General features: G+C 63.0%; 47 protein-coding genes, 4 tRNA genes and 1 pseudogene (1 of these 52 cut by a window edge). 11 read left to right on the forward strand and 41 right to left on the reverse strand.

All coding sequences use genetic code 11. The features are described 5' to 3' along the window. Positions 1-2 precede the first annotated feature (2 nt). The 7 genes from rplC to AXYL_RS31980 form a co-directional block, all read right to left on the reverse strand. Positions 3-692 (reverse strand): 50S ribosomal protein L3, encoded by a 690-nt coding sequence (rplC, locus tag AXYL_RS31950; protein ID WP_013397020.1) that lies wholly within the window; start codon positions 690-692, stop codon positions 3-5. A 446-nt stretch (positions 693-1,138) separates the two neighbouring features. Then, the gene (gene rpsJ, locus AXYL_RS31955) at positions 1,139-1,450 is read right to left on the reverse strand and encodes a 30S ribosomal protein S10 (protein WP_003806903.1); all 312 of its coding nucleotides are present in this window, start codon (positions 1,448-1,450) and stop codon (positions 1,139-1,141) included. A gap of 75 nt (positions 1,451-1,525) precedes the next feature. Next, entirely contained in the window at positions 1,526-2,716 is a 1,191-nt protein-coding gene (tuf, locus tag AXYL_RS31960) for an elongation factor Tu (protein WP_013397021.1), read from the reverse strand. A 78-nt stretch (positions 2,717-2,794) separates the two neighbouring features. Then, positions 2,795-4,897 carry an elongation factor G gene (gene fusA, locus AXYL_RS31965; RefSeq protein WP_013397022.1) on the reverse strand — a complete coding sequence of 701 codons (2,103 nt, stop codon included), beginning with the start codon at positions 4,895-4,897 and terminating at the stop codon, positions 2,795-2,797. A gap of 18 nt (positions 4,898-4,915) precedes the next feature. Next, complete coding sequence (gene rpsG / locus AXYL_RS31970; RefSeq protein ID WP_006216561.1) at positions 4,916-5,386, reverse strand: 30S ribosomal protein S7; 471 nt, start codon at positions 5,384-5,386, stop codon at positions 4,916-4,918. A gap of 166 nt (positions 5,387-5,552) precedes the next feature. Next, positions 5,553-5,930, reverse strand: a complete 378-nt coding sequence (gene rpsL / locus AXYL_RS31975; protein ID WP_005017264.1) for a 30S ribosomal protein S12 — start codon at positions 5,928-5,930, stop codon at positions 5,553-5,555. Positions 5,931-6,502: 572 nt separating this feature from the next. Next, positions 6,503-7,204, reverse strand: coding sequence for a response regulator transcription factor (locus AXYL_RS31980; protein WP_013397023.1), 702 nt, complete (start codon positions 7,202-7,204; stop codon positions 6,503-6,505). A 269-nt stretch (positions 7,205-7,473) separates the two neighbouring features. Between AXYL_RS31980 and AXYL_RS31985 the strand changes: the two genes are divergently transcribed. From AXYL_RS31985 to AXYL_RS31995, 3 genes are read left to right on the forward strand one after another with little or no spacing between them, the layout of a single operon-like run. After that, positions 7,474-8,190 (forward strand): response regulator transcription factor, encoded by a 717-nt coding sequence (locus AXYL_RS31985; RefSeq protein WP_013397024.1) that lies wholly within the window; start codon positions 7,474-7,476, stop codon positions 8,188-8,190. A 35-nt stretch (positions 8,191-8,225) separates the two neighbouring features. After that, positions 8,226-9,335, forward strand: a complete 1,110-nt coding sequence (locus AXYL_RS31990; protein ID WP_013397025.1) for a FecR domain-containing protein — start codon at positions 8,226-8,228, stop codon at positions 9,333-9,335. Between the two features lie 10 nt (positions 9,336-9,345). Next, complete coding sequence (locus AXYL_RS31995; RefSeq protein WP_013397026.1) at positions 9,346-11,673, forward strand: CHASE2 domain-containing protein; 2,328 nt, start codon at positions 9,346-9,348, stop codon at positions 11,671-11,673. 12 nt (positions 11,674-11,685) lie between these two features. On the opposite strand, the gene AXYL_RS32000 is transcribed toward AXYL_RS31995, so the two are convergent. After that, positions 11,686-12,951, reverse strand: coding sequence for a serine/threonine protein kinase (locus tag AXYL_RS32000; RefSeq protein WP_013397027.1), 1,266 nt, complete (start codon positions 12,949-12,951; stop codon positions 11,686-11,688). Between the two features lie 156 nt (positions 12,952-13,107). Between AXYL_RS32000 and AXYL_RS32005 the strand changes: the two genes are divergently transcribed. After that, complete coding sequence (locus AXYL_RS32005; RefSeq protein ID WP_041654618.1) at positions 13,108-13,503, forward strand: TssQ family T6SS-associated lipoprotein; 396 nt, start codon at positions 13,108-13,110, stop codon at positions 13,501-13,503. Positions 13,504-13,611: 108 nt separating this feature from the next. Here the strand turns inward: AXYL_RS32005 and rpoC are convergent, their stop codons facing one another. The 17 genes from rpoC to hisN all read right to left on the reverse strand — a co-directional run bounded on the left by rpoC (position 13,612) and on the right by hisN (position 32,405). Then, positions 13,612-17,856, reverse strand: a complete 4,245-nt coding sequence (gene rpoC / locus AXYL_RS32010) for a DNA-directed RNA polymerase subunit beta' (protein ID WP_013397029.1) — start codon at positions 17,854-17,856, stop codon at positions 13,612-13,614. Then, entirely contained in the window at positions 17,856-21,968 is a 4,113-nt protein-coding gene (gene rpoB, locus AXYL_RS32015; protein ID WP_013397030.1) for a DNA-directed RNA polymerase subunit beta, read from the reverse strand. The genes rpoC and rpoB overlap by 1 nt, the downstream gene beginning before the upstream one ends. A 162-nt stretch (positions 21,969-22,130) precedes the next feature. After that, entirely contained in the window at positions 22,131-22,511 is a 381-nt protein-coding gene (gene rplL, locus AXYL_RS32020; protein WP_013397031.1) for a 50S ribosomal protein L7/L12, read from the reverse strand. Positions 22,512-22,592: 81 nt separating this feature from the next. After that, positions 22,593-23,117 carry a 50S ribosomal protein L10 gene (gene rplJ, locus AXYL_RS32025; protein WP_013397032.1) on the reverse strand — a complete coding sequence of 175 codons (525 nt, stop codon included), beginning with the start codon at positions 23,115-23,117 and terminating at the stop codon, positions 22,593-22,595. A 249-nt stretch (positions 23,118-23,366) separates the two neighbouring features. After that, positions 23,367-24,065 carry a 50S ribosomal protein L1 gene (gene rplA / locus AXYL_RS32030; RefSeq protein ID WP_013397033.1) on the reverse strand — a complete coding sequence of 233 codons (699 nt, stop codon included), beginning with the start codon at positions 24,063-24,065 and terminating at the stop codon, positions 23,367-23,369. A gap of 2 nt (positions 24,066-24,067) precedes the next feature. Further along, positions 24,068-24,499 carry a 50S ribosomal protein L11 gene (gene rplK / locus AXYL_RS32035; RefSeq protein ID WP_006389587.1) on the reverse strand — a complete coding sequence of 144 codons (432 nt, stop codon included), beginning with the start codon at positions 24,497-24,499 and terminating at the stop codon, positions 24,068-24,070. 66 nt (positions 24,500-24,565) lie between these two features. Continuing rightward, a complete protein-coding gene (gene nusG / locus AXYL_RS32040) occupies positions 24,566-25,099 on the reverse strand; it encodes a transcription termination/antitermination protein NusG (protein WP_006389586.1) in 534 nt (177 codons plus the stop codon). A 9-nt stretch (positions 25,100-25,108) separates the two neighbouring features. Continuing rightward, entirely contained in the window at positions 25,109-25,489 is a 381-nt protein-coding gene (gene secE, locus AXYL_RS32045; protein WP_013397034.1) for a preprotein translocase subunit SecE, read from the reverse strand. 64 nt (positions 25,490-25,553) lie between these two features. Then, positions 25,554-25,629, reverse strand: a tRNA-Trp gene (locus tag AXYL_RS32050). A gap of 164 nt (positions 25,630-25,793) precedes the next feature. After that, positions 25,794-26,984: an elongation factor Tu gene (tuf, locus tag AXYL_RS32055; protein ID WP_013397021.1), complete on the reverse strand. Its 1,191-nt coding sequence runs from the start codon at positions 26,982-26,984 to the stop codon at positions 25,794-25,796. Between the two features lie 55 nt (positions 26,985-27,039). Continuing rightward, positions 27,040-27,114, reverse strand: a tRNA-Thr gene (locus AXYL_RS32060). Positions 27,115-27,126: 12 nt separating this feature from the next. Then, positions 27,127-27,200, reverse strand: a tRNA-Gly gene (locus AXYL_RS32065). Positions 27,201-27,347: 147 nt separating this feature from the next. Further along, positions 27,348-27,434: transfer RNA gene (locus AXYL_RS32070), tRNA-Tyr, on the reverse strand. A 113-nt stretch (positions 27,435-27,547) separates the two neighbouring features. Then, positions 27,548-28,711 (reverse strand): iron-containing alcohol dehydrogenase, encoded by a 1,164-nt coding sequence (locus AXYL_RS32075; RefSeq protein WP_013397035.1) that lies wholly within the window; start codon positions 28,709-28,711, stop codon positions 27,548-27,550. A 24-nt stretch (positions 28,712-28,735) separates the two neighbouring features. Then, a complete protein-coding gene (locus AXYL_RS32080; protein ID WP_013397036.1) occupies positions 28,736-30,124 on the reverse strand; it encodes an aldehyde dehydrogenase family protein in 1,389 nt (462 codons plus the stop codon). A gap of 31 nt (positions 30,125-30,155) precedes the next feature. After that, positions 30,156-31,541: a glutamine synthetase family protein gene (locus AXYL_RS32085; RefSeq protein WP_013397037.1), complete on the reverse strand. Its 1,386-nt coding sequence runs from the start codon at positions 31,539-31,541 to the stop codon at positions 30,156-30,158. A 57-nt stretch (positions 31,542-31,598) separates the two neighbouring features. Continuing rightward, entirely contained in the window at positions 31,599-32,405 is an 807-nt protein-coding gene (hisN, locus tag AXYL_RS32090) for a histidinol-phosphatase (protein ID WP_013397038.1), read from the reverse strand. 194 nt (positions 32,406-32,599) lie between these two features. On the opposite strand from hisN, the gene AXYL_RS32095 reads away from it, so the two are divergent. Genes AXYL_RS32095 through AXYL_RS32110 form a run of 4 tightly spaced genes read left to right on the forward strand, consistent with a single transcriptional unit; the run spans position 32,600 to position 37,157 of the window. Then, positions 32,600-33,607, forward strand: a complete 1,008-nt coding sequence (locus AXYL_RS32095) for an ABC transporter substrate-binding protein (protein ID WP_013397039.1) — start codon at positions 32,600-32,602, stop codon at positions 33,605-33,607. 49 nt (positions 33,608-33,656) lie between these two features. Next, positions 33,657-34,664, forward strand: a complete 1,008-nt coding sequence (locus tag AXYL_RS32100; RefSeq protein WP_013397040.1) for an ABC transporter ATP-binding protein — start codon at positions 33,657-33,659, stop codon at positions 34,662-34,664. Positions 34,665-34,695: 31 nt separating this feature from the next. Beyond that, positions 34,696-36,378, forward strand: coding sequence for an ABC transporter permease subunit (locus AXYL_RS32105; RefSeq protein ID WP_013397041.1), 1,683 nt, complete (start codon positions 34,696-34,698; stop codon positions 36,376-36,378). A 17-nt stretch (positions 36,379-36,395) separates the two neighbouring features. Beyond that, positions 36,396-37,157 (forward strand): DeoR/GlpR family DNA-binding transcription regulator, encoded by a 762-nt coding sequence (locus AXYL_RS32110; RefSeq protein ID WP_013397042.1) that lies wholly within the window; start codon positions 36,396-36,398, stop codon positions 37,155-37,157. Positions 37,158-37,172: 15 nt separating this feature from the next. On the opposite strand, the gene AXYL_RS32115 is transcribed toward AXYL_RS32110, so the two are convergent. The 4 genes and pseudogenes from AXYL_RS32115 to AXYL_RS32130 all read right to left on the reverse strand — a co-directional run bounded on the left by AXYL_RS32115 (position 37,173) and on the right by AXYL_RS32130 (position 41,708). Next, the gene (locus tag AXYL_RS32115; RefSeq protein ID WP_013397043.1) at positions 37,173-38,174 is read right to left on the reverse strand and encodes a Bug family tripartite tricarboxylate transporter substrate binding protein; all 1,002 of its coding nucleotides are present in this window, start codon (positions 38,172-38,174) and stop codon (positions 37,173-37,175) included. Between the two features lie 164 nt (positions 38,175-38,338). Beyond that, positions 38,339-39,937, reverse strand: coding sequence for a rhodanese-like domain-containing protein (locus AXYL_RS32120; RefSeq protein WP_049797971.1), 1,599 nt, complete (start codon positions 39,935-39,937; stop codon positions 38,339-38,341). A gap of 87 nt (positions 39,938-40,024) precedes the next feature. Next, positions 40,025-41,119: pseudogene (gene metC, locus AXYL_RS32125) on the reverse strand (cystathionine beta-lyase); the annotation flags it as partial. 1 nt (position 41,120) lies between these two features. Further along, positions 41,121-41,708 (reverse strand): hypothetical protein, encoded by a 588-nt coding sequence (locus AXYL_RS32130; RefSeq protein ID WP_013397045.1) that lies wholly within the window; start codon positions 41,706-41,708, stop codon positions 41,121-41,123. Positions 41,709-41,824: 116 nt separating this feature from the next. Here AXYL_RS32130 and AXYL_RS32135 point away from each other — a divergent pair, with 116 nt between their 5' ends. After that, the gene (locus tag AXYL_RS32135; protein ID WP_013397046.1) at positions 41,825-42,757 is read left to right on the forward strand and encodes a LysR substrate-binding domain-containing protein; all 933 of its coding nucleotides are present in this window, start codon (positions 41,825-41,827) and stop codon (positions 42,755-42,757) included. On the opposite strand, the gene AXYL_RS32140 is transcribed toward AXYL_RS32135, so the two are convergent. The 6 genes from AXYL_RS32140 to mnmG are packed head-to-tail and all read right to left on the reverse strand — an operon-like array spanning position 42,711 to position 48,914. Further along, positions 42,711-43,715 carry an asparaginase gene (locus tag AXYL_RS32140; RefSeq protein ID WP_013397047.1) on the reverse strand — a complete coding sequence of 335 codons (1,005 nt, stop codon included), beginning with the start codon at positions 43,713-43,715 and terminating at the stop codon, positions 42,711-42,713. The genes AXYL_RS32135 and AXYL_RS32140 overlap by 47 nt on opposite strands. Continuing rightward, entirely contained in the window at positions 43,708-44,634 is a 927-nt protein-coding gene (locus AXYL_RS32145) for a ParB/RepB/Spo0J family partition protein (RefSeq protein WP_013397048.1), read from the reverse strand. Before AXYL_RS32145 ends, AXYL_RS32140 begins: the two co-directional genes overlap by 8 nt. A 43-nt stretch (positions 44,635-44,677) precedes the next feature. Beyond that, positions 44,678-45,502 carry a GNAT family N-acetyltransferase gene (locus AXYL_RS32150; RefSeq protein ID WP_013397049.1) on the reverse strand — a complete coding sequence of 275 codons (825 nt, stop codon included), beginning with the start codon at positions 45,500-45,502 and terminating at the stop codon, positions 44,678-44,680. A gap of 9 nt (positions 45,503-45,511) precedes the next feature. Further along, positions 45,512-46,312 carry a ParA family protein gene (locus AXYL_RS32155; RefSeq protein WP_013397050.1) on the reverse strand — a complete coding sequence of 267 codons (801 nt, stop codon included), beginning with the start codon at positions 46,310-46,312 and terminating at the stop codon, positions 45,512-45,514. Beyond that, positions 46,309-46,998: a 16S rRNA (guanine(527)-N(7))-methyltransferase RsmG gene (gene rsmG, locus AXYL_RS32160; protein WP_013397051.1), complete on the reverse strand. Its 690-nt coding sequence runs from the start codon at positions 46,996-46,998 to the stop codon at positions 46,309-46,311. Before rsmG ends, AXYL_RS32155 begins: the two co-directional genes overlap by 4 nt. Then, entirely contained in the window at positions 46,995-48,914 is a 1,920-nt protein-coding gene (gene mnmG, locus AXYL_RS32165; RefSeq protein WP_013397052.1) for a tRNA uridine-5-carboxymethylaminomethyl(34) synthesis enzyme MnmG, read from the reverse strand. The genes rsmG and mnmG overlap by 4 nt, the downstream gene beginning before the upstream one ends. 1,381 nt (positions 48,915-50,295) lie before the next feature. Between mnmG and AXYL_RS34995 the strand changes: the two genes are divergently transcribed. Continuing rightward, positions 50,296-50,766: a hypothetical protein gene (locus tag AXYL_RS34995; RefSeq protein WP_148260652.1), complete on the forward strand. Its 471-nt coding sequence runs from the start codon at positions 50,296-50,298 to the stop codon at positions 50,764-50,766. A gap of 686 nt (positions 50,767-51,452) precedes the next feature. Here the strand turns inward: AXYL_RS34995 and AXYL_RS32170 are convergent. Beyond that, entirely contained in the window at positions 51,453-51,659 is a 207-nt protein-coding gene (locus tag AXYL_RS32170) for a cold-shock protein (protein ID WP_006216596.1), read from the reverse strand. 232 nt (positions 51,660-51,891) lie between these two features. Beyond that, positions 51,892-52,962: an AbrB family transcriptional regulator gene (locus tag AXYL_RS32175; protein ID WP_013397053.1), complete on the reverse strand. Its 1,071-nt coding sequence runs from the start codon at positions 52,960-52,962 to the stop codon at positions 51,892-51,894. 76 nt (positions 52,963-53,038) lie between these two features. Here AXYL_RS32175 and AXYL_RS32180 point away from each other — a divergent pair, with 76 nt between their 5' ends. Beyond that, positions 53,039-54,205: a pyridoxal phosphate-dependent aminotransferase gene (locus tag AXYL_RS32180; RefSeq protein WP_013397054.1), complete on the forward strand. Its 1,167-nt coding sequence runs from the start codon at positions 53,039-53,041 to the stop codon at positions 54,203-54,205. Between the two features lie 222 nt (positions 54,206-54,427). On the opposite strand, the gene AXYL_RS32185 is transcribed toward AXYL_RS32180, so the two are convergent. The 4 genes from AXYL_RS32185 to AXYL_RS32200 form a co-directional block, all read right to left on the reverse strand. Then, on the reverse strand, positions 54,428-55,954 hold the full coding sequence (locus AXYL_RS32185; RefSeq protein ID WP_013397055.1) for a tripartite tricarboxylate transporter permease: 1,527 nt from the start codon (positions 55,952-55,954) through the stop codon (positions 54,428-54,430). After that, positions 55,951-56,388, reverse strand: a complete 438-nt coding sequence (locus AXYL_RS32190) for a tripartite tricarboxylate transporter TctB family protein (RefSeq protein ID WP_013397056.1) — start codon at positions 56,386-56,388, stop codon at positions 55,951-55,953. Before AXYL_RS32190 ends, AXYL_RS32185 begins: the two co-directional genes overlap by 4 nt. Positions 56,389-56,500: 112 nt before the next feature. After that, on the reverse strand, positions 56,501-57,499 hold the full coding sequence (locus AXYL_RS32195; protein ID WP_013397057.1) for a Bug family tripartite tricarboxylate transporter substrate binding protein: 999 nt from the start codon (positions 57,497-57,499) through the stop codon (positions 56,501-56,503). 120 nt (positions 57,500-57,619) lie between these two features. Continuing rightward, positions 57,620-57,671: the 3' end of a sensor histidine kinase gene (locus tag AXYL_RS32200; protein ID WP_085947823.1), read on the reverse strand. It continues 1,433 nt past the right edge of the window; only the last 52 of its 1,485 coding nucleotides appear in the window; the start codon falls outside the window, past its right edge; the stop codon is at positions 57,620-57,622.

Here is a 57,671-nt window from a genome sequence, read left to right on the forward strand (position 1 = left end):
ACTTATGCTCCCTTCTTGGCCGGGGCCTTGATGGCCGGGCGCACGATGATATCGGCGCCAGCGTGGCCGGGGACAGCGCCCTTGACCAGCAGCAGGCCACGCTCAACGTCAACGCGAACGACGTCGAGGTTTTGAACGGTGCGGGTGACATCACCCAGGTGACCGGCCATGCGCTTACCCGGGAAAATACGGCCCGGATCTTGTGCTTGACCAATCGAGCCCGGGACGCGGTGCGAACGGGAGTTACCGTGCGACGCGCGTTGCGAACCGAAGTTGTGACGCTTGATGGTACCGGCGAAGCCTTTACCAATGGTGGTGCCCGTGACGTCGACCTGTTGGCCGGCTTCGAACACCGATTCCACGGCGATCACGGAACCGGCCGCAAATTCAGCGGCGCGAGCGGGATCAAGGCGGAATTCTTTGAGGATGCTACCGGCTTCAGCGCCGGCTTTGGCGTAGTGGCCCGTTTGCGGCTGAGCCACACGCGAGGCACGACGAGTGCCATAAGCCACCTGGATCGCGGCGTAGCCGTCGGTTTCCAGCGACTTAACTTGGGTCACACGGTTGTTCGACACGTCCAGCACGGTCACCGGGATGGATTCACCTTCCTCGGTAAAAATGCGGGTCATGCCGACCTTGCGACCCACCAGCCCCAGCCGGTGAGCGGCGGGCGTGGGTGTCGAATTCGACATCGTTTTCTCCATTCCCGACTGCGATTGGTCGGGGCTAATCAGGCAAAAGGTAACGGCCTTTGCCCTACGACTATGTTCAACCTGGTCTGAATTCAGGCGGAGTGCGCCTTCCTATTTTCCATAGTTGCTCTTGCCACAAAATGGCAAGCTTGGCATATTAGCATGTTTTTTTCAGTCAGCACAAGCACTTAGCGTGCTTCGGCCTCATTGCAAGGGGCGATTTCGCCACACCCGGCGGATGTGGGCAGCGGCGGCGCTGCCTGACGGACCTGATTGCAGCAGTGAGCACCCGCTAACCAGAATGCGGAGGCGGGTTGAACACAACTGCCCGCCCCTGGGCAAACGTTGCGCGCAACGCAGCCAAAAAACAAAATGACCGCATCCATAAGGAAGCGGCCATCTTTTTCGTGCCTGCCGGCGAAGGTAGCAGGCCCGATACGCTTTACTTACTGCAGCGCGATTTCGACGTCGACGCCGGCCGGCAGGTCCAGACGCATCAGGGCGTCAACGGTCTTGTCGGTGGGATCAACGATGTCCATCAGACGCTGGTGCGTGCGAATTTCGAACTGGTCGCGCGACGTCTTGTTGACGTGCGGCGAGCGCAGGACGTCATAGCGACGGATACGCGTGGGCAGCGGCACCGGGCCGCGAACAACGGCGCCGGTACGCTTGGCGGTGTCGACGATTTCAGCGGCCGATTGATCGATCAGCTTGTAATCGAAGGCTTTCAAGCGGATACGGATCTTTTGGTTTTTCATGGCGTTTCCTAAAGAACGAGAGGCGGGGGCGACGAGGCCACCCCCGCTGGTTGTTTGCTGCTTAAGTGATCCGGATTACTTCAGGATCTTGGCGACGACGCCGGCGCCGACGGTACGACCGCCTTCACGGATGGCGAAACGCAGGCCTTCTTCCATGGCGATCGGAGCCAACAGCTTGACCGTCATGGCCACGTTGTCGCCCGGCAGAACCATTTCCTTGTCGGCCGGCAGTTCGATCGTGCCCGTCACGTCCGTCGTGCGGAAGTAGAACTGGGGACGATAGCCCTGGAAGAACGGAGTGTGACGGCCGCCTTCTTCCTTGGACAGGATGTACACCTCGGACGTGAAGTCCGTGTGCGGGGTGATCGAGCCCGGCTTGGCCAGCACTTGGCCGCGCTGGACGTCTTCACGCTTGGTGCCGCGCAGCAGGATGCCCACGTTGTCGCCCGCTTGACCTTGGTCCAGCAGCTTGCGGAACATTTCCACGCCGGTGCAAGTCGTCTTGACCGTCGGAACGATACCGACGATTTCGATTTCTTCGCCGACCTTGACGATGCCGCGCTCGATACGGCCGGTCACCACGGTGCCGCGACCCGAGATCGAGAACACGTCTTCAACCGGCATCAGGAACGTGCCGTCCACGGCGCGCTCGGGCGTCGGGATGTACGAATCCAGTGCTGCGGCCAGAGCCATGATGGCTTGCTCGCCCAGTTCGCCCTTGTCGCCTTCCAGCGCCAGCTTGGCCGAACCCTTCACGATCGGCGTGTCGTCGCCCGGGAAGTCGTACTTCGACAGCAGTTCGCGAACTTCCATTTCCACCAGCTCGAGCAGCTCGGCGTCGTCAACCATGTCAGCCTTGTTCAGGAAGACGATGATGTACGGCACGCCAACCTGGCGCGACAGCAGGATGTGTTCGCGGGTCTGCGGCATCGGGCCGTCAGCGGCCGACACCACCAGGATCGCGCCGTCCATTTGCGCCGCGCCCGTGATCATGTTCTTCACGTAGTCAGCGTGGCCCGGGCAGTCAACGTGCGCGTAGTGACGCGCTTCCGTTTCGTACTCGACGTGTGCCGTGTTGATCGTGATGCCGCGAGCCTTTTCTTCAGGAGTCGCATCGATCTGGTCGTAGCCCTTGGCTTCGCCACCGAACTTGTTCGACAGAACGGTCGTGATAGCGGCCGTCAACGTCGTTTTGCCGTGGTCAACGTGACCAATCGTACCCACGTTCACGTGCGGCTTGGTACGTTCAAACTTGCCTTTTGCCATGATCTCTATCCTTTGACTTTCAAGGAAACTTGGATTTCTGCCAGGACCGTCCGGATGGGCGGCCCCGGCAAGGGTTATTTACTTGGCCCGAGCGGCGATGACTTCGTCAGCGACGTTCTTGGGGGCCTCGGAGTAATGCTTGAATTCCATCGTGTACGTGGCACGACCTTGCGTCAGCGAACGCAGGTTCGTGGCGTAACCGAACATCTCGGCCAGCGGAACTTCGGCCTTGATGGTCTTGCCGCCGCCAACCATGTCGTCCATGCCCTGAACCATGCCGCGACGCGAGGACAGATCGCCCATCACGGTACCAGCGTAGTCTTCAGGCGTTTCGACTTCAACGGCCATCATCGGTTCCAGCAGCACGGGGCTGGCCTTGCGCAGACCTTCCTTGAATGCCATGGAGCCGGCCATCTTGAACGCGTTTTCGTTCGAGTCCACGTCGTGGTACGAACCGAAGAACAGCGTGACCTTGACGTCGACGATCGGGTAGCCAGCCAACACGCCCGAAGGCAGCGTTTCCTGGATGCCCTTGTCCACCGCGGGGATGTACTCGCGAGGAACCACACCGCCCTTGATGGCGTCCACGAATTCGTAGCCACCGCCAGGAGCCAACGGCTCGACCTTCAGAACCACGTGACCGTACTGGCCGCGACCGCCCGACTGCTTGACGAACTTGCCTTCAACTTCGTCGCAGGTCTTGCGGATGGTTTCGCGGTAGGCCACTTGCGGCTTGCCGACGTTCGCTTCCACGCCGAATTCGCGCTTCATGCGGTCAACCAGAATTTCCAGGTGCAGCTCGCCCATACCGGAAATGATGGTCTGGCCGGATTCTTCGTCGCTGCGCACGCGGAACGACGGATCTTCCTGCGCCAGGCGCGACAGCGCCAGGCCCATCTTTTCCTGGTCAGCCTTGGACTTGGGTTCCACGGCCTGCGAAATCACGGGCTCCGGGAAAATCATGCGTTCGAGCAGGATGTGGGAGTCGATGTCGCACAGCGTTTCGCCGGTGGTCACGTCTTTCAGACCCACCACGGCGGCGATGTCGCCTGCCAACACTTCCTTGATTTCTTCGCGGTTGTTCGCGTGCATCTGCAGAATGCGGCCGATACGTTCTTTCTTGCCCTTGATGGGGTTGTAGACCGTATCGCCCGACTTCAGGACGCCCGAGTAAACGCGCACGAAGGTCAGCTGACCCACGAACGGATCGCTCATCAGCTTGAACGCCAGAGCCGAGAACTTCTCGTCGTCGTTGGCTTCACGCGTGACGGGGTTGCCATCGTCGTCCTGACCGTCGACCGCGGGAATGTCCACGGGCGAAGGCAGGTAGTCGATGACCGCGTCCAGCATGCGCTGCACGCCCTTGTTCTTGAAGGCGGTGCCGCACAGCATCGGCTGGATTTCGCCAGCGATGGTGCGTTGACGGATGGCCAGGTTGATTTCTTCTTCGTCGAGCGAACCCGTTTCCAGGTACTTGTTCATCAGCTCTTCGGACGATTCAGCAGCGGCTTCAACCAGCTTTTCGCGCCATTCGTTTGCCAGGCCTTCCAGCTCGGCCGGAACGTCTGCGTAGTCGAACTTGATGCCTTGGCTGGCTTCGTCCCAAATGATCGCCTTCATCTTGACCAGGTCGACCACGCCTTGGAACGTGTCTTCGGCGCCGATGGGAATCACGATCGGCACGGGATTGGCGCGCAGGCGGTTCTTCAGCTGGTCATAGACCTTGAAGAAGTTGGCGCCGGTGCGGTCCATCTTGTTGACGAAGGCCAGACGCGGCACGCCGTACTTGTTGGCTTGGCGCCACACGGTTTCGGACTGGGGCTGAACACCGCCCACCGCGCAGTAGACCATGCAAGCACCGTCCAGGACGCGCATGGAACGTTCCACCTCGATGGTGAAGTCCACGTGTCCCGGGGTGTCGATGATGTTGATGCGGTGTTCGGGATAGTTCTTCGCCATGCCACGCCAAAACGCCGTCGTTGCTGCCGACGTAATGGTGATGCCACGCTCTTGTTCTTGTTCCATCCAGTCCATGGTGGCTGCGCCATCATGCACTTCGCCAATCTTGTGATTGACGCCGGTGTAGAACAGGATACGTTCGGTCGTGGTGGTTTTCCCTGCATCGATGTGCGCAGAGATACCAATGTTGCGATAGCGCTCGATCGGGGTTTTGCGGGCCATGGTGGGTTAGTCCTTAAATTACCAGCGGAAATGGCTGAAGGCCTTGTTGGCCTCTGCCATCTTGTGCGTGTCTTCGCGCTTCTTCATCGCGGCGCCACGACCTTCGGAGGCGTCGATCAGTTCGCCAGCAAGACGCAGATCCATCGACTTCTCGCCACGCTTCTTGGCGGCTTCACGGAGCCAACGCATAGCCAGGGCCAGGCGGCGCACGGGGCGCACTTCAACCGGCACTTGGTAGTTGGCACCGCCAACGCGGCGGCTCTTCACTTCGACGATCGGCTTGATGTTGTTGATCGCCAGGCTGAAAACTTCGATCGGCTCTTTGCCGGTCTTGGTTTGCACTTGCTCGAGGGCACCGTAGACGATGCGCTCGGCGACGGCCTTCTTGCCGTCCAGCATGACGACGTTCATGAACTTGGCGAGTTCGACGCTGCCGAACTTGGGATCGGGCAGAATCTCGCGCTTGGGTACTTCGCGACGACGGGGCATTGTTGCTTCCTTGTGTCTGTTCAGTTGAACCGTGTTTCATTACACGGCCATGGCCGTCCATGGAGACGACCCCTTACGTGCCGCGCACCTTCCCATCATCTGGATGGCGCGGTCGCACTTCCCTAGTGACGGACTGCCGCCACGCGGGGGTACTGCTGACTCGTTATTAAGCCTTCTTCGGGCGCTTGGCGCCGTACTTCGAGCGGGCTTGCTTACGATCCTTGACGCCTTGCAGGTCGAGGGAACCGCGCACGATGTGATAACGCACACCGGGCAAGTCCTTCACACGACCGCCACGCACCAGAACCACCGAGTGCTCTTGCAGGTTGTGGCCTTCACCGCCGATGTACGAAATGACTTCGTAACCGTTGGTCAGACGCACTTTGGCAACCTTGCGCAGAGCGGAGTTCGGCTTCTTGGGGGTGGTGGTGTACACGCGAGTGCACACGCCGCGGCGTTGCGGGCAGTTTTCGAGCGCGGGGCTCTTGCTTTTGATGATGCTGACTTCGCGCGGCTTGCGCACGAGTTGGCTAATGGTAGGCATGACCTTTGAAATCCCTTTTACGTACCACTGGGTAAGTACTTACGTACTCGTCTCCTCAAGCAGTGAACTTTCGGAGAAGGCAGTTCGCGCAAAACCGCCTCAAACGTTCATATACGTAAAAGAGCGGGCTTGCCAACAAACTATGACAAAACGCACAAAGCTGGATGCCGTGGGGTGACGGCGCCGGAAAGACCCGTTGCCGCGAAGCCGTATGGCTTGAAACGAAAGGCTCGTGACGCACCTTGTTCCCAGACACCGTACTTCTGAACCCTACCGCGGCCAGATTTTGCGCGCGAAATAAAGCAGTAAGCCCTTTAGCTTAACTGAGATCAAGGGCTGCTGTCAAAGAAAATTGTAAGCCGCGCGTGTGGCGCGTTGCCGGCAGAAGCATGCCAGTTAGGCGGCGCTCGTGAAAATTAGGGCCGCATACGCCGAAAATCGGGTGCCTGAAATCAGGGTCATTGACTGCGGCAATCGGCAGGAGCAGCGATATGCTGACTGCGGATAGCGGCCGGGCGCTCTGGCGCCGGGGCTGCCGCCAGGCGCGGCACCGCCAGTATAGCCGTGCCCCGCTACTGGTCGGCGAACAGGTAGCCGCTGCCGTAGACCGTGCGGATGGGCAACATGACCCCGGCCAGCTCGGCCTTGCGGCGCAAGCGGCTGACGATCACGTCGATGCTGCGGGAACCGCTGGCGCGGACTCCGCCCCCTTCCACCTGCAACTCGTCGCCCAGCTCGTTCCGGCCCACGGCCTTGCCCGCCACTTCCAGCAGCGAACGCACGATCAGGCGCTCATTGGCGGACAGCGAGATGGTGGCGCCCGTGGGCGCCGCCAGGGTCCAGCCCTGGTCGCGCAGCTCCCACTGGCCGTTCTGGGCCGGCTCGGCCAGGGACGGATCCTGCCCGGCGGGCAGGCGGCGCGCCAAGGACAGCAGGATGCAGGCCAGCTCGCGGGGATCCTGCGGATCTGGCAGACAGGCGTCAGCACCGCTTTGCAGGCAGCGCAGGCGGCTATCCACCGACATGCCGGTTCCCGTGACCACGATGCCCATGGACGATGAGCCGTGCAGGCGGGCCACCAGGGCGTAGCCGATTTCGCCCAGGGTCCCGACATCCAGGACCACGACGTCAAAGCCGCCGCCGTTGAGCAATCCAAACAATTCGAGAGACGTCGAGCAACCGCGTGCAGAAATACCAGCTTGCAGCAATGCGGACACGGCGACGCCGCGGGCGGCCTCGTCGGGTGACATCATAAGTATGCGCAATTGATTCATATCTGTTCCATACGACCAACAACCTCGACCGGCTCCGCCCCACGCCTTACCGCGGGGGGAGAACGATTGAGACAGTGTGGCGCGTTGTTACGCAACAACTCCAGTCAAGATTCGTCAACTTTGCAATGTTTGACAGTTCTTGCCATAACGTAGCCAGCCGGGGCCCCTCCCGAGTTATCATTCGTTTACACCTATATATTCCTTTCCCATCTTGCAGTAGGGCGCCATAGCGCGCGCTTGCGTAGCAAACCTTCGCGAGAACACGTCTGATGAAAATCGCGTCGCTGGAAGACGACCTGGATCAAGCACAACGCATCCAGCAAGTTCTGACCACTGCCGGATACACCTGCAGCAGTTATCAGCAAAGCCGGGATCTCCTGGCCGCGCTGCGCACTGAGCAATTCGACCTGGTGCTGCTGGACTGGCATTTGCCCGACATCGACGGCGACGATGTGGTGCGGTGGCTGCGCGCCAATATCGGCCCGCGCATCCCGGTCATCTTCCTGACCAATCGTTCCAGCGAGGACGATCTGGTGGAAGGTCTGCGCGCCGGCGCGGACGACTACATCGTCAAACCCCTGCGCCCCCTGGAACTGCTGGCGCGGGTGGCGGCCTTGCTGCGCCGCAGCCAGATCGCCGAACCCGCGGACGATGCCTTCGACGTGGCGCGCTATCGCATCGAACCCGCCGCCCGCACGATCACCCTGGATTCCGCCGTGGTGTCGCTCGCCCCCAAGGAATTCGAGCTCGCCCTGCTGTTTTTCCGTAATGTCGGCCGCCTCATGTCGCGCGACGTGCTGGCCGAATGCGTATGGAACCGGGAAATTCCCGCGACCTCCCGCACCCTGGACACCCATTTGTCGAACATCCGGCAAAAGCTCCAGCTGCGTCCCGAACACGGCGTGCGCCTCACGTCCTCTTATGCGCTGGGCTACCGGCTGGAGCAAATCAGCTCGCCGGAAGACATCGCAGCCAATCCGCAGTAAGCGCCTGCGCGCGCCCCCCTGGAGAACCGATAGTCATGAGCCGCTGCCGCGCGCTTTCTTTGCTTGCCATGATCTCCTGCCTGGCGCTGATGGCGCCGGCCCGCAGCCAGCCCGCTGGCGCGCTTGGGGACGACTTCATCTACCGTGTGCGCCAAGGCGATACGTTGATCGACCTGGCAACCCGGTATACCCACAAGCAGGCCAACTGGAGCCAGCTGCAAACCCTGAACAAGGTAGTCACGCCGGAAACGCTGCCCATCGGGCTGGAATTGCGCATCCCGCTGTCCATGATTCCCGTGCGGCCCGCCGACGCCCGCGTCGTGCACGTCAGCGGCCAGGCGAATGTCGACGGCAAGGCCTTGCGGGCCGGCGACACCGTGGCTGAAGGCAGTACGGTCGGCACCGCTGCCAACGGCTTCGTCACGCTGGAGCTGGCCGACGGCTCCAAGCTGACACTGCCGGCCGGCGGCTCCGTCGAACTGACGCGCCTGCGCCAATTCGAAGGCACTGCGCTGACGGATTCCGTCGTCCGGGTGCAAAGCGGCGGCGTGGAGTCCTCAGTGGCACCCTCCGGTCAAGGCGTGGGCCGTTTCGAGATCCGCACACCGGTCGCGGTCACTGGCGTGCGCGGCACGCGCTTCCGCGTACAAAGTGGCGCGCAGGGCGTACATAGCGAAGTGCTGGAAGGCAGCGTGCGTCTGCAGCCCCACGCACCCGGATCGCCCCCAGCCAAACCGGTAGCGGTGGCCACGGGCTACGGCGCCGCGGTGGGCTCGGACGGCGCGGTCTCGGGCATGCGCGCGCTGCTCGATGCGCCGCAACTGGGCACACCCACACGCGCGGGCGGCGGCGCCTGGACCGCCGACGTCTCGCCCGTGTCCGGCGCGCAGAGCTATGTGGTGCGCGTCTCGCGCGATGCCGAAGGCGCGTTGCCGGTATCTTCGACGAGCTTTCCCAGCAACGATATCCGCTTCGCCGCGCCCGGTCCGGGAACCTATTACGTGTCCGTGCGCGCGGTGGATGACCTGGGCCTGAACGGACGCGATGCGATCGCGACCTTCGAGGGCGCGAACATGCTCCTGACCTCCGACGGCTCGGGCGTGGCCAGCGGCACGGGCGGCCTGATCACGCTGACCGATTACTAGAGCCCGTCTCATGGCCGACGCCGCCGATCCGCAGGACCGGACCTCGCGCTCAGGGCTGTGGCTGACGGTGGTTTTAGCGGTGCTGGCCGCCATCCTGGGCTCGTTCAATGGCCTGGGGCGCTTCGATCAAATCCTTTATGACCGCGCCTTGTCGTTGAGCGGGCGCGACGCCGATCGCGACATCCTGATCGTCGCGATCGACGACGACAGCATCAAGGCGCTGGGCCATTGGCCATGGCGGCGCGCAGTCCACGCGGCGCTGCTGGACCGCCTGCAAGGCTCCCGCGCCGTGGCGCTGGACCTGATCTTCGCCGAACCGGACATGGCCAATCCGAACGATGACCGCATCCTGGCCGACAGCATCCGACGCCATGGCCGTACGGTCCTGCCGGTCGTGCTGGACCGGCTCGACCGCCCTTCGGCAGTCAACGAGCCCATCCCCGGCGTGGCGCAGGCCGCCGCCGCCGCCAAAGGCTTCATCAACGCGCGCATCGACCCGGATGGCGTGGTGCGCGCAGCAACCCTCAGCGCGCAGCTCGGAGACCGCCGCTGGAACCATCTGGCCATGGTCATGCTGGACGTCGGCGGCCAAGCGGATGCGGCGCAGAAACTGTTGAACCGCGCCGCGCCCGACGGCAGCATCCTGATCCCCTACTCCGGTCCCACCGCGCATACGCGTACCGTGTCCTACCTGTCCGTGCTGCGCGGCGACCTGTCGCCCGACGAACTGCGCGGCAAGTATGTGCTGGTCGGCGCCTGGGCTACCGGCCTGGGCGACGCCTACCCGACGCCAGTGTCGCACGACGTCAGCGGCATGTCGGGGGTGGAGATCATCGCGAACCTGCTGCACGCGGCGCGCGACGATATCGCCTATCGGCTGCCGCCCGCCTGGAGCAATGCGCTGTTCGCGGCGCTGCCCGTGCTGTTGGCCTGCCTGGCCCTGTGGCGGCTGTCGCCCAAGCAGGCCCTGCTGGTCAACCTGGCGCTGTTCATCGTCATACTGCTGATGGCGTTCCTGCTGCTGGCCTATGCCTATGTGTGGTTCGCGCCGGCTGCGGCGCTGCTGGGCGTGGCGCTGTGCTATCCGCTCTGGAGCTGGCGCAGCCAGGAGGCCGCGTTGCGCTACATGGACAACGAATTGCGCCGGCTGCAGCGCGAGTACCCGCCGGTGTTGAACGAGGCCGGCGCCCAGGGCGCGGGTCCCAGCGCGTCGCTGGAAAGTCGGGTCGGCGAGCTGCGCCGGGCGCTGGCCCGCGTGCGCAACCTGCGCCGCTTCCTGGCCGACGGCCTGGACGGCATGCCGGACGCCACGCTCGTTTTCGATCAGGACGGCCGCATGCAATTCCGCAATCAGGCCGCGGTCATGTATTTTCAGCGGCTGGGAATGCGCCCTCCCCGCGTCGGGCGCCGGGCCACCCATCTGCTCGAAAAGACCATTTCCGATCCCGCCACGCGCCAGCGCGTGGCCGAGGCGCTCAGCGGCCAGGGTCCGGTCGCCGCGTCATCGCCATGGAGCGCCGACCTGGAAGTGCGCGACCATGCCGGACGCGACCTGATCCTGAAATGCGCGCCCATTCACACCGCCGAAGGCGACTTCGCCGGCACCGTCGCCACGCTGACTGACATCTCGCGCATCCGCCAGGCGGAGCGCCAGCGCGAGGAAACCTTGCGCTTCATCTCGCATGACATGCGCGCCCCCCAAAGTTCCATCCTCGCGCTGGTCGAAATGAAGCAGGAAGGCGGCTCGCCCGAGAACCAAAGCGAAACCCTGGGCCGCATCGCCGCACTCGCCAACCGCACCTTGCGCCTGGTCGACGACTTCGTGCACCTCACTCGCGCCGAGTCGATGACAATCAGCGCGGTGGAACTGGATCTGGGCAGCCTGCTGCAAGACGCCGTGGACGAGTTCTGGGCCTCGGCTCAGAAACGCGGCATCGAACTCGTCCTCGCGCTGCCGCTGCCCGCCGCCTATGTCCGCGGCGATCAAACCCTGCTCATGCGCACGCTGTGCAATCTGATCGACAACGCGATCAAGTACAGCCCGCCGCAAACCCGGATCGAATGCGGCATCGACGAGGAGCCCGGCTTCTGGCGTGCCAATATCCGCGACCAGGGCCAGGGCATTGCGGCGCAGGATCTGGCGCGGCTGTTCGAACCCTTCTCGCGCGTGGGCGTCGAAACCCGCGGCGACGTCGGTGGCGCCGGCCTGGGTCTGGCGTTCGTGCGCACGGTCGCCGAACGCCACGGCGGAACGGTCGAAGTCAGCAGCGAACTGGGCGCGGGTTCGGTCTTCACGCTGCGCCTGCCGATGGCGCCGGAAGAGACAACCGCGACGTAGCCGCGGCGCCCCCTATTGGAAGACGTGCGAGATCACGGCGGGCTTGCCTGCCTTGACCTCCAGCGTCGTACGGTACGGCGGCAGGCCGGCATTGCGCAGCACCACCTGGTACTTGCCGGGAATCAGCCGCAGTTCCTTGACCGGCGGACTGATGCCGCGCGCCACGCCATTGATCCAGACCTCGCCCCATGGGCGGATGTCCAGCCGCACCAGCACCGGAATCGGCTTGGGTTTGGCGGTCTCTTCGGCCACGGCTGCGGGAGCCTCGGCGGGCACGGCCGTGGACGGCACGGCCACGGCCGCTGGCGCCTCCGCAGGCGGCGCCGACGGAGGCGGAGTTTCGCCCAGGGCTGGCGCGCTTTCCGGCGCAGGCGTCTGGGGCGCCGATTCCTGTGGGGTTCGAAGCTCGGGAGGCGATGGCGGCGCCACCGGCCCGGCGCCCGGCGCGGGCGGCGGCATCGGATGCACGGCCGGCGGATTCGGCTGAACCACTTCGGACCGGGTGATCAGCGCGTTGGGAGCGCCCATTCCAGACTCGAACCAGGCATATACGCCCGCTCCGATCAGCGCCACGACGAGCAGCAGCACCAGCAGGGGATGGCGTCCGCGCGCCGGTTGGTGCGCCGCAGCGGCGGCTGCAGGCGGCGCCGCATGGGAGGCCGGCAACGGGGCGATCAGATCCGGCGCTGTCTCGACCTGAGCGGCGATGCCCAGCATGCCGGCCAGATCCGCCAGCGTCTGCGGCCGATCAGCGGGCGCCATGGCCAGGCCGGCATCGATCGCGGACAAGAAGTCCTGGCTGTACTTCGGCAATCCCAGGGAGGCGAGCGGCTCGTAGGTATCCTCCGCGCGGCGCTCGGGCGCCGGCGCCGGCTTGCTCCCTATGACCAAGGCGTGCATCACCGCGCACAAGGCGTAAATATCGCTCCACGGGCCGCGCGGCCATTCCACCGAATCGCTATAAAGCTCGAACGGCGCAAAACCGGGGGTCGGCGTGCGGGTGGCTCGGCGCGAACGCGCCACGACCAGTTCCGGCACCAGATGGGCGCGGGCGCTTTCGTCCATGCCCACGGTATCCAGCGAAATATCGCCGCAGATTTCACCCTGGGCGTGCAGGGCCATCAAGGATGGCAGCAGGTCAGACAGAAGCCGCTTGATGCGGGTTTCCGGTACGCCCCCCGCCGTGCTGGCGGCGATGGCACTCAGCGGACGCAGTGCAAGCGGCGCGGCGCCGGAAAAGGGGCCACGCGGCGTCAAGAGGCCGGCGGAAGAAGACATGATCGGGACTGGCGCTGTCGCATGACAGCTAAATTAACGATGGAATAAGGCGAATATTATCCAATCCGCACCGCAAGGACATTGCGGAAAATGTCCGAGCGCATCAGGCTGTGGCACGATAGCGTACCGCTAAACCTCTCTACACCTTTGGAAGCCATGAAAATTCGCGTTCTGAGTAGTCTGCTCGGCTTGTCGGCCCTCCTGGCGGGTTGCGCCGGGGTTACGTCCAAGCAGCCAGAAGCGCCGCCCACCGCAGAAGCCTTGGACCAGCTGCAGCAAGTACGCGACAAATACAGCGCCGGCCGTTACGGCGAAGTCATCCGCGGCGTCGCCACCTCCGACGCCCTGGCCACCTCCACCAAGGCCGTGCGCATCGAAGCCTACAAGCTGCAGGCGTTCAGCTACTGCGTGAGCAAATATCCGCGCCTGTGCGAGGACAGCTTTGCCCGCATCCTGGCTCTGGACCCCGCCTTCGAGCTGGCGCCGAACGAAGCTGGCCATCCCGTCTGGGGACCCGTGTTCCGGCACGCGCAGGCACAGGTCGCGAAGTAACCTCCCCTGCGCCAGGCAAAAAAAGGCCGCTGATTCGCATCAGCGGCCTTTTTGATTCCGGGCATGCCGCGCCAGACTGCGCGCGGCATCCCTGCCGGGTGTTTCCGCTTATTCGGCGGAATCCTCGGCGCCGAGGTCGGATGCCGGCGTTTCCGCATCCGAGCCCACCGTGACCGGCGAGTCTTCGAACGGGTTGGCCAACTGGCGGGCGGCCTCGCGTTCCGCGGCCTCCAGCTCTTCCTTGTCGCGGCGTGCGTGGTGATAAGCCAGACCCGTCCCTGCCGGGATGAGGCGGCCGACAATCACGTTTTCCTTCAAACCACGCAGATCGTCGCGCTTGCCCATGATGGCGGCTTCGGTCAGGACACGCGTGGTTTCCTGGAACGATGCGGCCGAGATGAACGAGTCGGTCGACAGCGAGGCCTTCGTGATACCCAGCAGCACGTTGTCGTACGTGGCAGGAATGCGATCTTCAGCCTGCATGCGGTCATTCGCATTCAACAGCTCGGAGCGCTCGACCTGCTCGCCCGGGATGAACTCGGTATCGCCCGCGTCAACGATGTTCACACGACGCAGCATCTGACGAACAATCACTTCGATGTGCTTGTCGTTGATCTTCACGCCCTGCAGACGGTACACGTCCTGCACTTCGTCGACGATGTAGGTCGCCAGCTTCTCGATGCCTTGCAAGCGCAGGATGTCGTGGGGATCGGCCGGGCCGTCCACGATCATTTCGCCCTTGTTCACCACCTGGCCGTCGTGCACCAGCACCTGCTTTTCCTTCGGAATCAGGAACTCGTGGCTCACGCCTTCCAGGTCGGTGATGACCAGACGCTGCTTGCCCTTGGTGTCCTTGCCGAACGAAACCGTGCCGGTAACGTCGGCGAGCATGCCGGCGTCCTTGGGCGAGCGGGCTTCGAACAGCTCGGCCACGCGCGGCAGACCGCCGGTAATGTCGCGGGTCTTTTGCGATTCTTGCGGAATACGCGCCAGAACTTCACCCACGGCAACCTGCTGGCCGTCGCGCACGGTAATCAGCGCGCCCACCGGGAACGAGATGTTCACCGAGTGATCGGTGCCGGCGATCTTGACGTCTTCGCCCTGCTCGTTGACCAGCTTGATCTGCGGACGCATGACGATCTTGCCGCCACGGGTCTTCGGCGTGATGACGACGAGCGTCGACAGGCCGGTGACTTCGTCCACCTGCTTGGCAACGGTCACGCCTTCTTCGATGTTCTCGAAGCGCACGGCGCCACCGTACTCCGACACGATAGGACGGGTCAGCGGATCCCACGTCGCCAGACGTGCGCCAGCCTTCACGGCTTCGCCATCGCCCACCAGCACGGTCGCGCCGTACGGGATCTTGTGGCGTTCGCGTTCGCGGCCGTTGTCGTCGAAGATCGCCAGTTCGCCGGAGCGCGAGATCGCCACACGTTCGCCCTTGGCGTTCGTGACATAGCGCATCGTGCTGGCAAAACCGACGTTACCGCTGGACTTGGTTTCCACCGCGCTGGCCAGAGCCGAACGCGACGCCGCGCCACCGATGTGGAACGTACGCATCGTGAGCTGCGTGCCCGGTTCGCCAATGGACTGGGCGGCGATGACGCCAACCGCTTCGCCCTGGTTGACCGGCGAGCCACGACCCAGATCGCGGCCGTAGCAGTGCGCGCACAGACCGTGGCGCGTTTCGCAGGTCAGCGGGGTGCGGACCTTGACTTCGTCCACGCCGATGCGGTCGATGGTGTCGACCAGGTCTTCGTCCAGCAGGGTACCGGCGACGATGGCCGTTTCCTGCGTGTCCGGGTTGATGATGTCGATGGCGGCAACACGACCCAGGATCCGGTCGCGCAACGGCTCGATGACTTCACCGCCTTCGACCAAGGCCTTCATGTTGTAGCCCTGCGAAGTGCCGCAATCGTCCTCGGTGATCACCAAGTCTTGCGTCACGTCGACCAGACGGCGGGTCAGGTAACCCGAGTTGGCGGTCTTCAGTGCCGTATCGGCCAGACCCTTACGCGCGCCGTGAGTCGAGATGAAGTACTGGAGTACGTTCAGGCCTTCACGGAAGTTCGCGGTAATGGGCGTTTCGATAATCGAGCCGTCCGGCTTGGCCATCAGGCCGCGCATGCCGGCCAGCTGGCGGATCTGGGCGGCCGAACCGCGGGCGCCCGAGTCAGCCATCATGTAGATGGAGTTGAACGATTCCTGGCGCACTTCCTCGCCGTGACGGTTGATCACGGGTTCGGTGGCCAGTTGTTCCATCATCGCCTTGCCGACCTTGTCGCCGGCCTTGCCCCAGATGTCCACCACGTTGTTGTAGCGTTCCTGGGACGTGACCAGACCCGACGAGTACTGCTTGTCGATTTCCTTCACTTCGCGGCTGGCCTCGGCCAGGATGCCTTCCTTGGCGGTCGGGATCAGCATGTCGCCCATGGCGATGGAGATACCGCCGCGCGTGGCCAGGCGGAAGCCCGACTGCATCAGCTTGTCAGCGAAGATAACGGTATCGCGCAGGCCGCAACGGCGGAACGACTGGTTGATCAGGCGCGAGATTTCCTTCTTCTTCAGCGCCTTGTTCAGCACCGTGAAGGGCAGGCCCTTGGGCAGGATTTCGGACAGCAGCGCGCGGCCGACCGTCGTCTCGTGACGGCGGATCACCGGCTGCCATTCGCCAGCCTCGTCGCGCTCGTGTTCCTTCAGGCGCACGGTGATGCGCGACTGCAGCTCGACTTCGCCGTTGTCGTAGGCGCGCTGCACTTCAGCGACGTCGGTGAAGAAGATGCCTTCGCCGCGGCCGTTGATGCGCTCGCGCGTCGTGTAGTACAGACCCAGCACGATGTCCTGGGACGGCACGATCGACGGTTCGCCGTTGGCCGGGAACAGCACGTTGTTCGAGGCCAGCATCAGCGTGCGCGCTTCCAGCTGGGCTTCCAGCGACAGCGGCACGTGGACGGCCATCTGGTCACCGTCGAAGTCGGCGTTGAACGCCGCGCAAACCAGCGGGTGCAGCTGGATGGCCTTGCCTTCGATCAGGACCGGCTCGAACGCCTGGATGCCCAAACGGTGCAGCGTGGGCGCACGGTTCAGCATGACCGGGTGTTCGCGGATGACTTCTTCCAGGATGTCCCAAACCACCGGTTCCTGGCTTTCCACCAGCTTCTTGGCAGCCTTGATGGTCGTGGCCAGACCCATCATCTCCAGGCGATTGAAGATGAACGGCTTGAACAGTTCCAGGGCCATCAGCTTGGGCAGGCCGCACTGGTGCAGCTTGAGCTGCGGACCCACCACGATGACCGAACGGCCCGAGTAGTCGACGCGCTTGCCCAGCAGGTTCTGACGGAAACGACCGCTCTTGCCCTTGATCATGTCGGCCAGGGACTTGAGCTGGCGCTTGTTGGCGCCGGTCATGGCCTTGCCGCGGCGACCGTTGTCCAGCAGCGAGTCGACGGCTTCCTGCAGCATCCGCTTTTCGTTGCGCAGGATGATTTCCGGAGCCTTCAGCTCCAGCAGGCGCTTCAAGCGGTTGTTGCGGTTGATGACGCGGCGGTACAGGTCGTTCAGGTCGGAGGTCGCGAAGCGGCCGCCGTCCAGCGGCACCAGCGGACGCAGGTCCGGCGGCAGCACGGGCAGCACTTCCATGACCATCCACTCGGCCTTGATGCCGGACTTCTGGAAGCCTTCCAGCACCTTCAGGCGCTTGGAGATCTTCTTGATCTTGGCTTCCGAGCTGGTGGCCTTCAGTTCGCCGCGCAGCGTTTCCACTTCGCGGTCGATGTCGATGGTGCGCAGCAGTTCGCGCACGGCTTCCGCGCCCATCAGGGCACGGAAGTCGTCGCCGTACTCTTCGGTCTTGGCGAGGAAATCGTCATCCGACATGATCTGGCCGCGCTTGAGCGGCGTCATGCCAGGTTCGATCACGCACCAGGCTTCGAAGTACAGCACGCGTTCGATGTCGCGCAGGGTCATGTCGAGCACCATGCCCAGACGCGACGGCAGGCTCTTCAGGAACCAGATGTGCGCGACGGGGCTGGCCAGCTCGATGTGGCCCATGCGTTCACGGCGAACCTTGGCGACGGTGACTTCCACGCCGCACTTTTCGCAGATCACGCCACGATGCTTCAGGCGCTTGTACTTGCCGCACAAGCACTCGTAGTCTTTGATCGGGCCAAAGATCTTGGAGCAGAACAGGCCGTCGCGCTCGGGCTTGAACGTGCGGTAGTTGATGGTCTCGGGCTTGCGAACTTCGCCGTAGGACCACGAACGGATCTTCTCGGGCGAGGCGATGCCGATCTTGATGGCATCGAACTGCTCGTCTTGCGAGACTTGCTTAAAGAGGTCGAGTAGCGCTTTCATTAGTTACGCTCCAAATCCATGTCCAGGGCCAACGAGCGGATTTCCTTGACCAGCACGTTGAACGATTCCGGCATGCCGGCGTCGATGACGTGGTCGCCCTTGACGATGTTTTCGTATACCTTGGTACGGCCGGTGATGTCGTCGGACTTCACCGTCAGCATTTCCTGCAGGGTGTAGGCGGCGCCGTATGCTTCCAGCGCCCACACTTCCATTTCCCCGAAACGCTGGCCGCCGAACTGCGCCTTGCCGCCCAGAGGCTGCTGGGTAACCAGCGAGTACGGGCCGGTCGAACGCGCGTGCATCTTGTCGTCGACCAAGTGGTGCAGCTTCAGGTAGTGCATGTAGCCGACCGTGACGGGACGCTCGAACTGCTCGCCCGTACGACCGTCGTACAGCCATGCCTGCGTACGCGACGGCGTCAGCGCCATGCGCTTGGCGACTTCGTCCGGATAGGCCAGCTCCAGCATCGTGGTGATTTCCTCTTCGGTCGCGCCGTCGAAGACGGGCGTCGCGAACGGCACGCCGTTCTTGAGGTTCTGGGCCATTTCCATGACTTCTTCGTCGGTCAGCTCGTCGATGCGGGCGCCGGTGCCGGTCGTGTTGTAGACCTTGTCCAGGTAGGCACGGATGTTCTTGACCTGTGCGGTGCGTTCGTCGCGCAGCATGTCGGCGATGCGATGGCCCACGCCCTTGGCAGCCCAGCCCAAGTGCACTTCCAGCACCTGGCCGACGTTCATCCGCGAGGGCACGCCCAGCGGGTTCAGAACGATGTCGGCCGGCGTGCCGTCAGCCATGTGCGGCATGTCTTCCACCGGGGTGATACGCGAGACCACGCCCTTGTTGCCGTGACGGCCTGCCATCTTGTCGCCAGGTTGCAGACGACGCTTCACGGCCAGGTAGACCTTGATCATCTTCAGCACGCCCGGGGGCAGCTCGTCGCCTTGCGTCAGCTTCTTGCGCTTTTCTTCGAAGGCCAGGTCGAACTGGTGGCGCTTCTGCTCCAGCGATTCCTTGGCCTGCTCCAGCACGACGGCGTGCGGCTCGTCGGCCAGGCGGATGTCGAACCACTGCCAGCGGTCCAGATCAGCCAGGTATGCCTTGGTGATCGTGGCGCCCTTGGCCAGCTTGCGCGGGCCGCCGTTGACGGTCTTGTTGACCAGCATCTTTTCGATACGGTCAAACTGGTCGTTCTCAACGATGCGCAGCTGGTCGTTCAGGTCCTGGCGATAGCGGCGCAGTTCATCGTCGATGATGGACTGGGCGCGCTTGTCGCGCACGATGCCTTCGCGCGTGAACACTTGCACGTCGATCACGGTGCCGGTCATGCCCGAGGGCACGCGCAGCGAGGTGTCCTTAACGTCGGACGCCTTTTCGCCGAAGATGGCGCGCAGCAGCTTTTCTTCCGGCGTCAGCTGGGTCTCGCCCTTGGGCGTGACCTTGCCGACCAGCACGTCGTCGGCGCTGACTTCGGCGCCGATGTACGTGATGCCCGAATCGTCCAGGCGGTTCAGTTGCGTCTCGGCCAGGTTGCTGATGTCGCGCGTGATTTCTTCCGGACCCAGCTTGGTGTCGCGGGCGACGACCGTCAGTTCCTCGATGTGGACCGAGGTGTAGCGGTCATCGGCCACAACCTTTTCGGAGATCAGGATCGAGTCTTCGAAGTTGTAGCCGTTCCACGGCATGAACGCGATCAGCATGTTCTGACCCAGGGCGAGTTCGCCCAGGTCGGTCGATGCGCCGTCGGCCAGCACGTCACCCTTGGCAACCTTGTCGCCACGCTTGACGATAGGACGCTGGTTGATGTTCGTGTTCTGGTTGGAACGGGTGTACTTGATCAGGTTGTAGATATCGACACCGACTTCGCCGGCGACGTTTTCTTCATCGTTCACGCGGATCACGACACGCTCGGCGTCGACGTGGTCGACCAGGCCGCCACGCAGGGCTTGCACGGTCGTGCCCGAGTCAACGGCCACGGTACGCTCGATACCCGTACCCACGACCGGCTTTTCCGGACGCAGGCAAGGCACGGCCTGACGTTGCATGTTGGCGCCCATCAGCGCGCGGTTCGCGTCGTCGTGCTCCAGGAACGGAATCAGCGAGGCGGCAACCGACACGATCTGCGACGGGGCAACGTCCATGTAGTGCACGTTGGCCGGAGCGGTCAGCATGGTTTCGCCGGCTTCGCGGCAAGCCACCAGGTCGTCCACGAAACGGCCCTCTTCGTCGAGCGCGGCGTTGGCCTGCGCGATGACGTAGTGGCTTTCTTCGATGGCCGACAGGTAGTCGATCTGCTCGCTGACCTTGCCGTCGATGATCTTGCGGTAAGGCGTTTCCAGGAAGCCGTACTCGTTCAGGCGAGCGTACAGCGCCATGGAGTTGATCAGGCCGATGTTCGGGCCTTCCGGCGTTTCGATCGGGCAGACGCGGCCATAGTGGGTCGGGTGCACGTCGCGGACTTCAAAGCCGGCGCGCTCGCGGGTCAGACCGCCCGGGCCCAGTGCGGAAACGCGACGCTTGTGCGTGATTTCCGACAGCGGGTTGGTCTGGTCCATGAACTGCGACAGCTGGCTCGAACCGAAGAACTCCTTGATGGCGGCCGAAATCGGCTTGGAGTTGATCAGGTCGTGCGGCATCAGGTTTTCCGTCTCGGCCTGGCCCAGACGTTCCTTGACGGCGCGCTCGACGCGCACCAGGCCGGCGCGGAACTGGTTCTCGGCCAGTTCGCCGACGCAACGCACGCGGCGGTTGCCCAGGTGATCGATGTCGTCGATCTGGCCACGGCCGTTACGCAATTCGACCAGCACCTTGATGGTTTCAAGGATGTCTTCGTTGGTCAGCGTCATCGGGCCGGTGATGTCTTCACCACGGCCCAGACGGCTGTTGACCTTCATGCGGCCGACGCGCGACAGATCGTACGTTTCTTCGCTGTAGAACAGACGTTGGAACAGCGCTTCCACCGCTTCTTCGGTGGGCGGCTCGCCGGGACGCATCATGCGGTAGATGGCAACGCGAGCGGCCATCTGGTCGGCGGTTTCGTCGGTGCGCAGCGTCTGCGAGATGTACGGACCGCGATCCAGGTCGTTCGTGTAGAGGGCCTGGATGTCGTAGACGTTGGAGGCGCGCAGGGCGCCCAGCACGCTTTCCGTGATCTCGTCGTTCGCGTTGGCGATGACTTCACCGGTGTCCGGGTCGACGATGTTCTTGGCCAGCACGCGGCCGTACAGGAAGTCTTCCGGCACGGAGATGCGCTGGATGCCGCCGGCAGCCAGGTCGCGCAGATGCTTGGCGTTGATGCGCTTGTCTTTTTCGACAATGACCTTGCCGTCGCGGTCCGAGATGTCGAAACGGGCCATTTCGCCCTTCCAACGCTCGGGCACGAATTCCATCATCGCGCCTTCGCTCTTCAATTCGAAGTTGTCGAAGTCGAAGAAGTTGGCCAGGATGGATTCCGGCGTCATGCCGATGGCCTTGCACAGGATCGTGACAGGCATCTTGCGGCGGCGGTCGACGCGGAAGAACAGGACGTCCTTCGGGTCGAATTCGAAGTCCAGCCACGAACCGCGGTAAGGAATCACGCGGGCCGAGAACAAGAGCTTGCCGGAGCTGTGGGTCTTGCCGCGGTCGTGTTCGAAGAACACGCCAGGCGAGCGGTGCAGCTGCGAGACGATGACACGCTCGGTGCCGTTGATGACGAAGGAACCCGTGCCCGTCATGAGCGGAATTTCGCCCATGTAGACTTCCTGTTCCTTCACTTCCTTCACGGTGGGCTTGCTGACTTCGCGGTCAAGCAGCACCAGGCGGACCTTGGCTCGCAGGGGCGAGGCATAGGTCAGGCCACGTTGCTGACATTCCTTGACATCGAACACCGGTTCGCCGAGCACATAGCTCACGAACTCCAAGCGCGCCATACCGTTGTGACTAACGATCGGGAAAATCGACGAGAACGCCGCCTGCAAACCGTCGGCTACGCGATCGGACGGGGCGGTATCCGCCTGCAGGAAAGTTAGGTAGGATTGAAGCTGTGTCGCCAACAGGAAGGGAACGTTTTGAACGTCTTCACGCTTGGCGAAGCTTTTGCGGATGCGCTTTTTTTCGGTGTACGAGTAAGGCATGAGCACTCCGACTCGAGGTTGCATGGGCCGTCAACCACGGCCCCAGGTGATACGACTCCAGGAAACCCCTCTGTAAAGGCATGACCCCAGTAGGGGTTTCCTGGAAACGCAAAAGCCCGGGGACTGCAAACTGCGCTGTCCCCGGGCAAGTTGACGCAGGTCTTACTTGACTTCGACCTTGGCGCCAGCTTCTTCCAGCTTCTTCTTGGCGGCTTCGGCGTCAGCCTTGGCCACAGCTTCCTTGACGGGCTTCGGAGCGCCGTCGACCAGGTCCTTGGCTTCCTTCAGACCCAGACCGGTCAGCTCGCGCACGGCCTTGATGACGCTAACCTTGTTGGCGCCAGCTTCGGTCAGAACGACGGTGAACTCGGTTTGCTCTTCAGCAGCGGCGGCAGCGCCACCAGCGGCGGGAGCAGCGACAGCGACAGCGGCGGCAGCAGCCGACACGCCGAACTTCTCTTCCATTTCCTTGATCAGCTCGGACAGCTCGAGCACGGTCATGCCAGCGATGGCGTCAAGGATTTCAGCTTTGTTAAGTGCCATTTTTCAGAACTCCAAATAATTTGGTAATGCCAGGGTTTGGGTGTCGCTCGGTCGTTCAGCGAATTCCGGACAGCAGGGCGATTAGGCCGCTGCCTTCTGGTCGCGCACAGCCGCGAGGCCACGGGCGAACTTGGTCGGAACTTCGTTGAGCGTACGCACGAATTGCGCGATGGGGGCTTGCATGGTGCCCAGCAGTTTCGACAGCAACTCTTCGCGCGAGGGCATGGTGGCCAGGGCCTTCACGCCGTCTTGGTTCAGCAGGCTGTTGGGCAGAGCGCCCGCCTTGATGACCAGCTTGTCGTTGCTTTTCGCGAAACCTGCGAGGACCTTGGCCGCCGAAACCGGATCAGCGCTGATGCCATAGATCAGCGGACCGGTCAGTTGCTCAGCCAACGGCTCGAAAGCCGTGCCGGCAACAGCACGACGGGCCAGCGAGTTCTTCAGAACACGCAGATACACGCCCGATTCACGCGCAGTTTTGCGCAGTACGGTGACAGAGGCGACGTCCAGACCACGGTACTCAGCGATAACAATCGATTGGGCCTTGGCGACTTCCGCCGAGACTTCCTCGATTACCACCGCTTTCTCTTGACGATTGAGACTCACGGTTTGAACACTCCATCAAAAGACGCCTGGGGCCTGAGCCTTGCGCGTCAACCGAATGCGGCGCCTGGTCGAGTTCTTCGTGTAAAGAAATCTTCCTGGGGACGCCGTCTACGCTGGATCCGAACCTTGCGGGCTTCGGGATTAAGCGGAGTGGCCCGGTACTGCTTGAACCACCCTGCTCCAGCGGTCTTTGACAGCAACATCCGGAGGAATCCGGATGCAGCCCAAAGTACGTTTACTGCTATCGGCTTAGTTGGCCGACAGCGAGGCAATTTCCACGCGCGCACCGCCGCCCATCGTGGACGAAACGGCCAGCTTGCGCAGGTAAATGCCCTTGGCAGCTGCGGGACGAGCCTTTTGCAGGGCGTCGACCAGAGCGGCCAGGTTGGTTTGCAGCTGTTCCACGCCGAACGACGCGCGGCCGATCGTTGCGTGGATGATGCCAGCCTTGTCGGTACGGTACTGAACCTGACCGGCCTTGGCGTTCTTGACAGCGGTGGCGACGTCCGGGGTCACGGTGCCGACCTTCGGGTTCGGCATCAGGCCACGGGGGCCCAGGATCTGACCCAGGGCGCCCACGACACGCATCGTGTCGGGCGAGGCGATGACCACGTCGAAGTCCATTTGACCGGCCTTGATCTGGTCAGCCAGGTCGTCCAGGCCGACGATGTCGGCGCCAGCGGCCTTGGCGGCTTCAGCCTTGTCGCCTTGGGCGAACACGGCGACGCGGACCGACTTGCCGGTGCCGGCGGGCAGAACGACCGAGCCGCGGACCAGTTGGTCCGACTTCTTCGGGTCGATGCCGAGCTGCACGGCCACGTCAATGGATTCATTGAACTTGGCGACGGCGGTTTCCTTGACCAGGGTCAGGGCTTCAGCGACCGGGTACATCTTGGTACGGTCGATCTTCTGCGCAATGGCGGCGGCGCGCTTGGACAGTTTTGCCATGATTAGATCCCCTCAACCGTGATGCCCATGCTGCGGGCGCTGCCAGCGATCGTACGCACGGCGGCGTCCAGATCAGCGGCGGTCAGATCGGGGCCCTTGGCCTTGGCGATCTCTTCAGCTTGAGCGCGGGTCAGCGTGCCGACCTTGTCGGTATGCGGCTTGGACGAACCCTTTTGCACGCCGGCGGCCTTCTTGATGAGGACCGTCGCGGGCGGGGTCTTCATGATGAAGGTGAAGCTCTTGTCCGCGAAGGCGGTGATCACCACGGGAATCGGCAGACCAGGCTCCATGCCTTGGGTCTTGGCGTTGAACGCCTTGCAGAATTCCATGATGTTCAGGCCACGCTGACCCAGGGCCGGGCCAATCGGGGGGGAGGGGTTAGCCTTACCAGCCGGCACTTGCAGCTTGATAAAGCCGACGATCTTCTTCGCCATGCTTTGCTCCTTGCGGGTTATATCGCTCCTGGGCACTGAGGCCTGGGAGCTCCCCGGGGGTTGAAATTAGGTCTTTTCGACCTGACTGAAATCGAGTTCGACGGGCGTGGCGCGACCAAAAATGGTGACGGACACACGCACCTTGCTCTTTTCGTAGTTGACTTCTTCGACGTTGCCGTTGAAGTCCGCAAACGGACCTTCCTTGACCCGAACCATCTCGCCCACTTCGAACAGGATCTTGGGGCGGGGTTTCTCGACACCCTCTTCCATCTGGGAGAGGATCTTCTCGACTTCCTTTTCGGAAATCGGGGTCGGACGGTTGCCCGAGCCACCCAAAAAGCCGGTGACGCGGTTGGTGTTCTTGACCAGGTGCCACGTTTCGTCGGTCAGGTCCATTTCAACCAGGACATAACCGGGGAAAATGCGGCGCTCGGTGATCGACTTCTGGCCACCCTTGACCTCGACGACTTCCTCGGAGGGCACAAGAATGCGGCCAAACGACGTTTGCAGGCCCGCGCGCTCGATGCGCTCGTTCAGGGCCTTGTGTACGCTTTTTTCCATGCCGGAGTACACATGGACGACATACCAACGCTTACTCATTCGCCGTCCTTATTTCCAGCCCAACAGCAGGCCGTAGAGAATCCATTCGATGCCCTTGTCGAGCACCCACATGAAAAGGCCCATGACCGCCACAAACGCGAAAACGATACCCGTCATCTGGGTCGTTTCCTTGCGCGTGGGCCACGAGACACGCTTGACTTCGTTGTAGGACTCGCTGGCGAAGCTCAGGGTGCGGCGGCCGGGTTCGCTGAACCAGGCGATCACGGCTGCGATCACGAGACCGCCGACGAAAACGCCGACACGAGCAGGCATCGGTTGCGCGCTCAGCACGGAGAACCCGACGATGCCAGCAATAACGACAAGAACCGCCAGCCCGAGCTTGACCCGGTCGGCGGTACTGGTTACGGTTTCTACGCTGGTATTAGACATATTGCGACGCGAGCCGCCGTGAATGCGTAACTCGCGATGATCTCCCGCGGGTTTATCCTGGCGGTGGCAGGGGCAGTAGGAATCGAACCTACAACCTTCGGTTTTGGAGACCGACGCTCTGCCAATTGAGCTATGCCCCTAAAACACTACTGGCTTGCACTACATTCACTGACTTTCCGGACCCGTCGCTCAAGATAGCCTTGAGCTATCCGACGCAAATGATCGCGGAGCCAAACATCATAACACTTTTACGGCAAAAATGGGTAGAGGGACTTTTCGTCCGCTCTACCCATCCGGGTATTGCTTACTTCAGGATCTTGGCGACGACGCCGGCGCCGACGGTACGACCGCCTTCACGGATGGCGAAACGCAGGCCTTCTTCCATGGCGATCGGAGCCAACAGCTTGACCGTCATGGCCACGTTGTCGCCCGGCAGAACCATTTCCTTGTCGGCCGGCAGTTCGATCGTGCCCGTCACGTCCGTCGTGCGGAAGTAGAACTGGGGACGATAGCCCTGGAAGAACGGAGTGTGACGGCCGCCTTCTTCCTTGGACAGGATGTACACCTCGGACGTGAAGTCCGTGTGCGGGGTGATCGAGCCCGGCTTGGCCAGCACTTGGCCGCGCTGGACGTCTTCACGCTTGGTGCCGCGCAGCAGGATGCCCACGTTGTCGCCCGCTTGACCTTGGTCCAGCAGCTTGCGGAACATTTCCACGCCGGTGCAAGTCGTCTTGACCGTCGGAACGATACCGACGATTTCGATTTCTTCGCCGACCTTGACGATGCCGCGCTCGATACGGCCGGTCACCACGGTGCCGCGACCCGAGATCGAGAACACGTCTTCAACCGGCATCAGGAACGTGCCGTCCACGGCGCGCTCGGGCGTCGGGATGTACGAATCCAGTGCTGCGGCCAGAGCCATGATGGCTTGCTCGCCCAGTTCGCCCTTGTCGCCTTCCAGCGCCAGCTTGGCCGAACCCTTCACGATCGGCGTGTCGTCGCCCGGGAAGTCGTACTTCGACAGCAGTTCGCGAACTTCCATTTCCACCAGCTCGAGCAGCTCGGCGTCGTCAACCATGTCAGCCTTGTTCAGGAAGACGATGATGTACGGCACGCCAACCTGGCGCGACAGCAGGATGTGTTCGCGGGTCTGCGGCATCGGGCCGTCAGCGGCCGACACCACCAGGATCGCGCCGTCCATTTGCGCCGCGCCCGTGATCATGTTCTTCACGTAGTCAGCGTGGCCCGGGCAGTCAACGTGCGCGTAGTGACGCGCTTCCGTTTCGTACTCGACGTGTGCCGTGTTGATCGTGATGCCGCGAGCCTTTTCTTCAGGAGTCGCATCGATCTGGTCGTAGCCCTTGGCTTCGCCACCGAACTTGTTCGACAGAACGGTCGTGATAGCGGCCGTCAACGTCGTTTTGCCGTGGTCAACGTGACCAATCGTACCCACGTTCACGTGCGGCTTGGTACGTTCAAACTTGCCTTTTGCCATGCTGACTCCTGACCTGGATTGCGCTTCAGACTGAAGAAAAGAACTTCGAAATTTGTGGTGCCCATGGCGCGGATCGAACGCGCGACCTCTCCCTTACCAAGGGAGTGCTCTACCACTGAGCCACATGGGCATTTAAAAATCTTGGAGCGGGTGAAGGGAATCGAACCCTCGTCGTAAGCTTGGAAGGCTTCTGCTCTACCATTGAGCTACACCCGCGGCATACCCTTTCACCTTCTCTTTCCCAAACCTTTTCAATCCAAAGCCCTGGAAAACGTTGCAGCCTTCTTTGCGAAGGTCGTTCGGCTTTCCGGGCCTTACATTTTAAATCCAGGCCAACCGCGCCTGGATTTGGGTATGGGTCTCTGGTGGAGGAGGTTGGATTCGAACCAACGTAGGCGCAAGGCCAACAGATTTACAGTCTGCCCCCTTTAACCACTCGGGCACTCCTCCAGCGGAGAATTCGAGATTATGAACACTTTCAAATCCGCTGTCAAACGCTTCGGACGAAATATTCAAAATCCTTCTTCAACCCCCGCTGCGTTTCCGCGCAGAGGGGGCGAAGCTTACAGGTTTCCGCGAATTGCTGCACGGAAAAGATCGGAATACTGCTCTGGCGTGTAGTTGACGGGGTTGCCGCCGGCCGAGGGATCCTCGGCCGCCATGCGCCCGACCCGCTCCGCCTGGGCATCGTCGATGCCAATTTCCGCCAGGGTGTGGGGAATGCCGAGCGTCTCGCGCAGGCTCAGCACCCAATCCAGCACCGCTCCCGGGCCAGGATCGGGCAGGCCCAGGTAACGCGCCAACGCTTCCAGGCGCGGCGCCACCGCATGCTGGTTGGCTTTCAGCACATAGGGCATGAGGATTGCGTTGAGCGTGCCGTGATGCGCGTCGTACAACGCGCCCAGCGGATGCGCCAGCGCATGCATGGCGCCCAGCCCGCGCTGGAAAGCCGTCGCGCCCATGCTGGAAGCCACCAGCATTTGCAGCCGCGCCTGCAGGTCCCCGCCATCGGCCACCGCCTGCGGCAGATATTCCTTCACCAGACGCATGCCTTCGATCGCGATGCCAGCCGCCATGGGATGGAAGAATGGCGAACAGTAGGCCTCCAGATTGTGCGACAGCGCGTCCATGCCGGTTGCCGCCGTGATCTTCGGCGGCAAGCCGACTGTCAGTTCCGGGTCCAGGATCACGACGGAGGGCAGCATGCGCGCATGGAAAATGATGCGCTTGACCTCGGCGGCCTCGTCGGTGATGACGGACGCGCGCCCTACCTCCGAACCCGTGCCCGCGGTGGTCGGCACCGCCACCACTGGCGCCATGCCTGCCACATCGACCCGCAGGTAGTTATCGCCGATGTCCTCGAAGTCCCACAAGGGCCGCGTCTGTCCCGCCATCAGTGCGATTGCCTTGGCAGCGTCCAGCGCGGAACCTCCGCCGAATGCAATCACGCCATCGTGGCTGCCTTGTTTGTATGCGCGCACGCCATCGTCGACGTTGCGGCCCGTGGGGTTGCCTTTTATTTCGTGGAACAGGCCGCACTCCAGGCCCGCGTCACCGCATGCGCGCAGCACGTCCGCGACCATGGGCAAGGCGGCCAGCCCGGGATCCGTCACCAACAACGGACGCGTCATGCCAAGCCCGCGGCACAGTTCCGGCAGTTCCCTGATGCGGCCGGGGCCGGCCTTGATGGCGGTGGGATAGTTCCAATTTACGCAGGGCAGAGTCATGGCTGGTTTCCTGATGGCGTCCTGTCAGACGCTGCGCAGATGAAAGGATTTGGCTTGCGTCAGTTGTTCGTAGCCGACCGCAGACAAGGACACGCCGCGGCCGGAGTTCTTCACGCCGGTCCACGCCAGCGCGGGATCCAGATAGTCGCAGCGGTTCATGAAGAACGTTCCGGTGCGAACCTGTCCGCCGATATGCAACGCGGCCTCCTGATCCTGAGTGAAGACCGCCGCCGTCAGCCCATAAGGACTGTCGTTCATCAGGCCGATGGCTTCCTCATCACTGTCCACCGGCATGATTCCGACCGCAGGCCCAAAGCATTCGTCGTTCATGATGCGCATGCGGTGATCGACCTGTGTCAGCAACGCTGGCGCAACATAAGGCGAGCCTATGCTCGCTTCCTTGAAATGCGAGCTATCAATCATATTTCTGGCGCCGGCCGACACCGCTTCATCGATTATTCCGCGTATCTCGGCGGCGGCCTTCGCACGCACTACGGGACCCAACGTGGTATCGGCGTGCAGCGGATTCCCCAGGACATAGCTGCGCGTCAGTTCGGCGGCGCGCTCGACGAATTCGTCGTACCGCGCACGCGCCACGTAGATGCGCTGGATGCCGCAGCAGGACTGGCCCGAATTGAAGAACGCGCCGTCCACCAGGGTTTCGACCGCGTGATCGATCTTCGCGTCTGCCCGCACATAGGCCGGATCATTGCCGCCGAGTTCCAGGCCTACGCCTATGAAACGCCCCGCCGCGCGCTCTTCCACGGCATGCCCGCCGCGCACGGAGCCGGTGAACGAGACGTAGCCGATCTCCGGCGCGCGGATCAGCCGGTGCACGATGTCGTGGTTGGCATGCAAATACTGAAAAACGCCCTTGGGCGCCCCGGCCTCGCGGAACGCTCGGTCGATAAGTTCGGCGCACAAGGGCGTCTGGTCGGAATGCTTGAGGATGACGGTGTTGCCCGCCATCAGCGCGGGCACGATGCTGTTCACCGCCGTCAACAGAGGGTAGTTCCATGGCGCTATCGTCAACGCTACGCCTATCGGTTCGCGGCTGATGAAGCGAGTGAAGCCGGTTTGTTCCGGAACCTGGATCGGCGCCAGCGCCTCGCCAGCGATCGCGATCATGTGGCGCGCGCGCGCCTCGAAGCCCGCCACCTCGCCCGGCGTGTAGCGCAACGGCCGCCCCATCTGGATGGTAATGGCGCGCGCGACCTCTTCCTTCGCGGCGACGAAGCGATCGACTGCCGCCGACACGATGCGTCCCCGCCCCTCCACGCCCAGCGCCTGCCACGCGGCTTGCGCGGCTTGGGCGTCGGCAAGCGCCTGCGCGATCTGCGCCACGCTGGCATAGGGACGGCGCACAACCTCGCGCCCGTCGATGGGACTGATGGTAATGAGTTCCTGAGTCATATCTGCCCTGCGCAAGCGGTTTGGTTTGGATTCAGATGATTTCGAAGTAGCGCGCCAGTTCCCAGTCGGTCACGTGGCGCCGGAACTGCCGTTCTTCCCATTCGCGCGTGGCCGCATAGTGCTCGACGAAGGCGTCGCCGAACAGATGGCGCGCGGCTTCGGATTCGCGCAGCCGCTGCGCGGCTTCCCACAAGGTGGTGGGCAGGCGCAGATGCGCTGGAAACTGCTGCGTGTAGGCATTGCCTTGCACCATGGGTTCGGGCGTCAACCCTTGTTCGATGCCATATAGCCCCGAAGCCAGGGCGGCGGACAAGGCCAGATAGGGATTGGCGTCGGCCGATCCGATGCGCACCTCGACGCGCTGCGACTTGTCGCTGCCCGGAATCAGCCGCAACGCGGTGGTGCGGTTCTCCATGCCCCAGGTGGCGTCCAGCGGCGCCCAATATCCGGGCACCAGGCGCGAATAGCTGTTGATGGTTTGCGCGTACAGGGCCATGAACTCCGGCAGATAGCGCTGCACGCCAGCCATGAAGGAGGCTTGCGTTGCGCTCATGCCATGCGGCCGCGATTCGTCGTAGAAGACAGAGCGGTTGGTTTTGTGGTCGCGCAGCGACAGATGGATGTGGCCGCTTTGGCCCGGATGATCGTGCGACCACTTTGCCATGAAGGTCGCCATCAGCCCGTTCTGCTGCGCCAGCGCCTTGGTGAAGGTCTTGAACAGAAAGGCCTTGTCGCCCGCGGCAGCTGCCAGGTCCACCGCCAGGGCCGCTTCCAGCACGCCGGGTCCCGTCTCGGTGTGCAGCCCCTCGATAGGCATGTCCATGCGTTCGCACATGTCCAGCAGCTTGCGGTAGAAGTCGCCTTCGACGGTGCTGCGCAGCACTGAGTAGCCGAAATTTCCTGGGGTCCAGTTCTCCATGTTGCGATAGTTCTTGGCGCGCACGGAGTGCGGCGTCTCGCGGAACATGAAGAATTCGTACTCGAGCGCGGCGTAGACGTCGTAGCCCATGCCCGCGGCGCGGTCCAGGGTGCGGTGCAGCAGCCGCCGCGGACAGATGGCGCCGGCGTCGCCCTCGAATTCCGCCAGGAACAGCAGCATGTCTTCGCCGCCCGGCCCCTGTTCCAGCGGCAGCCGGCGGCCGCTTTGCGGGATGATCCTGAGCTTGGCATCGGGATAGGCCGTGTGCCACCCGGTGTACTTGGTGTTGTCGTAGAGCTGGTCGTCCAGATCCCAGCCGAACACCACGTCGCAGAACGCCAGCCCCGAACGCAGCGCGCCCAGGAATTTGTCGCGCCGCAAGTATTTTCCCAGCATGACGCCGTCGACGTCGGACAAGCCTACCTTGATGTGCGAGAGCTGGCTGGCTTGCACCAGCCGCTCTGCGTCTTCCACCGTTGCTACCCCTAGTGCATGCATGCTCTTTCACCTTGTGGCTGAAGCGTTGCGTTGAACTGCGGGCGGGCGACGCGGCGTTCAGGTCATGGCCGCCCCCAGCACCCGCATCGCCTGGCGATGCAGTTGCGGCGTGGCGGCCGCGACGACGCGGCCCTGCGATTCGAGGCTGAGCGGCTGCCCCGACCAATCGGTAATGACGCCGCCAGCCCCTTCGATCACGGGCATCAGCGCCAGATAGTCATACGGCTGCAGGCCGGACTCGACCACCAGGTCGACGTGCCCGCTGGCCAGCAGGCCGTAGCTATAGCAATCGCCGCCGTAGCGGCGCATGCGCGCGGCCTGCGTCAGCGCCTCGAAAGCGGCCAGTTCCGCGCCGACAAAGATGTCGGGAGAGGTGGCGTACAAAATGGCCTGCCGCAGCTCGGCACAGGCGCTGGTGCGGCAGGCAACGCCGTTCAGCTGCGCGGCTGCACCGGCCGCGCCGATCCAGCGTTCGTCCAGCATGGGGATGTCGATCACGCCCAGCACGGACTTGCCCCGGTGCAGCAGCGCCAGCAAGGTGCCCCACAGCGGGTTGCCGGAAATGAAGGCGCGCGTGCCGTCGATGGGATCGAGCGACCACACGAACTCGGCTTCGGCATGCGAGGCGCCGAACTCTTCGCCGAAGATGCCGTGGTCGGGGTAGTGCTGGGCAATGGCCTCGCGCAAGGTGGCCTCGACCTCCCTGTCCGCCTGCGTGACGGGGCTTGCGTCGGCCTTGGTGTCGACGTCCAGCGGGTGCCGGAACCATTTGCGCGACAAGGGGCGCACACGGTCCGCCAGCGTCTGGGCGAACGAGGAGTACGCGGCCAGCTGCTGCGCGGATAACGGCGGTGAAGTTTGCATCGATGAGCTCCAGGCGTGGCGCGGGAGGATGCGCCTACGCCAAAAAAACCCTTGAATACAGGTTTTTCCAGTCTAGACACGTTGCCACAAATTTGCAAACATACATAAAACTGCAACCTGCCGGATGGGTTGCAGAAGACTGCCCGCCTACGTAGCTCGCCACCGTTGCCGTGTATTCCAACCGGAGTCCCATCATGCAATGTATGAAGAAGCTTGGCCTTGTGGTTGCAGTAATTTCCCTAGGTTGGACGCAGGCCCATGCCGGCGCCATCACCGTCTACACCGCCCTCGAAGAAGACGAGATCGCGGCCTACCTGAAGGCCGCCAACGCCGCCATGCCCGATGTAAAGGTCAATGTGCTGCGGCTGTCCACCGGCGACCTGGGCGCCCGCCTGATCGCCGAGGCCTCCAACCCACAGCAGGACGTGATCTGGGGCTTCGCCGTCAGCAACATGCTGGACCCGCGCCTGCAGAACCTGCTCGAGCCGTACGCGGCCAAGGGCATGGACGCCCTGCCCGCCCAGTACAAGGGCGCCGACCAGAAGTGGTTCGCGGCCACCGGCTATGTCGCCGCATTCTGTGTCAACACGGACAGGCTCAAGTCCAAGAACCTGCCCATGCCCACGTCCTGGGAAGACCTGACCAAGCCGGTCTACAAGGGCGAAATCGTTATCCCCAGCCCCGCGGCCTCCGGCACCGGCTATCTGCAGATCGTCGCGCTGCTGCAGGGCATGGGCAAGGAAAAGGGTTGGGCGCTGCTCAAGGACCTGGACAAGAACGTGGCGCAATACACGCCGTCCGGCTCGCGTCCCTGCAAAATGGCGCGTGCCGGCGAGTACGCCATCGGCGTGTCCTTCGCCTTCCCCGCCATGCAGTCCATCGAGGAAGGCTTTCCCATCAAGATGGTGATTCCGTCCAAATGGGTGGGCTACGAGCTGGAAGCCTCGGGCCTGATGAAGACGGCCAAGAATCCCGCCGACGCCAAGCGCTTCCTCGACTGGACGCTGTCGGCACAAGCGGGCGGCCTGTACAGCAAGTACAAGGAACTGGTGACCATCCCCGGCGCCACGCCCAACAAGGCCGCCGAGGCCGCGGGCCTGCCCAAGGACCTGACCGCCGTGCTGTATCCCGTGGACTTCCCCAAGTCAGCCGCGGAACGGGACGCCACCATCAAGACCTGGCAGGAAACCATCAAGCGTTGATGGGCCGGCGGCCGGTGGCAAGCCGGCCGCCGCCTGTCCTGGAGACGCCATGTATCTGGAATTGCGCGGGATACGCAAGACGTTCGATGCGTCGGTAGCGCTGCAAGACATCGACCTGTCCGTGGGCGAGCATGAATTCGTCTGCCTGCTCGGCCCCAGCGGCTGTGGCAAAACCACTTTGCTGCGCATCGTGGCGGGCCTGCTGCCATTCGACCGCGGCACCATCACGCTGGGCGGACGCGACCTGAGCGCGCTGCCCGCGCGCAAGCGCGGCTTCGGCATCGTGTTCCAGTCGTATTCCCTGTTCCCCAACATGACCGTGGCGGAAAACGTGGGCTACGGCCTGCGCATCCGCGGCGAGCCGCGCGAACGCACCGCCATGCGTGTCAAAGAGCTGCTAGCGCTGATCAAACTGCCCGACTATGCCGAACGCTACCCGCACCAGCTGTCGGGAGGCCAGCAGCAGCGCGTGGCGCTGGCGCGCGCGCTGGCGGTGGATCCGGCGCTGATCCTGCTGGACGAGCCGCTCTCCGCGCTGGATGCGCGCGTGCGCACCGACATGCGCGCCGAAATCCACGAGGTGCAGCGACGCCTGAAGATCCCCACCGTGATGGTGACGCACGATCAGGAGGAGGCGCTGACGCTGGCCGACAAGATCGTCTGCATGAACGATGGCCGCATCGAACAGGTGGGCTCGCCTTCCGATCTGTATCTGCGGCCGCGCACGCGCTTCGTGGCGAACTTCGTGGGGCTGAGCAATCTGCTGCCCACCGACTGGGTGCGCGAAGCCATGCCCCAGCTGCTGTCCACGCGGCCCGAGGGCGCCAGCGAACGCTACGAGGCCTGCCTGCGGCCGGAAAGCCTGCGCATCGCCGCGGATGAGCAAGGCCCGGGTCGTGTGCAGGACATGACCTTCATGGGCAATCTCACCCGCTTGCGGGTCGCCTGGCAGGGGCGCGAACTTCTGGTGGAACAGCATGGCGCCGCCGGCCTGTCGCGCGGCGCGCCCGTGCGCCTGGACATGGAGCCGGGTCAATGCGCCTGGGTCAGCGTATGACGCATCACATCGCGCAAACCGGAGCCTCCGCTTGAGCGCCGCTCACGCCAGCACGGCCATCGCGGCGCCTGCCGGCCGCGCGCCCTGGTCGGCAGACCGCGTACTGTTGTGGACCTGCGTCGGGATCCCCCTGGCGGGCCTGGCGCTATTCTTCCTCTATCCGCTGGCGACCGTGGCCTGGCGCAGCCTGGTCGAGAAAGACGGCTCGGTCGGCCTGGGCAACTATGCCGAGGTCTTCGCCACTCGCGGCGTGCTCACGGCCACGCTGAATAGCCTGGTCATGAGCGCCGCCACCACGGTGGTCAGCGTCACGCTGGGCTTCGCCATCGCTTATGGCTTGGACCGCAGCTGCATGCGCGGCAAGGCCGCCGTGCGGCTGGCGCTGGTGTTGCCGCTGCTGGCGCCGTCGCTGGTGCAGGGCCTGGGGCTCATCTTCCTGCTGGGACGCAATGGACTGGTGCACCGCTGGACCGGCTGGGAAATCGACATCTACGGCTTCTGGGGCCTGTTGATCTCCAACGTGTTCTACGCCCTGCCCCAGGCCGTGCTGATCCTGCAGGCGGCCTTGCGCAACATGGACGCGCGCTACTACGACGCGGCCGAAGTCATGGGCGCCTCAAGCACGCGCCAGTTCTTCGACATCACCCTGCCCAACTGCAAATTCGGCCTGCTGAGCGCGGCCTTCGTGGTGTTCGTCATCACCATTACCGATTTCGGCAACGCCGCCGTGATCGGCGGCAACTACCGGGTGCTGGCCACCGAGATCTACAGCCAGGTATCGGGGCAGATGAACTTCGGCATGGGCTCCGTGGTGGGCATCCTGCTGCTGCTGCCCTCGCTGATATCGGTGCAAATAGAGCGCGTCGCCTCGCAGCGCCAGTTCGGCTCAGCCTCGCCCAGCGGCCTGCGGGTCACGCCGCAACCGGCCCGCGCACGCGACGCGGCGTTTACCGCCGGCATACTGCTTGCCTGTGGCACGATCATCCTGACGGTGGCCACGGTGATCTTCGCCAGTTTCATGCGCCTGTGGCCGTACCGCATGGAATGGACGTTGAAGCACTACGACATCACCGTCAGCGGCGGCTACACGCCGCTCTGGACGTCGCTGTACCTCTCACTGGCGGCGGCAGGCGGCGGCGTGCTGCTGCTGTTCTTCCTGAGCTTCGGCGTATGCCGGATTCCACGCGCATGGGCCAAGCTGGTGTACCTGGTGTCGGTACTGCCGGTAGGCGTTCCGGGCCTGGTGCTAGGCTTGTCGTATATCTTCGCCTTCAACGCCCCCGGCACGCCCCTGTATGCGCTGTACGGCAGCGCCGCGCTGATCGCCTTGTGCAACTTCTACCACTACCACACACAAGGCTTCCTGACGATGATGACCGGCATGCGCGCGGTGCCGCAAGCCCTGGAGGAAGCGGTCAGCTGCCTGGGCGGCAGCACGCTGCGAGTGTTACGCGATGCGGTGCTGCCGCTGATCGGTCCGACCGTGCTGGGCGTGTTCTTCTTTCTGTTCATGCGGTCCATGGTGACCCTGTCGGCGGTGATCTTCCTGGTCACGCCTTCCGTCAGCGTGGCGCCGGTTTCTGTCCTGCGCCTGGACGAAGCCGGCTTCGTCTCGCAGGCCGCGGCCTATTCAACCCTTATCATGCTGGTCGTGGGAGGGTCCCTGCTGGCATTGCGCGCGCTGATCGCCGCGGCCGCACGGCGCCGGACATAGATTAGGAAGCATCGGAAATGTGGCAAGAAGAGCGGTATCAGAGAATCCGCGCCCTGCTGTCTTCATTGCAGCAGGTATCGACCGACCGTATCGTCGGCGAACTGGGGGTCTCGCGGGAAACGGTCAGGCGTGACCTGCTCGAACTCGAGGCGATGGGGGAATTGCGCCGGGTGCACGGCGGCGCCGTGCCGGTGCACAGCGAACCGCCCATCGCGGAACGCGTGCATACGCGCGTCAAATACAAGCGCGCCATCGCGCGCGCGGCGGCAGGCCTGGTATCCAGCGGCCAGACCCTGTTCCTGGACGCCGGCAGCACCACCAGCGTGCTGGCCGACGAACTGGCCAAACTGTCGGGCCTGACCGTCATCACCAATTCGTTCGACGTGGCCTTGAAAGTGGGCACGGCCGGCAACGGCGCCAACCAGTTGATCATGCTGGGCGGATCCGTGGGCGGCCCGGTATGCGCCACGGCCGGCGACATCACGATCGCCGAGATCCATCGCTATCGCGCCGACCTGGCGTTGCTGTCGCCGGTGGGCGTGGACGCCGAGTTCGGCGCCACCAACTACGACCTGCGCGAGGCCGAGGTGGCGCGCGCCATGGCGGCCAACGCCAAGCAGTTGGTGCTGCTGGCCGATTTCAGCAAGATCGGCCTGTGCAGCCGCGTGTCCTATTGCAGCGCGGACCGCATCGACCATCTGGTCACCAACACCAGCGCGCAGAAGTCGCCCGCCTACGCCGCCTTGAAGTCCGCGGTCGGCAAGGTCGTGGCGGTGTAGCGCTAGCCCCCCGCGTCAGTCCAGCGACACGCCGGCAGTCTTCACCATGTCGGCCCAATACACGGTGTCCTCCTGCAGCCGCGTCTTGAACGCGGCAGGCTGACTGCCCACCGCCCAGCTGCCGCCGCTATTGATCTTGGCGATCACGGCGGGCGATTTCATTGCCTGCGCCACGGCTTGCGCCAGGTAGGCAATGCGCTCGGGCGGCGTGCCGGCGGGCGCGAACAGTCCATACCAGTCATCGGCGGTAATGCCCTCCATGCCCGCCTGCTTGAGCGTGGGCGCCCCCTTGAAAATGCCGATGCTGTTCTCATGGCTGAGCGCCAGGATGCGCAGCTTGCCAGCGGCGACCATGGGTTCGGCCGACGCGGGCGAAGTTATCAACATATCCACCGTGCCGCCCATCAGGTCGGTGATGGCGGGCGCCGCGCCCCGGTACGGCACGTGCACCAGTTTCACGCCGGCCTTCTGCGACAGCAGCGCCCCCATCAGATGGCTCATGGTGCCGTTGCCAGGGGTCGCGTAGGTCACCACGCCGGGCTGCTTGCGCGCGGCTTCCAGATAGTCGTTCAGGGTCCGGTACGGGCTTTCGCTGCGGGCCACCAGCACCAGCGGCGCGGAGGTGATCTGCGAGATGGGCATGAAGTCCTTCACCGGATCAAAGCCCACGTTCTTATACAAACGCGGATTGACCGCCATCACGCTGGTCTGCGACATCACCAGGGTGTAGCCGTCGGGCTTGGCGCGCGCCACCTGCGCCGTGCCGACATTGCCGCCCGCGCCCGAACGGTTTTCCACCACCACGCTCTGGCCCGTGATGGCGCCCAGTTCCTGCGCGAGCAGACGCGCGACGCCGTCATTGCCGCCGCCCGGCGGAAATGGCGACACGACCGTGATGGCCTGCTTGGGATAGTCCGGCAGGGGCGCGGGCGCCTGGGCGTGGACAACAGTCCCCCACAGCAGACCGGCCAGGGCCGCGGCGGCGGCCTTGCGTACGTGCGATGCATGGTGCTTCATCTGGAATTCCCCTTGTGATTGGCAGCCGGATACTCGGCCGTCCTTTGCATTCCGGTTCGGCATGAACCGTCCGCACCCCGGCCAAGAAGGCCGGGGCGTACTTTTCGGATTGATGCGTCTGCTGTGCCGCGGGACCGGATCAGGCCGGCACGGCGGTTCCGGTATCAGCGCGCCGGAAAGCGGTAGCCCGCCAGTTCGCGTTCATCGATCTGCTTGACCAGGTTGGTCTCCCAGGCCAGGTACTGGCGCGCGGCGGCCTTGTTGCCGTCGTGGCGGTCATGCACGAAAAACAGATAGTCGATGCAGTCGGCGTCGGCGGGCTCGGCCGCCGCGGACGCCAATGCGATGCCCTGCGCGCGCCAGCTGGCGGGATCGCCGGTGTTGCCCTGGATGTCGCTCACGCCCTGCGCCCGCAGGTCCTGCGCGGCCCACGCAGCCAGGGCCGCATCCTCGGCCAGCAGCACCACGGGACGCGCGGCGTCCAAGCGCAGGCTGGCCAGGCGCGGACGGATGGACCAGCGCGCGCCGGCGATATGGTCGGCGCGATAGCGCATGCTGGGGCGCAGGTCGACCAGTTGCGCACCTTGCGCGAGCGCAGCGGCAAGCTGCGCATCTGTCATCAGGGGCAATTGCGGCACCAGCGCTTTTTCCACAGGGTTGTCCAGGCTCGCGTGCACGCCTTCGCGCAGCACGCTGGCGTCCCAGCCCATCTGCCTCAGCCAGCTGGCGACCACCGGCGCGCGCACGCCCTCGGCGTCGAACACCACGATGCGCGCGCCCCGCACGGCCAGGTACTGGTCCGTGGCCTGGATCAGCTGGCCGCCAGGCGTATGCTGCGCGCCTGGCAAGGAACCTTGCGCGTACTCTTCGGCGCCGCGCACATCGCACAGGAAGGTGCTGCGGGTCTTGTCGCGCAACCACCCCTGTACCTCTTCGGCGCTCACCATGGGCACGCCATGGCTTTCGGCCAATCGCAAGGAACGCTGTGCCAGCGCGGGCAGGTCCTGCGGCGCGATGCCGTCGTCGTAGCGGCGGCGCGCGCCGTGTTCCAGCTGCAGGTCTTCCAGGTACCAGCCCTGGGTGCCGTTCTCCAGCGCGTAAACCGGATTCGGCACGCCCAGGTTGATCAGCGTCTGCGCCCCGATGATGCTGCGCGTGCGGCCGGCGCAGTTCACAACGATGGTCGTCTGTGGATTGCTCGCCAGCGCGTGAGCGCGCAGCGCCAGTTCGCCGTTGGGACAGCAAATGCCGCCGGGGATGCTCATCTTCTGATACTCGGCGTAAGGCCGGCCGTCCAGCACGATGAGGTCGTCGCCGCGGCGCTGGCGCTCGGCCAGATCACGCGCGCCGATGCGGGGGGTGTGGAAAACTTCTTCGGCCAGTTCGCCGAAGGTTTTGCTGGGCACGTTCACGCCGGCGAACACGGCGTAGCCGTCGCGCTGCCATTGCGCGATGCCGCCAGCCAGGCGGCGCACGTTGCGATATCCCAGCGCGGCCAAAGCCTGCGCGGCGCGCGCCGCCGTGTCGTCGGCGCCGCCCTCGTCGTAAACGGCAATCCGCACATCGCGCCGCGGCGCCAGGCGCACGATATCCACTTCCAGCCGGCTATAGGGCACAGGCGCGGCATAGAACAGATGCCCCTCGCCATACTGGCCGTGCTCGCGCACGTCCAGCAGCGCGATCTCCGCGCCGTCATGCAGCCATTGCTTGAGCGTGTGCGGATCGACGTCGACGGCGGGATGGGCTTGGGTGGGGTGCATCATGGTGTTCAGAGAGGACGGAAAGAGTTGGGATAGCGCTTGCTCAAGATCGGCGATGAGGTCATCGGGGTCTTCCAGGCCCACATGCAGGCGCAGCATGACGCCGCGTGGCGTGGAGTCCGGCAGGGATCGCGCGGCGGGCAGATTGACGGGGATCACCAGGCTTTCGAAACCGCCCCACGATGCGCCTATGCCGAACAGCTGCAAGCTGTTGATAAGTCGCTCGACGTCGTCCATGCCGGCCGCGCCGGAAAATTCCACCGTCAAGAGGCCATTCGTGCCGCTGCAATCGCGCTGCCACAACGCATGGGAAGGATCGCCGGGCAAGGCCGGGCAAAGGACACGCGCCACTTCCGGACGGCCCAACAGATAATCGGCCACGCGCAGGGCGCTGCGGGCGTGCTGCGCCATGCGCACGGGCAAGGTGCGCATGCCGCGCAGCACCAGATAGGCGTCGTCGGCGCCGACGGTCTGGCCCAGATCCACGGTGGCGCGTTCCAGCGGACTCCAGGCGCGCGCATTGGAGATCACCGCGCCCATCATCACGTCGGCATGCCCGCCCAGGTACTTGGTGGCCGCGAGGATCGAAATGTCGGCGCCCAGCGTGAGCGGTTTGTGCACCAAACCGGAGGCCCAGGTGTTATCCACAGCCAACCAGCAATCATGCGCGCGGGCCAGCGCGGCCAGTGCCGGCAGATCCGGCATCTCGTAGGTCAGCGAGCCCGGCGACTCCGCATAGATCATGCGGGTTTCAGGACGGATGAGCGCCTCGATGCCCGCGCCGTCCGGCCGGTAGTACGTGTACGCAATCCCCATGCGCGATAGATGTTCCGCGCAGAAGCGGCGCACCGGTTCATACACCGCATCCGTGATCAGCACGTGGTCGCCCGCGCGCAGATAGGCCAGCAGCACGGTGGCGATGGCGGCCTGCCCGGTGGGATACAGCTTGGCGCGATAGCCCTCTTCCAGTTCCACCAAGGCGTCTTCCAGCGCGTGCGTGCTATCGGTGCCGCGCGCGCCATAGGACGGCAGGCGTTCCTGGTCGCGGCGGCTGCGCGTATCGCGCCAAGCCTGCACGCTGTCGAAGACGTAGGTGCTGGCGCGCGTGACCGGCGTATTGACCCAGCCATGATGTGGGCGACCGGCGCGCAGCAGGCGCGTGGCGGACCGATAGGGCTTGTCCATGTCAGCGGCGGGTTTGCACGCCGATAGGCATGACTTTGCAGGTGCCGGCTTCCAGATCGAACGCCAGGCGTTCGGTCAGCGTTTCCAGCGCGCGGCCGTACATGTGCAGATGGCGGATGACGCTGTCGCCCTGGATCTCCACGGCGTGGATATCGTCCGGCATCAGTGCGATGCCCGCGCCAGGACCGACCACCACGGTGCCGGACTTTTCCAGGCGGCCCACGCCGGGCACGGAACCGTCGTCGCTGCGGTCGTAGACGTAGTTGTATTCCACGCCTTCCACGGCCGCGATACAGGCCCAGGTGGTGTGGTTGTGCGGGACGATCTGCTTGCCGGGGCGCATGACGTTCAGATAGAGCGCATAGCTCTTGTCGGCGTCTTCGGCGATCAGGTAGCGGGCCTGGCGCTCACCGTCTTCCGGCGCGGGATAGCGGTCGGCGGCCCACCAGTCGGTATGGCTGGCCAGGCCGACCAGTTCATCCAGCACGGTCTGGAGGCTGTCGCGGTTCAGCCCCTTATTTCCTACAGTTTTTTTAATATTTCCGATGGCGCTGGTGATGCCGGCCTGATGAGGATGTGCGGTGCTCACTTTCGATTTTCCCTATTTTCATGAGTTATGGAATTGACTGTATCCGTCCTCCTCCCGTGGAACAATTTAAATTGCCTTAAGATTCCATTAGCATCGCTAATACTTTCTAGACCACCATGCGCAACCTGGATCTGGACCTGCTCCGCACCCTGACCGCCATCGCCCGGCACGAGACCTTCTCGGAAGCCGCCAATCGGCTGCATAAGACGCAATCGGCCGTGACGCAGCAGATGCAGCGGCTGGAGTCACTCATCGGCCAGCCTCTGTTCGAGAAACAGGGCCGCAACAAAGTGCTGTCCTCGCACGGACGCCGCCTGGTGGAGTACGCCCGCCACATGCTGGCCATCAACGACGAGGCGCTGCGCGCCTTGCAAGACGGGCCGCTGGAAGGCGATCTGCGGCTGGGCGCGCCGCTGGACGTGGCGGATTCCATCCTGCCCACCTTGCTGACGCACATCGCGCGTGCCGCGCCGCGCGTGAAATTGGAAATCCGCACCGACCGCAGCCCCTTCCTGATGGATGCCCTGCGCGCCGGCGAGCTCGACCTGACGATATCCACGCGCTTCGACCAGGACTTCGAGGGCGTGGCGCTGCGCACCTCGCCCACGGTGTGGCTGGCGTCGGCCGACTACGTGCACGACATGCATGCGCCAGTGCCGTTGGTGCTGGCCGACGAGCCCAGCATCTTCCGTCGGCTGGCGCTCACGGCCCTGGAGCAGGCGCGCGTGCGCTGGCACACCAACTATGTGGCGCCGACTCTGGTGGGGATAAAGGCCGCCTTGCGCGCCGGACTGGGTGTCACGGCCCGCAGCGTGGAACTACTGGGGCCGGAGATGCGCGTATTGGGCGAAAAGGAAGGGCTGCCGCCCCTGCCCGACGTAACGTACTTCCTGTGGATAAGGCCGGACCTGATCAATCCGCTGACGCGGCAGGTCTACGACATGCTCAGGACCAGCCTGGGACTGGCGCAGCAGGAGAATGCGGCGGTCCAGCCGCCGCGCATCAATAGCGGTCGAACAGATCCTGCAGGGCCGCCGGATCGCGCGTGATCGAAAGGCCCAGCATCAGCAGGATGCGGGCCTTCTGGGGATTCAGATCGCGCGCGGCAACGAATCCCAGGCGGGCGTCATCGAGTTCGACATCGCGCGCGACAAAGCCGCTGCCCGTGCGGCTGGAGCGCACCACCGCCACGCCGCTGGCCGCGGCGCGGCTCAGGCCTTCGATGGCCAGGTCGGTGGCATTGCCGTCGCCCACACCAGCGAGCACGATGCCGTCTGCGGCATCAGCGAGAAAATCGATCAGGTCTGCCTGCAGGTTGGCGTGAGCGTAGACGACATCCACGCGGGGCCAGCCGGCTTTTTCAAGCAATGCGAGTGAAAACTCGCTTTCCACGGTATGCGTGGTGGTGTTGCGCGAATAGAAGAACGGCGCGCCGCCATGCATGACACCCGCGCGGCCGCGATTGGGCGAGGCGAACGCGCACAGGCCGGCGCTGGCGATCTTCTGGATTTCGCGGGCGTAGTGCATGTCTTCGTTCATGACGACGAGCGGCCCGCGGCCACGCGCCTCGGGATGGCGCGCCAGCGCCACCGCGTTGTATAGATTGGCCGGACCTTCGGCGCCCAGCGCGGTGGCGGGACGCATGGCACCCACCAGCACCACGGGCTTGTCGTGGCGTATGACCAGGCTCAGGAAGTACGCCGTTTCCTCAAGCGTATCCGTGCCATGCGTGATGACAATACCCGCCACCGAGGCATCGCGGCACAATGCGTCCACGCGCTCGGCCAGCGCGCGCCACACGGCGTGCGTCATGTTCTGGCTGCCGACGTTGGCGACCTGCTCGGCGCGGATCTCGGCGATGCCAGCCAGCTGCGGCACGGCGGCCAGCAAGTCGTTAACAGAAAACGAACCCGCCTTGTAGCCCGCCGAAGTCGCGTCGGCCTGGGCGCCGGCGATCGTACCGCCCGTCGCCAGTACCGCAATGACGGGCAGCGCGCGCTCAGGCATCCACCACTCCGGACAGGCCCTGGCGCTCGAGCAGGGAATTCAGGTGTTCCCAGCCGTGAAAGTCGATGACGATCTGACCCTTTTCCTTGGCGCCCACTTTCAGCGCGACGCGCGTGCCCAAATGGTCGGACAGGGCTTCTTCCAGCCGCGTCAGGTCGCGCGAGGCGCCATTGGCCTTCTTCCTGGGTGCGTTGGACGACTCGGCTTCCTTGGCGGTCTTGGCGACCAGCTTTTCGGCTTCGCGCACCGACAGGCGGCGGGCAATGATCTGGTTGGCCAGCTGGATCTGCGTGGCGGCATCCACGGCGAGCAGTGCGCGCGCATGGCCCATGTCCACATCGCCCGCCAACAGCATGGTCTGCACGGCCGCGGCCAGGTTCAAGAGGCGCAGCAGGTTGCTGGTGGCCGAGCGCGAGCGGCCGATCGCTTGCGCGGCCTGTTCGTGCGTCAGGCCGAATTCGTCCAGCAGCCGGCGCACACCCTGCGCTTCTTCCAGGGGATTCAGGTCTTCGCGCTGAATGTTTTCGATCAGCGCCATGACGGCCGCGTTCTCGTCGGCCACTTCGCGCACCAGCACCGGTACTTCCTTCAGGCCGGCGAGCTGGGCCGCGCGGAACCGGCGTTCGCCGGCGATGATTTCATAGTGGCCGGGCGCGGCTTCGCCCAATGCGCGCACAAGAATGGGTTGCATGATGCCTTGTGTGCGGATCGATTCGGCCAATTCGCCCAACGCACCCTCGTCCATGCGCGTGCGCGGCTGATACTTGCCGGCGCGCATCTTCGAGACGGGCAAGGTGGACGGCGGACCCTCGGGCTTGGCGGCGGCGGCAGCCTTGCCGATGTTCTCGATGGCAGGCGCGTCGGCGCCGAGCAAGGCGTCCAGTCCGCGGCCCAATCCCTTGGGTTTCTTGGTGGCCATAATTAAATCCTCTTTCCTTCTGTTTTTGTATCCCGAGCCAGGCTCAGGCGTCCGCCTGCTCGGCGGGCAGGCGGTACCAATACGCGTAACAGTCTTTAAAACCGTAGCGGCCATACAAAGCGCGCGCGGCTGTATTCTCCGGCTCGACCTGCAAATAGGCCGTCGTGGCGCCGCTGGCGGCGCCTGTTGCCAACAGGTGTTCAATCAGGGCCGCGGCGTAGCCTTTACGTCGCTGCCCCGGGTCGGTAACGATGTCGAACAGGCCGAGCAGATCGCCATCGCGGACAGCCAGGCCCGCGGCTACGCACTGCCCCACCGCGTTCGTTGCCAGCACCGGCGAGATATCCACAGGCAGTCCTTGCAGACGCGTGCGATGTTCAGCGATGTGTCCGGATTCCGAATTGCGCATCGCCCCGACCGCCGCCGCGAAGCGTCCGGCATCGACAAAATCGAAATGCAGATCGCCCCGGACCTGGGCCCTGGGAGCGAGCGGCGTGCACATGACTCGGGTCTCGTCGGTAAAGGTATAACCGCGGGACTCCAGTTCGGCGTCGAGGGAAAAATCGGGACCGATGGAGGTGATGCGCAGCACCATGGGCAAGCCATGGCGCGCATACAACGATGAACAATACGCCAGCCGCTCGTCCAGCGGACGTGTGGATAACCCCAGCACATTGATGCTGCGCACGCGCTTGACAGGCGAATGCGCAAAGCGCACCAGCCAGCCATCATAGAGCAGCTGCGCGCCCACCGCCGTGGCATTCAGCGCGGCCTCTTCCAGACGCGTGCGCAAGCTGTCGCGCGCGTCGATGCGCGGCGTACTGGAGGCTTGCGTTTTGGTCTGGGAAAAGAGCGTGACGGCGGACATGGTTGCGGCCTACTTCAGGTCCTTCCTCACGCGCTCGATCATTTCAGCGCCAAACGAGATATAGGCCTGCGCGCCGCGCGAGCCGCGGTCGTACACCACGCCGGGCATGCCGTAGCTGGGCGCTTCAGCCAGGCGCACGTTGCGCGGCACGACGGTCTTGAAAACCTTGTCGCCGAAGTGCGCCTCGAGTTGCGCGGACACCTGTTGCTGCAAGGTCATGCGCGGATCGAACATGACGCGTAGCAGACCGATGACACGCAGGTCGTCATTGATGTTCCGATGCACGCGCTTGATGGTATTGACCAGGTCGGACAGGCCTTCCAGCGCGAAGTACTCGCACTGCATCGGAATGATGACGCCATGGGCGGCGGCCAGGCCATTCAGGGTCAGCAACGACAGGGTGGGCGGGCAATCGATCAGCACGAAGTCGTACTGGGTGGCGACGGTATCGATCGCAGCCTTCAGTTGGCGTTCGCGCTGGTCCATTTGCACCAGGTCGATTTCGGCGCCAGACAGTTCGCGGTTGGCGGGCAGCACGTCATAGCCGCCCGATTCGGATTTGACGCGGGCCTGCTCGATGTTCGATTCGCCGATCAGCACCTGGTACAGGTTCGACTCCAGCGAGTTCTTGTCGATGCCGCTGCCCATCGTGGCATTGCCTTGCGGGTCCAGATCCACCAGCAGCACACGTTGGTTGTGCGTGGCAAGGCCCGCCGCCAGATTGATGGCGGTCGTCGTCTTGCCCACACCGCCCTTCTGGTTGGCAATGCAGAAAATGCGGGCGGAGGTGCTGGGGGGTATGTTCTTCATAGGGTTCCTTGACTACGGCGCATCCAGATGAGGCAGCGCTCGGCCTCTAGCTCAGGCACGCGCAACGGCTGGATGTGATCGACTTGCCATTCTCCGCGCGCATGCAGCGCCTGTATTTCGTCCTCGGGGACCTTGCCCTTCATGGCGACGAGGGTACCATCGTTGCGTACATGGCGACCTGCGAGTTGCGCAAAATCGTCCAAGGATGCGAAGGCGCGCGACGTGACAATGTTGCACTCGGCAGGCGTGAGCGTTTCGATGCGGGCGTGGCTGGCCTGCAGATTGGGCAAGGCCAGCACGCCGCTCATCTGCCGCACGAATGCCGTTTTCTTTTCGACCGCATCCACGCAGGTCACCGACCAGTGCGGCCGCATGATCGCCAGAACGACGCCAGGCAGGCCGCCGCCCGACCCGACGTCGTAGACCTTGGCCGGTGTGCCGGAAGCGCCTAGCGCCTCGTTGAACGGCCCGACGGCGGCCAGGCTGTCGAACAGATGCTGGATCAGCATCTGCTGCGGATCGCGGATGGCGGTGAGGTTATAGGTGCGGTTCCAGCGCTGCATCTGCGACAGATAATTCAGCAGCTTGGCCATCGTGGCGGCATCGGCCTCCAAGCCCAACTGCTCGCATGCGCGAGACAGGCGGCCGGCCATGTCCGCGCCGGCCGTATCGGTGTGTGCGCTCATGCCGCTTGCTTGCGCGAGCCGTAATGCAGGCGCTTCAGATGGATCAGCAGCAATGAAATTGCAGCAGGGGTCACGCCGGAGATGCGCGCGGCCTGGCCGACGGTTTCCGGCCGGTGGGTCTTGAGCTTCTGGCGCACTTCGAATGACAGGCTGGTCACCGCGTCGTAATCGACATCGGCGGGAATGGCCTGCTGTTCGTGTGCGATCTGCTTTTGGACTTCAACCTGCTGGCGGTCGATATAGCCGGCGTACTTCACCTGGATCTCGACCTGCTCGGCCAGCACCTCGTCCGCCACCACGCCAGGGCCAGCCAGCAGCGAGCCATCGGCGTTGCGGGCGGCCATCAAGGCTTCATAGGAAACACTGGGCCGTTTCAGCAGATCTGCAAGTGAGTACTCACGTTCAATTGCCTTGCCCAGCAGCGGCTCGGCAACTTCCGCGGGCAACAGCCGCGGATTCACCCAGGAAGATTTCAAGCGCTCGACTTCGGCAGCCACGGCGTCGCGCTTCCGATTGAAGGCGTCCCATCGCGCATCGTCGACGATGCCAAGACGGCGGCCGATTTCCGTCAGACGCAAATCGGCATTGTCTTCACGCAGGCTCAAACGGTACTCGGCCCGAGAGGTGAACATGCGGTACGGCTCAGTCACGCCACGCGTAACCAAATCGTCCACCAGCACGCCCAGATAAGCTTCATCACGGCGCGGGGTCCACTGCTCGCGATCCAGCGCGAACAACGCAGCATTGACGCCAGCCAGCAGGCCTTGTGCGGCAGCTTCTTCGTAGCCCGTGGTGCCGTTGATCTGCCCGGCAAAGTACAGACCCCCGATCGCCTTGGTTTCCAGCGTGCTCTTCAATCCACGTGGATCGAAGTAGTCGTATTCGATGGCGTAGCCGGGACGCAGGATGTGCGCATTCTCCAGTCCTGGCAAGGAATGGATAAGCGCCAGCTGTACGTCGAACGGCAAGCTGGTCGACACGCCATTCGGATAGACCTCATGCGTGTCCAGACCCTCGGGCTCCAGGAAGACCTGGTGCGATTCCTTGTCGGCAAAGCGATGGATCTTGTCTTCGATGGACGGGCAGTAGCGCGGGCCCACCCCTTCGATCACGCCGCTGTACATCGGCGAGCGGTCCAAGCCGCCGCGGATGATGTCGTGGGTGCGCGCATTGGTGTGCGTGATCCAGCAAGGCAATTGACGCGGGTGCATGCCGACATTGCCCATGTAGGAAAACACGGGAATCGGATTCAAGTCGCCAGGCTGCTCTTCCAGGATGCTGTAGTTGATCGAGCGGCCATCGATGCGCGGCGGCGTGCCAGTCTTCAAGCGGCCTTGCGGCAGCTTGAGTTCCTTCAGCCGCTGACCCAGCGAGACGGCCGGAGGATCTCCAGCGCGACCGCCCGAATAGTTCTGCAGGCCCACGTGGATCAGACCGTTGAGAAACGTGCCTGCGGTAAGCACCACGGACTTCGCCCGGAATTGCAGTCCGATCTGGGTAACGGCGCCGACCACGCGGTCGCCCTCCACCATCAGGTCCTCAACCGCTTGCTGAAACAGCCAAAGATTCGGCTGGTTTTCCAGGCGGCCACGGATTGCCTTGCGGTACAGCACGCGATCCGCTTGGGCGCGCGTGGCCCGGACTGCCGGGCCTTTCGAACCATTCAAGATGCGGAACTGGATCCCCGCTTCATCCGTTGCCAAAGCCATGGCGCCGCCCAGGGCGTCCACTTCTTTCACAAGGTGGCCCTTGCCGATCCCACCAATGGAGGGATTGCAAGACATTTGGCCTAGGGTTTCGATGTTGTGCGTCAACAGCAGCGTCTGGGCACCGGTGCGGGCAGCAGCCAGCGCAGCTTCGGTGCCGGCGTGGCCGCCACCGACGACGATGACATCGAATTCGCGGGGATAGTCCATGATGGGGGGGAAAGATAAGAGAGCGTTCGGTGCTCATTATAGAGGCAGGGATTGCATGTTTTCACGTGAAACATGCTTCGGCGCAGCATGAGTGCGTTCAAGGCCTATCGTCGTAGGCAAAAAGGCAACGGGACAGCGCTGCGGTTGATGAATATGTCGGCATTTGCCACTGCTTTGCCTATTAGGTTTCACGTGGAACACCACGTGCCTTCGGCACACTCATCCCGTTTGCAGCTGATAGTCATTGAATTGAACAGATTGGCGGGGTACGTCCATCCGGAAAAATGTGTTTATCACATCAACCCGAGCACGATATGTTCCACGTGAAACACCTGTGCAAGCGAAAATGCTTGCTCAATTCAAGCTGCAACGAGATGCGGGCAACGCCATGATCTCGGACAGAGAAGAGATGCCATATATGGCCATGAGCAATCCCCCGCGTCAAAGTCGGCATACCCTCTCCCGCTTCCGCGTACATGGTCGCAAATGTTCCACGTGAAGCATGAAACGGCTACATTTCTAGAGCTCAAGCCAGCGCCACTGCTGCATCCCTAGGCACCGAAGTCATTCCAGCATTCCCAGGTAGTAGCAACTGAGCAGAACTTGGAAATGGAGAAGCGCGTTCTGCAGGTTCTCTACTGGATACTTTTCGGTGATGTTTCACGTGAAACATCGGAGTTCGCGGCACCCACTTGCACTGTTCCACGTGAAACATACGCCTACTAGCGAATACCCGACAAGCAGACACCGAAGGTCGAACCAAAGTGTTCCACGTGAAACAGAGAACGGACTACTCCGGAATGCAATGCTTGAAATTGACGCCCCAAAATCAGCCTTCACTGCAACAGAATCGAGCATGGACCGTAATCCCGCAAGCTCTGCTCTGTCCGCGGCCTAAGTCGATCACTTGATGGTTTCTACGAAAAAAAGCGATTTTTCGACCCCTACCCTACCCCTTACCCAAAAAAGAGCATTTTCTTGTTCCACGTGAAACCACAAAGACCATAGACATCAACACTCACCCCGCGTGATCAACCTAAATCCTGATCTTCAACTGTGAAGCCATCAGCAATTCCCAGCCCGGAAAGCCATCCTGTCAGACTCAAGAAATCACTTTGAACTCCATCGAAATCTGGCTGGAAACTGAAACGTTGAACGCTCCTCGGAACCAGGCAAGCAAAGCAGTACACCCACCCTGCCAACTGAGGGTATAGCCAGCGAGACAGAACATTGGATAGTTGCCATCAACCCCTTGACTATCCAACCGTGTGTCGTTGAACTCGCATAGGGTTATCAACAGCTAGCAAATCCGATAGCCAGACGGCATCAGCCGTTTCACGTGGAACAACTCTGGGGATAAGTCGCCGAGAACAGCGTAGCCTTGGATAAAAAAGAGAACGTCCCGTCAAAACAGCAAAGTGCCAAGAACTATGAAAAAGCACAAATGCACAACGCCGTTCCCTATGGCAGCAATCGATTATTTCTATTTTGGATGCCTGCCAAGCTGCGACCATGCAGCCACAAAATAAAGCCACGTTGTGGCAAAAAAAACGTGGACAACTATGTGGATAAGATCGCCCCATCATCCGACAAGTTTTCGAAAAAGACGAATGACGACCATCGATCCCAAACTGACGCGGAACTCTGTCAGCTCGCTTCAGTCAAAATGCCGCTCGAAAAATCGCGGGACCGGATTATCCACACGTTTATCCACGCGCATCCATCCTGCGGTCCGCCGCTACGCGAAAGCCGCGAACGACCCGGCACAGATTCTTTGACCAGACAAGTATCTTGCACCTCCATAGATGGGTTCACCATCATCCTTTTGGGCGAGGGCCTGCCTTTCATGTGAATCCCTGTGGAAAACTCGCCGGACTGAAATTCGGCGGAGAACTCCGCTCGCTTGCGCCATCACCGATCAAGCTCAGCCCATGTCATCGGGCTGGCATTAGGGCCGGACGATGCTCCCCGAGCGCTATCTTCCGAGCCTATCCCCATTTCTATCCACAGGCAGATGGGCCTTCCCGGGGCACCAAAGGATGTAATTCTGTGCATAACCGGGATGGGGATATCTTTGTGAACAACCCTCCGCCGCCAGAGGCAAAACGGGCCGTGATGGCCAGCCGGGAGTATCGCGAATCGTAGGCGCCCTGGCCACGCAACCGCCAGAAAACTGCGTTAAATGCCTGTATTCCCTAGGGAAACGCCCTGTTTACATATAAACAGTGCCTGTAAACCTAGACAGGCCCGACATCCTGGCGGCCGGACATTGTTGTTCCAAGGAAGATGGAATAACTGTGCAAAACCCCGTTGCGGATAGACTATTGCTTCATTGGTGAGCACGAAAATACTCATACCCAAAAATAATTATCCACAAACTTATCCACGGCTGGAGGATATGTTAGTGAACACTAACTACCCTGTTGGCGCAGACGGATAAAGCGCGCGCCGCCAAATGAAACAACGCCCCAGACCAGAAGGTCTTGGGGCGTTGTAGCCAGGTCGGACCTGGCAGACGGGAAATTGGGATTTCCCGATTTAGAGCGGGCGAATTTCGGCCGCTTGAGGTCCTTTCGGACCATCCTTGACTTCGAATTCGACTTCCTGGCCTTCGTTCAGGCTGCGATAGCCGCGGCCCTGGATGGCGGAAAAGTGTGCGAAAACATCGGTACCACCAACGTCCGGCGTGATGAAACCGTAACCCTTGTCAGCGTTGAACCACTTAACTTTGCCCTTCTGAGCCATTTTTTCTAGCGTCCTGTAATTAACTCGAAATGCAATGAATCAAGGACGCCGTGAGAACTGAACGACCGGTAGTGGTACCTGCGTTGCTGCTGCGTTCCCGTTTGCCGCCTAGCTGCAGAACGAGTCCGCGCGCTGCTTGAATCAACTGCGTAATCAGCATACTCAGCACGCATTACAGACTCATATAGTTGTTTACCCCAATGTCGTATTTTTAATACTGGATCTCGTTCCGCTACGGCGCGCGGCCCTGGCGGCGCGCCATAAAAGCGTAGATCGGGCCTGTCACGATCACGACGAAAACCATGCGCATGACGTGGAACGCGGTGACCACCGGAACACCCAACTGCAGCACCTTGGCCGTGATGGCCATCTCGGCGATGCCGCCTGGCGTAGTGCCGAGAATCAGTGTCGGGATCGGCGCGGCGGACCACAGCGACAGCAATGCGCCCAAGCCGAATGCGAGCGCCAGCGCGGCCACCGTAAAGCCCGCCACCGCGGCAATGAAACGCGGCGCGGCACGAAAGAAATCCGGCCGATAGCGGTCGCCCAGCGACCAGCCGATCAGCAACTGGCCTATCTTCGGTACATAGTCCGGCAACGCCGACAGCTCGATGCCATTGGTCGTAAGTAGCATGGCGACCAACATAGGACCCAGCACCCAGGGATTGGGCAAGCGTAGCTTCATGAAAGCCGTGCCCCCTATGCAAGTCAGCGCAACCAGCAGCGCCAGTCCCCAGCCATGGACCACCTTGGGGCCGGGCACCGTCGGATCCAGGCCCGCCACGCCCCACCATTGAAAGATGAAAGGCACCGCGACGACCACCATCAGCACGCGCACGCTATGCGCCGTCGCCACGCGGTCTATGCGGGCTCCATGGCGTTCGGCGAGGTTCGCCATCTCACTGGCGCCGCCGATCGCCGAAGAAAACCAGGCAGTCTTGAAATCGACGTCGGTGTAGCGGCGCAGAATCGCCGTGCCCATGAATGCCAAGCCCAAGGCGAACAACATGCCGACGATGATGGGGCCCGCATTGCTGCCGATGTGGCCTATCACCTGCGGCGTGAAGTACAGGCCCAGGGAAGTTCCAATCACCCACTGGCCGGCATTGCGCGCCGGCCGGGGACACGCTGTGCCCAGGCCCGCGATACGCGTCGCAGCCGTCAGCAGCAGCGCCCCCAGCATCCATGGCAGCGGAATATGCGCCCACACCGCCAACAACGCGCCGGCCAAGGCGATCGCCAAACCGCCCAATACCCTCAACAACATGTTCTGAACCACGATACCGTCGCGCCTTAAGCTCATGAGAAAACCGAATTATGAGTTAGTGGGATACTTACGAAAACTCTCTCTGCTAGCAACGTTCACTCTCGCGTCCACCATGATCCGATCCAAACTCCCCGACGTTGGCACCACCATCTTTACCGTGATGAGCCGCCTGGCCATCGAGCACAAAGCCATCAACCTGGGCCAGGGCTTTCCCGATTTCGATCCCGACCCCGCCTTGTGCGCCCTGGTGACCAAGGCCATGGCCGACGGCCACAACCAGTATCCCTACATGCCGGGCGTCGCGCCCCTGCGCGAAGCCATCGCCGCCAAGACGCGCGAACTCTACGGCCATGCCTACGATCCCGAAACCGAAATCACCGTCACCAGCGGCGCGACAGAAGCGCTGATGGCAACCGTGCTGGCCGCCGTGGGCAGCGGCGACGAGGTCGTCGTCATCGAACCCTGCTACGACTCCTATCTGCCGGCGATCCGCCTGGCGGGCGGCACTGCCGTGCCGGTGCCGCTGCGCGCGCCCACCGAGGCCGATCCCTACTACCGCATCGACTGGCAGCGCGTGCGCGAAGCCATCACGTCGAAGACGCGTCTGCTGATGCTGAACTTTCCGCACAATCCGACGGGCGCGGTGTTGGACGATAGCGACCTGGACGCACTGGAAGCCATCGTGCGAGATACCGGCGTGCTGCTGGTGTCCGACGAGGTCTATGAACACATCGTGTTCGATGGCAAGCCACACGCCAGCGTGGCGCGACGCCCGCTGCTGGCCGAGCATGCCTTCGTGATCTCGTCCTTCGGCAAGACCTATCACACCACGGGATGGAAGATCGGCTATTGCTGCGCGCCGCGTCAGCTCAGCGCGGAACTGCGCAAAGTGCATCAATTCATGGTGTTCACCGTGCCCTCGCCCATGCAGTTCGCCCTGGCCGAATTCATGCGCGACCCCAAGCCTTACCTCGATCTGCCGGCCTTCTATCAGGCCAAACGCGACCGCCTGGCGCAGGGCTTGGCCAAGACCCGCTTCCGCCCCCTGCCCAGCCCCGGCACCTTTTTCTTGCTGGCCGACTACAGCCAGATATCCAAGCAGAACGAAGCCGACTTCGCGCGCGATCTGACAGTGAATCATGGCGTCACAGTGATACCGGTATCCGCGTTCTACCGCCAGCCCGACGCGCCTGAATCGAACCACCGCATCGTGCGCTTCTGCTTCGCCAAGAAAGACGCGACCCTCGATGCCGCCCTGGAACGCCTGGCGCAAGTTTGACGCCGCTTCCAAATCGACTCGTCAGGGATCCGTGATTTCACGCGGACGCCATATGAAAGAGCTTTTCGCAAAAAACATGAGTAAAAGCTCGTATATATAGAACTCACTATCTGTGTGATTCAATCGACAAAAAAAGGGCGCCCATAAGGCGCCCTTTGCAGTTCCCGGCCAAGATCCCGCAGTGCGGCTATTGCCCTTTACAACAGCCGCGCCGACATGGGATCAGACCGGACCAGCGGCAAGCTTTTTCGCGGCGCGCATGCGGCGCATGATTTGCGGCACGATCACGACCGCGGCCGCCCCCACCCACATCGAGATAGACACAGGGCTGGCGAACAGCACGGCCACGTCGCCGTCGGTCATCGACAAGGCGCGGCGCAAGTTCTGCTCCATCATGTTGCCCAGCACGACACCCAGCACCAGCGGCGCCATGGGCACGCCGAACTTGCGCAGGAAGTATCCCAAAGCGCCGATACCGGCAACCAGCAGCAGATCGAACGTGCCCGCATTAATTGCGTAGACGCCGATGTAGCTGATGCACAGAATGCCCGGCACCATCAGCCATCCCGGTACCGACAGCACTTTGGAGAAGAAGCGCACCAGCGGCACGTTCATGATGAACAGCAGCACGTTGGCCACGAACAGCGAAGCGATCAGGCCCCAAACCAGTTCCGGCTTGGTGTCGAACAGCACCGGACCCGGCGTGATGTTGTAGAGCGTCAGCGCGCCCATCATCACCGCCGTGGTGCCCGAACCGGGCACGCCCAGGGTCAACATGGGCACGAACGAACCGATGGCTGAGGCCGTGGCGGCGGCTTCCGGCGCAACCAGGCCGCGCATGTCGCCCTTGCCGAACTTGGCTTCCGGATCCTTGGCTTCGATGATGCGCTTTTCCTGCGAGTACGCCACGGCAGCGGCCACGCTGGCGCCGGCGCCTGGCAGCACTCCCACGCCAAAGCCCACCAGCGCGCTGCGCACCACGCTCCACCAGGTGTAAGCCATCTCTTTCAAGTTGAAGAGCTTGCGACCGCTGGGCTTGACCTCGACGCTGTGGCCGGCCATCACCTTCTCCAGCATTTCCAGCATCTCGCTGACCGCGAACAGCGCGATCACAACCACCACGAAATCGATACCGTCGGCCAAATGCACCGATTCAAAGGTATAGCGGTAAACGCCCGAGTTCGCGTCCACGCCCACCACCGAAATCGACAGCCCTATCATTGCCGCCAGCACGCCTTTGATGGGCTGTTTGCCCAACAGGCTGGTGAGGCAGCAGAACGCGAAAATCATCAGCACGAAGTACTCGGCCGGCCCGAAAGCCAACGCCCACTTCGCCAGCAACGGCGCCAGCAGAATAATGCCCAGCACCGAAACGATAGCGCCGAAGAATGCAGACCAGGCCGACAGCGACAGCGCCACGCTCGCCATGCCCTGACGTGCCAACGGATAGCCGTCCAACGTCGTCATGATGGCGCTGGCCTCGCCCGGCACGTTCAGCAGGATCGCGGTGATCCGGCCGCCATACTCGGCGCCCACATACACGGCAGCCAGCAGGATCAGCGCGGTCTCGGGCGGCAGGTTCATGGCGAAAGCGATCGGTATCAGCATCGCCACGCCATTGACCGGCCCCAGGCCCGGCAGCACACCCACCATGGTGCCGATGAACGAGCCGATCATGGCCACCAGGACGTTCGTCAGCGATAAGGCCACGCCAAAGCCGATCGCCAAATGATCAAGAATGCCGCTCATATCAGGGTCTCCAGCAGTCCGCCAGGCAGGACCACGTCCAGCACCTTGTCGAACAGCACGAAAAAGAAAAGGCTCATGACGACGCCGCCGATGGCGCACTTGATCCAGCTACCTCCGAACAGGCGGCCGACGAATACCGTCATCAAGGACGTCGCGATCACGAAGCCGAGCCACTGGAACAGGAAGGCATAAGCCACCGTGAACGCCATCATCAGCGCGATGCGGCCGTTCGCGCCAGGCGGATTGGCCTCGACCTGATGGCCGCCCTTGTAAACCAGCCACAGCCCGCACAGGCCGATGATCAGTGCCAGCAGCAGCGGAAAGGCGCGCGGACCCACCGGCTCGTAGGCGAACGGGGCTTCGATTCCCCAGCCGGCCGCCGTCATGAAGGCGGCAAGCGCAAGTGCCCCCACGCCCAATATTCGATCGTTCATGATCACTTTTCCGTTGTAGTCGCATCGCGCGGCGCAGGGATCCCCAGCCGCCGCGGCAAAGCCGGCGGCGGAGAAACCCTGATGAACGCGATAGGGAGAAACGCCTTTCGGCTTACTTCTTGATCAGGCCGAAGGAATCGGCCAGCTCGCCGTAGACCTTCACCTGATTCTTCACGTAGGCGTCCAGCTCGGGGCCCGTCTTGTTGAAGGGAAACAGGCCTTGCTGCTGGCGCAGCTTGTCGAACTCGGGCGAAGCCGTGGTCTTGTTGAAGGCGTCGACCCAGAACTGGTAATCGCTATCCGACACCTTCGGGCCGACATAGAAGCCGCGGATGATCGGCCAGACGATGTCATAGCCCTGTTCCTTGGCCGTGGGCACGGTACCCAGTTTGCCCGGCAGGCGCTGGTCGTTGAACACCGCGAGGACGCGGATAGGGGCGCCGCCTTCCAGCATGGTGAAGGCCTCCGCCGCGTCGCCCATGTAGGCCTGGATATGGCCGCCGCGCAAAGCGGTCACGGCTTCGCCGCCGCCTTCAAACGCCACGAAACGCATCTTCTTGAAATCCACGCCCGCGGCCTTGGCGGTCAGGGCGGCCTTCATCCAGTCCTGGCTGCCCACGGTGCCGCCGGCGCCCAGCACGATCTTGGTCGGATCCTGCTTGAAGGCGTCCATCAGGCTCTTCAGGTCGGTGTACGGGGAATCGTTGCGGACCACGGCCACGCCGTAGTCGGTGCCGATGGCGGCCAGCCAGCGCACGTCGTTGACGTTGTACTTGCCGAACTTGCCCTGGGCCAGGTTCAGCAGCGAACCGCCCGAGAAAGCCACGATGGTGCCCGGCTCGTTCGGGTGCTGGGCCACGATGTTGTTGTAGGCCACCGCGCCGATGCCGCCAGGCATGTAGACGATGCGCATGGCGCTCTTGAGCGCGCCGCTATGCTTCAGGCCTTCGGTGGCCAGGCGGCAGGTCAGGTCGAAACCGCCGCCGGGCTGGGCAGGCGCGATGCATTCCGGGCGACGCGGCTCGTCGGCCGCGTGGGCGACGCCCATCGACAAGGTAATCGCGCCCAGCGCCGCGACGGCGGCCAGGCGTAGTTTCAGACTAGTCTGCATTTTTTGCGTCTCCGAGATTTATAGGTCTAGGTATGGCTGGAAGCTCTGCTCAGACGGTTCTTTCCGCGATAACGGCCCCAGTGGACGCAACCGTACAAAAACAAAGCTTTCCAAAAGCTTTCAATTCCGGCTGTTTTCCTGATGCGGCGCAGCATCCTCCCGGATTTCCAGG

This window comes from Achromobacter xylosoxidans A8 (genome assembly GCF_000165835.1).
Taxonomy (GTDB): Bacteria; Pseudomonadota; Gammaproteobacteria; order Burkholderiales; family Burkholderiaceae_B; genus Achromobacter; species Achromobacter xylosoxidans_B.

Excerpts from the sequence above, each read along its gene's own strand:
- rplC (WP_013397020.1), bottom strand. The coding sequence starts at position 692 with ATGTCGAATTCGACACCCACGCCCGCCGCTCACCGGCTGGGGCTGGTG.
- rpsJ (WP_003806903.1), bottom strand. The coding sequence starts at position 1,450 with ATGAAAAACCAAAAGATCCGTATCCGCTTGAAAGCCTTCGATTACAAG.
- tuf (WP_013397021.1), bottom strand. The coding sequence starts at position 2,716 with ATGGCAAAAGGCAAGTTTGAACGTACCAAGCCGCACGTGAACGTGGGT.
- fusA (WP_013397022.1), bottom strand. The coding sequence starts at position 4,897 with ATGGCCCGCAAAACCCCGATCGAGCGCTATCGCAACATTGGTATCTCT.
- rpsG (WP_006216561.1), bottom strand. The coding sequence starts at position 5,386 with ATGCCCCGTCGTCGCGAAGTACCCAAGCGCGAGATTCTGCCCGATCCC.
- rpsL (WP_005017264.1), bottom strand. The coding sequence starts at position 5,930 with ATGCCTACCATTAGCCAACTCGTGCGCAAGCCGCGCGAAGTCAGCATC.
- AXYL_RS31980 (WP_013397023.1), bottom strand. The coding sequence starts at position 7,204 with ATGAATCAATTGCGCATACTTATGATGTCACCCGACGAGGCCGCCCGC.
- AXYL_RS31985 (WP_013397024.1), top strand. The coding sequence starts at position 7,474 with ATGAAAATCGCGTCGCTGGAAGACGACCTGGATCAAGCACAACGCATC.
- AXYL_RS31990 (WP_013397025.1), top strand. The coding sequence starts at position 8,226 with ATGAGCCGCTGCCGCGCGCTTTCTTTGCTTGCCATGATCTCCTGCCTG.
- AXYL_RS31995 (WP_013397026.1), top strand. The coding sequence starts at position 9,346 with ATGGCCGACGCCGCCGATCCGCAGGACCGGACCTCGCGCTCAGGGCTG.
- AXYL_RS32000 (WP_013397027.1), bottom strand. The coding sequence starts at position 12,951 with ATGTCTTCTTCCGCCGGCCTCTTGACGCCGCGTGGCCCCTTTTCCGGC.
- AXYL_RS32005 (WP_041654618.1), top strand. The coding sequence starts at position 13,108 with ATGAAAATTCGCGTTCTGAGTAGTCTGCTCGGCTTGTCGGCCCTCCTG.
- rpoC (WP_013397029.1), bottom strand. The coding sequence starts at position 17,856 with ATGAAAGCGCTACTCGACCTCTTTAAGCAAGTCTCGCAAGACGAGCAG.
- rpoB (WP_013397030.1), bottom strand. The coding sequence starts at position 21,968 with ATGCCTTACTCGTACACCGAAAAAAAGCGCATCCGCAAAAGCTTCGCC.
- rplL (WP_013397031.1), bottom strand. The coding sequence starts at position 22,511 with ATGGCACTTAACAAAGCTGAAATCCTTGACGCCATCGCTGGCATGACC.
- rplA (WP_013397033.1), bottom strand. The coding sequence starts at position 24,065 with ATGGCAAAACTGTCCAAGCGCGCCGCCGCCATTGCGCAGAAGATCGAC.
- rplK (WP_006389587.1), bottom strand. The coding sequence starts at position 24,499 with ATGGCGAAGAAGATCGTCGGCTTTATCAAGCTGCAAGTGCCGGCTGGT.
- nusG (WP_006389586.1), bottom strand. The coding sequence starts at position 25,099 with ATGAGTAAGCGTTGGTATGTCGTCCATGTGTACTCCGGCATGGAAAAA.
- secE (WP_013397034.1), bottom strand. The coding sequence starts at position 25,489 with ATGTCTAATACCAGCGTAGAAACCGTAACCAGTACCGCCGACCGGGTC.
- tuf (WP_013397021.1), bottom strand. The coding sequence starts at position 26,984 with ATGGCAAAAGGCAAGTTTGAACGTACCAAGCCGCACGTGAACGTGGGT.
- AXYL_RS32075 (WP_013397035.1), bottom strand. The coding sequence starts at position 28,711 with ATGACTCTGCCCTGCGTAAATTGGAACTATCCCACCGCCATCAAGGCC.
- AXYL_RS32080 (WP_013397036.1), bottom strand. The coding sequence starts at position 30,124 with ATGACTCAGGAACTCATTACCATCAGTCCCATCGACGGGCGCGAGGTT.
- AXYL_RS32085 (WP_013397037.1), bottom strand. The coding sequence starts at position 31,541 with ATGCATGCACTAGGGGTAGCAACGGTGGAAGACGCAGAGCGGCTGGTG.
- hisN (WP_013397038.1), bottom strand. The coding sequence starts at position 32,405 with ATGCAAACTTCACCGCCGTTATCCGCGCAGCAGCTGGCCGCGTACTCC.
- AXYL_RS32095 (WP_013397039.1), top strand. The coding sequence starts at position 32,600 with ATGCAATGTATGAAGAAGCTTGGCCTTGTGGTTGCAGTAATTTCCCTA.
- AXYL_RS32100 (WP_013397040.1), top strand. The coding sequence starts at position 33,657 with ATGTATCTGGAATTGCGCGGGATACGCAAGACGTTCGATGCGTCGGTA.
- AXYL_RS32110 (WP_013397042.1), top strand. The coding sequence starts at position 36,396 with ATGTGGCAAGAAGAGCGGTATCAGAGAATCCGCGCCCTGCTGTCTTCA.
- AXYL_RS32115 (WP_013397043.1), bottom strand. The coding sequence starts at position 38,174 with ATGAAGCACCATGCATCGCACGTACGCAAGGCCGCCGCCGCGGCCCTG.
- AXYL_RS32120 (WP_049797971.1), bottom strand. The coding sequence starts at position 39,937 with ATGATGCACCCCACCCAAGCCCATCCCGCCGTCGACGTCGATCCGCAC.
- AXYL_RS32135 (WP_013397046.1), top strand. The coding sequence starts at position 41,825 with ATGCGCAACCTGGATCTGGACCTGCTCCGCACCCTGACCGCCATCGCC.
- AXYL_RS32140 (WP_013397047.1), bottom strand. The coding sequence starts at position 43,715 with ATGCCTGAGCGCGCGCTGCCCGTCATTGCGGTACTGGCGACGGGCGGT.
- AXYL_RS32145 (WP_013397048.1), bottom strand. The coding sequence starts at position 44,634 with ATGGCCACCAAGAAACCCAAGGGATTGGGCCGCGGACTGGACGCCTTG.
- AXYL_RS32150 (WP_013397049.1), bottom strand. The coding sequence starts at position 45,502 with ATGTCCGCCGTCACGCTCTTTTCCCAGACCAAAACGCAAGCCTCCAGT.
- AXYL_RS32155 (WP_013397050.1), bottom strand. The coding sequence starts at position 46,312 with ATGAAGAACATACCCCCCAGCACCTCCGCCCGCATTTTCTGCATTGCC.
- rsmG (WP_013397051.1), bottom strand. The coding sequence starts at position 46,998 with ATGAGCGCACACACCGATACGGCCGGCGCGGACATGGCCGGCCGCCTG.
- mnmG (WP_013397052.1), bottom strand. The coding sequence starts at position 48,914 with ATGGACTATCCCCGCGAATTCGATGTCATCGTCGTCGGTGGCGGCCAC.
- AXYL_RS32170 (WP_006216596.1), bottom strand. The coding sequence starts at position 51,659 with ATGGCTCAGAAGGGCAAAGTTAAGTGGTTCAACGCTGACAAGGGTTAC.
- AXYL_RS32175 (WP_013397053.1), bottom strand. The coding sequence starts at position 52,962 with ATGAGCTTAAGGCGCGACGGTATCGTGGTTCAGAACATGTTGTTGAGG.
- AXYL_RS32180 (WP_013397054.1), top strand. The coding sequence starts at position 53,039 with ATGATCCGATCCAAACTCCCCGACGTTGGCACCACCATCTTTACCGTG.
- AXYL_RS32185 (WP_013397055.1), bottom strand. The coding sequence starts at position 55,954 with ATGAGCGGCATTCTTGATCATTTGGCGATCGGCTTTGGCGTGGCCTTA.
- AXYL_RS32190 (WP_013397056.1), bottom strand. The coding sequence starts at position 56,388 with ATGAACGATCGAATATTGGGCGTGGGGGCACTTGCGCTTGCCGCCTTC.
- AXYL_RS32195 (WP_013397057.1), bottom strand. The coding sequence starts at position 57,499 with ATGCAGACTAGTCTGAAACTACGCCTGGCCGCCGTCGCGGCGCTGGGC.